The following is a 57,671-nucleotide window of genomic DNA, read 5'->3' as shown; positions in this document are numbered from 1 at the left end:
ATCAGTCCAAGTTCGTTACGGTTGAGTGTATGGAACAGAATAATGTCATCAACGCGGTTGAGAAATTCGGGACGAAAGTGCGATCGCAACGCATCGAGGACACGTTTGTGCATAATTTGGTACTTACTGTCGTCACCAGACACATCCAAAATATGTTCGCTACCGATGTTACTCGTCATCACAATCACGGTGTTGCGAAAATCGACTAATCTTCCTTGCGAATCCGTAATGCGTCCATCGTCAAGGACTTGTAATAAAATATTAAAAACGTCTGGGTGAGCCTTTTCGACTTCATCAAACAGCACAACTGAATAAGGACGGCGACGAATTGCTTCTGAAAGTTGACCGCCTTCTTCATATCCAACGTACCCTGGAGGCGCTCCTACCAAACGAGAGACTGAATGTTTCTCCATGTACTCAGACATATCCAAACGGACTAAAGCATTGTCCGAATCAAAGAGAAACTCTGCCAAAGCACGGGCGAGTTCAGTTTTGCCTACTCCTGTAGGTCCCATAAACAGGAAAGAACCAATAGGGCGACCAGGATCTTTCATTCCGGCTCTTGCCCTGCGAATTGCTGCTGATACCGCTGATACCGCTTCAGATTGCCCGATTACTCGCTCGTGTAAGTGACTTTCAAGTTGTAGTAGTTTTTGCCGTTCGGATGCGAGCAAGCGATTAACTGGGATTCCCGTCCACTTAGCAACAATTGCTGCAATATCGGCTTCGGTTACTTCTTCACGCAGCAGTGTTGAACCACGCGCTTGCAGGTCGATCAGCATTGTTTCTTTCGCTTCGCGATCGCGGCGCACTCCTTCGAGTTTGCCATATTTAAGTTGAGCCGCTTTGTTCAAATCATATGCTCGTTCAGCTTGCTCAATTTGAACTTGCAGTGCATTTTCTTCTTTCTTCAAAGCACTGATAGCATCAAGTAACTGCTTTTCACCTTGCCATTGCGAGTTTAATTCTTGTTGTTTAGTTTTCAGGGCGGTAATTTCTTGCTCAATACGTTCTAATCGTTCGCGATTTTTAGCTTCGCGTTGATCTTCACCGGCAACAGACAATTTTTCCATTTCCAGCTGCATTAGCCGCCGATCAATTGCTTCAACTTCCGAGGGCTTCGAGGTTATCTCCATTTTCAGTTGTGCTGCTGCTTCATCAACCAAATCAATTGCTTTATCGGGTAAGAAGCGATCGCTGATATAACGATTGGAAAGTGTCGCCGCCGCAACGAGGGCTGAATCGGTAATTTTTACGCTGTGATGCACCTCATAGCGTTGTTTTAATCCTCGCAAAATTGAGATAGTCGTTTCGACTGAGGGTTGATCGACAAAAACTTGCTGAAAACGGCGTTCTAAAGCCGCGTCTTTTTCAATATATTTCCGGTACTCGTCTAAAGTTGTTGCCCCAATACAGCGCAGTTCGCCCCGTGCCAGCATTGGTTTGAGTAAATTCCCTGCATCCATTGCGCCTTGTGTCGTTCCACCAGTACCAACAACAGTGTGTAATTCGTCAATAAACAAGACAATTTGACCGTTGGACTCAGTGACTTCGCGCAATACTGAACGCAAGCGATCTTCAAATTCACCACGATATTTAGCACCAGCAATTAAACTACCAATATCGAGCGCAATCAGTTGACGATTTTTGAGTGATTCGGGGACATCGCCGTTAATGATGCGTTGCGCTAAACCTTCAGCGATCGCCGTTTTGCCTACTCCTGGTTCCCCAATTAAAACAGGGTTATTTTTACTACGACGCGATAACACTTGAATAACTCGCCGAATTTCATCATCGCGTCCAATCACTGGGTCAAGCTTCCCTACTTTTGCCTGTTCTGTCAGGTCACGACCATATTTTGTGAGAGCTTCATAACGCGCTTCAGGAGTAGGATCGGTAACTTTCTGACTTCCTCTGACGGCCTTGATTGCAGCCTCTAACTTTGCTTTATCTAAGTTCAAACCTTTGCATAAACGGCGACCAATGCGTTCATCATCGGCAAAGGCTAACAAAAAATGTTCAACCGAAATCAAACTGTCTTCCATTGTCACTCTAGCCGCCTCAGCACGATCCAGCATGACATCGAGTGCACGACCGAGATACAGTTGGTCAGGTTTTCCCAAAAACTTAGGTTGGCGTTTTGTAAAGGCTTCGAGTTGTTGTAGAACTTGCGGCGCTTCTACATTAGCTCGATTGAAAAACCTGTGTGCTATCCCTTTTTGATCTTCCAGTAGGGCGATCATGAGATGCTCGACTTCCATCTGTTGTTGTTGAAAGCGGCGGGTAACATCTTGCGATTGAACGATGGCTTCCCAAGCTTTATCAGTGAACTTACTAGGATCGGTAGGCTGCATTTTTACGATTTACGATTTGGGCGTTTAGACTGGAGATTTAATAAATTAAAAAGAAAATACTGTGCGCAGAGTACCTTGCCAAATAGTGCCGCTGGAACGGTCGTTATTTGCGTGTTTTACGAGTTGCACGGCGGGAGTAACACTAATATTTTCGCTTAGAGTCAAATTGTAGAATGCTTCGACGTTCGTTTGAGTAGCATTACCTAGATCATCTTCAATAAAAGGCTGACCAAAAGCGATTCCGGCAATTGTTCCAGGAATCGCTAAATTACGAACTGTTAAACCAACTGCCCACGAGGTAGGATTCAGGTCAAGTTCTTGATTAACAGCAGTATTGAAGCCTTGATAGCTACCAAAGCCAAAACGTCCATAGACCGCAGCATTGCGATTGAAGGCATATTCAGCGTTGATTCCTGCTGCTTGAATATCGGTATTGTTAATCACAGCGTTAGTGTATTGCAGTCTTACAGCTAAGTTAGCACTAGAAGAATATTCCAATTCCACACTGCCTTGATAGCGATCGGAAAACAATCCTCCTTGAGTAGGGGTTGTGGAGTTAGGTTGATTGCCATCTGCCGCAATGTAGAGCGATCGCACTGTGAATGCACTACCATTAATGTTCCAAGCAACAGCTGCCCCTGCACCACCTTCACGGTCGATTTGATTTTGGACAATCAGTGGATTATTAATTAAAAAGCTGGAACTAAAATCAACGGCGGGATTATTTGCCGAACGATTGCGGTCAATAAAATCGCTAGGAGACATTTTTGCTCCTAGTGTAACTGCTAAGTCTGCACTCGGACGAAACGTGTAATAAAGTCTACGTAAACTTAGAGTCTCATCAATTTCTGTGTACTCTAAACCACCACCATCAGCCAGTAAACCACTTGTTCCCAAAAGATTTTGTTCGCGGTTGTGCGCGACAGAGATCGCATCTTGTCCTCGATTACCTGCTTCGAGTTGCGTCAATAGTAAATCCTGAGGCGAAAAACTAGTGAATAAATTGAGTCGCTGCCTTGAAACTACTGTAGCATTCGCATTTGTACCATCGGTAAATCCCAGAATGACTTCGCCATTGAGTTTTGTTGTAGTAGAAAACTGGGTAGATGTTAACTCATTTGTGCGATCGCTCAGCGTGTCAAGCTGAGTTCTAATTTCTTGCAATACTGAGTTGTAATCGCGTTGTAACCGCTGTAATGTAATGAGATCTTCCTGACTAAATTGCCCAGCTGCTTTATTTGCTATCAGTGTGTTGACTTGATTGAGAACTTGATTGAGAGCCACTGCAAATTCGTAGCGTGTTACTGGGCGATTGCTCCTGAAAGTGCGATCGGGAAAACCAAGCAAAATGCCGTAGCGAGAAGCTAACGAAAGCATCGCTTGCACTTCCCAATCAGTCGGTGTCTCATCAACTAACTCACTTACAGCAGGAACATATGTCATCGGCGCTTCCACAACTTTATTTGCAGGTGGAATCTTTGTACTACAACCATCTGTATTACAGGGGTTTGGCTGAGTCATACCATTTGCTTTAACTGGTGTAGCATGGGTCAAAGCTGCCCAACTGATGATTCCAAATAAGTACCAAGTATTCCACCACTTTCTAGGCATTGCTGTACAAGTATTACTGGGATACTAACTGTGGCTGTGCTACCTTTTGTTCAGGAGATCCTTGAGTACCCAGTTGAATTAGTTCTACTTTATACCCATTAGGATCTTCTACAAACGCAATCACAGTAGAGCCATGCTTCATTGGCCCAGGTTCGCGGACAACTTTACCACCACGGGCTTTAATTTCCTCGCAAGTGCCATAAATATCATCAACTCCAATGGCAATATGACCATAAGCATCGCCTAAGTCATATTGCTCTGTACCCCAGTTATACGTGAGTTCTAGCACTGTATTGTCTGATTCATCGCCGTAACCGACAAATGCTAGCGTAAACTCGCCGCCAGGATAATCTTTTTTCCGCAGCAGTTTCATGCCTAAAATATCACAGTAGAATTTCAGGGATTCTTCTAAGTTACCAACGCGTAACATTGTGTGTAGTAATCTCATGACAATCTCCTAATAACCTTTTTTCATTGTAAAGAGCGAAGCAACTACGTCTGGAGGAGTGATGCAACGAGTGCACTGAAAGCCAGGAGGATAGAACTTATTGCCAGAATCGCATCTTTAAACTAAAAAAGTGATCTAAACCCCTATCCTAACTATCAAGCTTGACCGTAGCATCAATAAATTGACAAAGTTGGTAACTGGTAATTGGTGATTGGGAATTGGTTACTGAAATCTTGAAGCTATTACCCATTACCCATTACCCATTGCCCGTCACCCATTATCCATAATTAACTTGAGGTGCTAGAGAGGATGATTGACACTTTAGAGACTGCAATTGAAAACATTGTCGCTAGAGAAATTCTTGATTCGCGGGGACGTCCGACGATAGAAGCTGAGGTGCACTTAATCAGTGGTGTTGCTGGAATTGCTCAAGTGCCAAGTGGGGCGTCAACAGGGACTTTTGAAGCTCACGAACTACGTGATGACGATAAAAGTCGTTACGGTGGGAAAGGGGTACTTAAAGCTGTCGAAAATGTCAAAGAGAAAATTACCCCAGAGTTGATGGATTTGGATGCTTTGAACCAAGAACTGGTTGATCGCACGATGATCTCCTTGGATGGTTCGCCAAATAAGGCAAATTTGGGTGCGAATGCAATATTAGCAGTGTCCCTCGCAACTGCCAAAGCGGGTGCTGAGTCCTTGGGATTACCTTTATATCGCTACTTGGGAGGACCTTTAGCCAATTTACTCCCTGTACCTCTGATGAACGTAATTAACGGTGGGGCGCACGCGGCTAACAATATCGATTTTCAAGAATTTATGATTGTTCCAGTCGGTGCGCCTTCTTTTCGAGAAGCATTGCGCTGGGGTGCTGAAGTGTTCGCGACCTTGAGTAAGGTTTTAGACAGCAAAGGTTTATTAACAGGGGTGGGTGACGAAGGTGGTTTCGCACCTAACTTAGAGTCAAATCAGGTCGCACTGGAACTGTTAGTAGCGGCAATTGAAAAAGCAGGCTATAAACCAGGAGATGAAGTTGCTTTAGCCCTCGATGTTGCTGCTAGCGAGTTTTACAAAGATGGTCAGTACGTTTATGATGGTGCAGTTCACACGCCAACAGAGTTAGTTGATTATCTTGCTGAATTAGCTGCGCAATATCCGATTGTATCGATTGAGGATGGTTTGCACGAAGAAGATTGGCAACATTGGCAATTATTGACACAAAAAATTGGAGAACGCACCCAGTTAGTTGGTGATGATTTATTTGTGACAAATCCTACGCGCTTACAAAAAGGCATCGAACAAAAAGCTGGCAACGCGATTTTGATTAAACTGAATCAAATTGGTTCATTAACTGAAACTTTGGAAACAATCGACTTAGCGACGCGTAATGGCTTGCGATCAGTGATTAGTCATCGTTCGGGAGAAACCGAAGATACGACGATCGCAGATTTAGCCGTAGCTACCCGTGCCGGTCAAATTAAAACAGGTTCCCTTTGTCGCAGCGAACGAGTGGCAAAATATAACCGACTACTACGCATCGAAGATGAACTTGGCGATCGCGCTGTTTATGCAGGTGCAGTGGGTATGGGACCTAAATAGGGGCGAGGAGTGAGAGGCGAGGGGCGAGTGAAGAGTGGTTAGTTTTGGAAAGCGCAGTGAAGGGAGGCAATTATCTTGAGTTTTGAGTTGAATCTTCTGATTCAGAACTCGACACTAAGAACTCATAACTCCTAGTTTCCCTCGCTGGGCTTCGTCCCGCTGGGCTTCGCCTCGCTGGGCTTCGCTAACGCTAACGCCCCTCACTCTTCACCCCTTCTTACGGATAAAATGCGAGTTTAGGTAATCCTAGCGTTTCTTCCCAGCCCATCATGATGTTTAGGCACTGAATTGCTTGACCGGCTTGACCTTTGATTAAGTTGTCAATTGCGGACATGACGATGACTCGACCTGTGCGTTGATCGACTTCAATGCCGATGTAACATAGATTGCTACCACACGCCCATTTTGTTTGCGGATACACGCCACTTGCGCAAATTGTGATCCAAGGGCAATTACGATAAAAGGCTCTAAAAATCGTAATCAAGTCATCGCGTACTAACCCTGGGTCGCGTAAAGTTGCATACACTGTTGCCAAAATGCCGCGCACCATAGGAATTAGATGAGGTGTAAACTGTACCATCACTTCATGACCAGCCAAATCGCTGCAAATTTGCTCGATCTCTGGAATATGGCGGTGACGTGCTACGCCGTAAGCTGATAAAGAATTATCGGCTTCTGCAAGTAATAACCCTGTTTTTGCCTGACGTCCGCCACCTGAAGTACCAGATTTAGCGTCAATGATGGCAGTTTCTGGAACAATTAACCCTTGCTTGAGGAGGGGAGCCAGTGCCAATAAACTCGCAGTGGGATAGCACCCAGGACAGCCGATTAATTGGCTATCAGCAATGCGATCGCGATATAGTTCGGGTAAACCATAAACCGCAGTAGCTGCGATTTGGCGATCGCAGCGATCGGTACCATACCAATTTTTATAGGTTTCTAAATCAAAAAATCGATAATCGGCACTCAGATCGAGTACCATTAATCCTTTTTCTATTAAAGTGGGTGTGATTTGACAGGCAAGACCGTTTGGCAGAGACAAAAAGACTACTTGACAGCGAGTAGCAATTGTTTCTGGTTCTACTGGCTCAATTGGGAGGTCAACGCGATGCGCTAGATGCGGATAGAGATCTGCAAATGTTTTGCCCGCACTACTCTCGCCGCCTAAATACACGAGTTCGACTTCGGGATGATCCTGCAGAAGTCGTACTAGCTGCACCCCGCCATAGCCTGAAGCGCCCACAATTCCGACGGAAACGCGCCCCATATCTCCCATGATGCAAAATTCCTATACACTTACAAATGGGTAAAAAATGATAAGCTTTCGCTGCATTGTAGTACTAAAACTGAATTTTAGGCGCATCAATTTTGGCAGATTTGTGAAAAAGGGACGAGGGGCGAGGAGCGAGGAGCGAGTGATTAGTGAAAGAGTTTTGTTCGCGTAACGTGCCATCAGGCACTATTTTGAATTGTTCGCGAAGAAAGGTGTTAGAGGCAATTATTTTGAATTAAAAGACTTTTATAACTCAATACTTCACGACTCATAACTTCGATTGGCGCTACAATCAAGGAAAAGTTTCCTTTAAAAAAGTTTACGGTTTACTTATCTGTGCAGCAGCCTCAAACCACCTCAAATCCGTTTCAGTTTGACTCGATAGAAGCAGCATTAGCAGACCTCAAAGCTGGTCGTTGTCTCGTGGTGGTGGATGACGAAAGCCGAGAAAATGAAGGTGACTTGATCTGTGCCGCGCAATTTGCTACGCCGAGTACGATTAACTTTATGGCGGTAGAAGCACGGGGATTGATTTGTCTAGCAATGATGGGCGATCGCTTGGATGAATTAGATCTACCTTTAATGGTCAATACCATCCCCATCCCAGAAAGTCACAATACTCCATTTACTAACCAAACTGCTTTTACAATTAGTATTGATGCTGCACCCCACTTGGGTGTGAGTACAGGGATTTCCGCAGAAGATCGCGCCCGCACAATTCAAGTAGCAATCAATTCTGAAACACGACCTGAAGATTTACGCCGTCCTGGTCACATCTTCCCAATTCGGGCAAGAGAAGGTGGTGTGCTAAAACGGGCGGGTCATACTGAGGCTGCGGTGGATCTCTCGCGTTTAGCAGGACTATACCCAGCAGGAGTGATCTGCGAAATCCAAAACAATGATGGCTCAATGGCACGCTTACCACAGTTGGTTGAATATGCCAAGCGCCACGATTTAAAAATTATTAGTATTGCGGATCTCATTAGTTACCGCCTGAAGCACGATCGCTTGATTCGTCGCGAAACAGTAACTCAGTTACCTACGCAGTTTGGACAATTCCAAATTTATGGCTACCGCCACACACTCGATAATTCTGAACACGTCGCAATTGTTAAAGGCGATACCGCGACTTTTGAAAATCAGCCTGTAATGGTGCGGATGCACTCGGAATGCTTAACAGGTGATGCTTTAGGTTCGTTGCGCTGTGACTGTCGGATGCAATTGCAAGCTGCTCTGAAAATGATTGAAAATGCGGGCAGTGGTGTTGTCGTTTATCTGCGGCAGGAAGGACGAGGAATCGGACTCATTAATAAGTTAAAAGCTTACTCGTTGCAAGATATGGGTTTGGACACCGTGGAAGCAAACGAACGCTTGGGCTTTCCTGCTGACTTGCGCAACTATGGTATGGGCGCGCAAATGTTGATGGACTTGGGCATACATCAAATTCGCCTCATTACTAATAATCCGCGCAAGATTGCTGGTTTGAAGGGTTATGGTTTAGAAGTCGTCGATCGCCTACCTTTGCTGATTGAAGCGACAGACTACAATTCAAATTACCTAGCAACTAAAGCCCAGAAGCTAGGTCATATGTTGTTACAGACTTATCTTGTCACAGTTGCAATTCACTGGCGTGACGAACCAAATTCTGTGACAGAACGCTATGAACGCTTAGAGAAAGTACGGCATATTGTCAAAACGCACAACTTATTGCTACAAGAAGAAGCAAGACCAGTGGCGATCGCTCTTTTTGGCAAACCTTCATTGACAGTTCATTTAGGATTAGACCAAGCTAATGTTGCTGCACCGGACTGGTATCATAATGGTAGTCATCCTTATGTAGAAGCGATCGCGCATATTTTGGATGATTTAGTTACTTTGCCCTACATTCGCCAACTAGAATTTTTAGTCGCTTCAGGTAGCGATCCTTTAGCTAATTTGCAAGTACAGTTAGATCGGCAAAAGTTAGATGTCAATCAATCACCTTCGACAGTTTGCAATCAGTTAGAAACCCAAAAAATTTATAGCTTTGGAGAACTGTAAACTAGGAAAAGGGAATTCCCCTTTCCAGATCCTTTAAGTCGAAGCTTGGTCTACTTGCTGAATTTCACTTGCTGATAGAGTTACATTGAGCGATCGCACCGAATCTTCTATACTTGCAACTTTACTCGCACCAGGAATGGGCACAATACACGGCGACTTAGCACGTAACCACGCCAAGACAATTGCGTAAACTGATACATCTTTTTCTTTGGCGAGATGGGCGATCGCTGGTATATCTTCTAAACGACTAACGCGACGACTTCCACCGAGTGGACTCCAAGGTAGAAACATCAAACCTTCCTGCTCACAGTATTCTAAAACTCCATCAAATTCTGGTTGACGATGCCAAGGATTGTATTGATTCTGTACTGAGACAATCTCCACAACATCCCGCGCTTGCTTGATTTGTTCTACTGAAAAGTTAGATACACCAACAAAGCGAATCTTACCTACTTCCACAGCTTCTTTAGCAGGTATTAATGCTTCCTCAATAGTGTAGTCCGGATCAGGCGAGTGATATTGCCAAACATCAATTGGTTTATTTCCACCTAACACCTCAAAGCTAACTTGAATTGTCTGGCGTAAATGTTTTGGATTACCATTGCGCGTCCAATCGCCATTGGGTCGCATCAAGCCGCCCTTCGTTGCAACTGTTACTTGACTTGTATCGCCTTTGTACTGCTGTAATGCCTTAGTAATCAATCGCTCATTGTGGTGCTTATCCGACTCATCCTTACAGTAAGAATCCGCCGTATCAATCAGCGTCACGCCCAAATCTAAAGCGCGATGAATCACCTCAATTGCTTGCGACTCTGGAGGTCTACTACTTAAAGACATTGGCATTCCCCCCAAACCGATCGCACTGATTGTCACATCAGTATTCCCAAGTTTTGTTGTTTGCATTAGTAGTTTTCTCCTGTTTAGATGAGCAATGATTCTCTTCTATTAGTTTCAAAATCCCCCTCTAAATACCTCTGTCTCACGGTAAATCTCCAATCCTCCTTCGTGTCCTAGCCTGCAGCAACCTCTTCGGGGAATGCACCTCTGTGGTTCGTAAAACTATGCTAAATCTCCAACTCAATCAACATCTCCACAGTACTCACCCGAAAACCACACGCACCAAATAACTGCCTTCCCGCCTCGTTCGCCACAGCAGTATCCAACCGAATTTGCTTAACTCCAATACTTTGAAAATGCTCAATCGCCAACATTACCATCTGCTTAGCAACTCCAGCACGGCGATAGGATGGTTCTACCCACAAATCGTGAATAAAGCCAAACTCGCGCAGTCGATAAATCGGAATTCCTCGCTCTACAGTACCAACTAAAAAAGCTCTCAAGTGCCCTGTTTGCGCATCCTCAGCTACTAAGAAGATACTTTTGTCACTTTTAGCTTGCGCAGTTAACCATTGCTCATAACGCTGTTGCGGATTGGGTAAAAAGCCATATTTAGCACTATCCCAAGTTTTGTGCAGAGTGCAGATAGATGCAACCATTGGCAAGACTGCGGAGACATCAGTAGGTGTAGCAGGACGAATCTGCATATCGTTTCCATTCAGCTAGAAGCACTTGTGTAAAAACGCAGTGCAAAATTCCAGAAGATTCTAGCAATATATAACAAAGCTAATGCAAGTACACCCGCACCAATTAACCAACCTAACTCAACACGCCCTAACATCGCTTCTGCGGGAACTGTCGTTAAAAATGTTACTGGAATAATAAAAGTAAAGAAAAAGCGGTAAGCAACAGGATAAGCAACAATGGGAAATCTACCAGCTTCTAGCAAGCCTCTGAGAACTTCTGTAACATTATAGATTTTGACAAACCAAATACTTGTCGCGCCTAGCATGAACCACAGGCTGTAGAGGCTAGCTAGTCCAAATAACAAAGGAATGGCACTTAGTAAGTAGTCTTGCAGTGTTAAGCCCAATCTGCCACCAGCATAGCCGATGAGAATACTGCCAAAGATGATATCTGGTAGTCCCCAAGGTGAAAGTGTGTGACTAGAAAGCCAAAATTGACTACTGATTGGCTTGAGTAAAATAAAGTCTAATGTACCTTGCTGAACGTGCTTAACGATGCTGTTGAGGTTGGGAGCCAAGAAGGTACTGGAAAAACCCTGTAACATAGTAAAGATAGCAAGTACAATCAGCGCTTCTTCCCACGCCCATCCTTGGAATGTGTAACCTGTACGGTAAAACAGAAACAGACTAAATAAACTGCCTGCAAGATTACCAAGGCTTGTTAGCGTCGCCAAAACAAAGTTAACGCGGTACTCCAATTCAGCGGCGATCGCTGCACCCCATAATAACTGTAATACTTCAAAATAGCGTTTTAACACAAATCAAGTTTTTATAGTGTTTGTGGTTCATTTTCAATTGTGGCAGCTTCACGGTTAGCTGTATTGCCTAGTGTAAAATCGCACATAGGATGGAAGTTGATTTATTTATAGTGGAACCTACAGACGCACAATACTTAATTTTGAATGCTTTGGAAACTCTAGATTTGCTTCAATTTAGACTTTATGATGAAAATACAGGCATTTGGTTAATCATAACTGCTAGCTCTGTCTTACCAAGAGCTTATTTGCTGCCGAGCGGCGATATTGTCCCTGGTGAATGGATATCGGAATGATGAAACAAACTGAACAGCAACAAGATGCAAGATTAGCTGAAATTGTAGCATTAGGGCGGCAGCGTTATTTGAGTGCAGGCGGCGATCCTAGGTCTTGTCCTAGTGGAATGCATGGTGATGATTATTTGACTGATGAAGAACGGCAAGAAGCCTTGGTGTTAATGCAAAAACTTGCTGGTATTCGTATTAAAGATGGGTATGTGTATTGCCAAGGGCGATCGTGGAAGTTGGCTAGTAATTAGTAAACTGCGAAGACAATGCTTGTGCGATCGCTTTAAATCATTACTGGTTCTTTTATTGCGGTACAATCGCTTCAAGCGTGAATTGCAAATTGGGAAATACGTGAGATGCGATCGCATCCTTTAAGCGATATTGTGTCTGCTGGTATGCACCATCAATGAGTTGACAAACAATTAAAGTTGGTTGTTTGGGCTTGCCGATGAATTGTAAGCCACCTAGACCGCGAAAGTCTACTCTCAGTTAACCCTATAACCCGCCCGTGAATTAATTCACAGCCTAATACCTCAAGTCCACTGAAAAGTGGACTCAAATGCTGATTTAGTCTGATTTATCAGACTTTGGCTGTTAGCCCGAACTTTAGTTCAGGGTGAGATGGGTAACTGATGAATAAGCTTTAATCAATCGCGGTATATTATTGCTAATTTCTACTATTAGCTAGTACTGTTCGATGACTCTCATTTTTTCGATGGAACAGTGGCATGAACTACTTGATTGCTACCCTGTTACGGGCAACTTGGATGCATTTGAGACGCGCTACAAATTTTCGGAGAAATTAGGTCAAGGTTTTTTTCGAGACATACAACTATCTTTGGGAATAGATTTAGAAATTTCCCATTATCGGTATCGCGATGATGTGATTTTAAAGGAATCGGTGCATGAGCATGAAGTGCAATTTTCGATCTTTTTGACTGGGGCTACTTACAGTTCGGAGTATGCCCTTTTTGGTGGTAGACGCTGTTATTTATCTGGTAGTGGGATTGCACCTGCGTCTGTGGGATGGTGGAGGCGATCGCAGCAATCACTTCTTGTAGATGTGCATATAAAACCTGAATCGCTAGTAGATTTGTTTATTGGCGATCCCAGACAGGTGGCAATTTTGGATCTGATGATTCGCACAAATGAATGGAAACCGTCATTTTTTCCGATGGTGACTCCAGCCGTACAAAAGATTGCGTGGCAAATTGTTCATTCACCGTTTGCAGGTGGAATGCAGCGGTTGTATCTGCAAGCAAAAGTGCTGGAACTGCTGTCGCTGCTGCTAGAGGATGTTTTGGGCGATCGCGGTTTATCTGTGGTTTTTCCTGCACTCAAATCTGCCACAATCGACTGTTTGCATCAGGCGAAAGCGATCTTGACGGCTGAATTTGAAAATCCGCCGTTGATTCCGCAACTGGCGCAGCAGGTGGGCGTAAGCGAACGCACATTGCATCGCGGTTTTCAGGCGTTATTCAAAACTTCGGTACTGGGCTACTTGATGCGGCGACGGATGGAACAGGCAGAATATTTGTTACGTGCTGGTGATTATACTGTGGCGGAGGTTGCCAATATGGTGGGCTACGAGCATTTGGGGCATTTTGCGGCTGTGTTTAAGCGACAGTTTGGTTTGAGTCCGCGTGAATGTTTGGCGGGTAAAAAGGCAGTTTTGGGATAGACGCGATCGCTTTAATTTTTTTACACTTCAGTACGGAATAAGAAATATTTGCAATAGGCGATTGCAGAACTGGAGTGTGGTGAAGGTGCAATTAATTGTGTTTCGGCTGTCGTGGGGCGTGGGTTTCTGGTTGGTTGCAGCTTTGAGCGATTGTGTAGGGGTAGTGTCACCTACTTTGGCACAAATAGGTACCGAAATCAAGCAGCCTGCAAGGACAATTGCTGAATGGCGATCGCAAATTGCTCAATCGCTCGTTGAAATCACCGCAGTTCAATTAAACCAAACAGAAACAGGGCTAGAAGTGGTGCTAGAAACACCTCAAGGCGAAATACTCCAACCCGTCACACTAACTTTAGGCAAAACCTATATTGCGAATATTCCTAATGCAATACTCGCACTTCCCCAAGGCGAATTTCGCGCGGAGAATCCGGCGAGTGGCATTACTCGCGTGCGGGTGACTCAAGCTACTACCAACAGCATTCGAGTCACAGTGACAGGGCAAACCGCTTTGCCAACAGTGGAGTTGTATGACTCGCCAAGTGAAGGATTGATTTTTAGCTTCACGCCAGGGACATCCGCCGCACAAACTCCGCCAGCGCCAGCCGATGACGAAACGATTGAGATATTAGTGACAGGGGAACAAGATGGCTATCGCTTACCAGATACCTCAGTGGGAACAAGAACTGATACGCCTTTGCGAGATATTCCCCAATCGATTCAGATCGTGCCGCAGCAGGTGTTAGAAGATCGCCAAGTCAGAAGCATCATCGAGGGATTGGAAAACGTCAGCGGTGTGTACTCAAGTGGCAACTTTGCTGGAGGTAGGGATTATTTTGTCATCCGAGGCTTCGAGGCTTTTAATTCTTTTGTAAACGGACTTCCCGATCCGCAAGTCTCCAATGATGGTGGCTTTCTCAATGTAGAAAGGCTAGAAGTGCTGAGAGGTCCAGCCTCTGTTTTGTATGGAGACAGTTTTTTAAGTTCTCTGGGTGGAACAGTTAACTTGGTGACTAAACAACCCTTGCGCGATCCGTTTTACGAAATCAGCGCAACGATCGGTAGCTTTAATGAATATCAAGGGGCAATCGATCTCACCGGTCCGTTAAACGATTCGAGGACGGTTCTCTACCGCTTTATTGGGGGTTATTTGAGCAACGACACTTTCGTTGACTTTAACGAAGGTACAGAGCTTTTTATTGCTCCCAGTTTGAGCTTTAGCATTGGTCAAAATACAGACCTGATTGTCGAGGGTGATGTCAGCATTACGGACAGAAATGGAACGGAACCTGAAGCGATTCCAGCCGTGGGGACTGTATTGCCAAACCCCAATGGCAGAATTCCCCGCAGTTTTAGCGGAGTAGGACCTGTAGAAAATACTCGAACCATCAATAGCAGAATTGGGTATCGCCTAGAGCATCGGTTTAATGAAAACTTGAGGTTGCGAAATGCATTCCGCTATTTGGTTGGCGATAGTGGTCAAAGAGATCTTATTTTCCCCTTGAGTCTAGCGGATGATAATCGCACACTAAATCGAGAGCTTGTATCTTTAGCTGACGATACTGAACTTGCGCGTTTCTACTATCTTGACACCAACTTACTGGGTCAATTCAGCACTGGCTCGGTCAATCATCAACTGCTATTTGGCTTTAGTTTGAGTCGAACTACAGACGATCTCAGACTTGAATTTGGAAATGCTGCTCCGGTGGACATCTTCGATCCAGTCTATGACAATACCATTGTTACTACAGGTATTCCTGACATTGATCGTTTCACAACCAGAGATACGCTTGGTGTCTACCTCCAAGATCAAATCACTATTGCAGAAAACTTGAAACTTCTGCTGGGCGGACGAGTGGATTTCTTTGAGGAGCGCCAAATCGATCGACTCCTAGACGAAAGAACAACGCAATCAGACACCGCATTTAGCCCACGGGTAGGGATTGTTTATCAACCGATCCAGCTTATTTCTTTGTATGCCAGTTATTCTCGTGCTTTCACCCCAACCATTGGTCAATCCGCTGATGGAGAAGCATTCCGACCTGGGCGCGGCACGCAGTATGAAGTTGGCATCAGAGCCGACATCAATGACCAACTATCAGCCAATCTTGCTTTCTACGATTTGACTCGCACCAATGTCACAACAGACGATCCCGATAATCCTAGCTTTTCAGTTCAAACTGGAGAGCAAAGAAGTCGGGGGATCGAGTTAGATATCAGTGGCGAAATTTTGCCAGGATGGAACATCATTGGTGGCTATGCCTACACTGATGCCAGAGTTACAGAGGATAATCTGATTCCAGAGGGTAATCGATTCGGTGCCCCCGAACACGCAATCAACCTGTGGACAACCTACAGAATCCAAGCAGGTGATTTGCAAGGGTTGGGGTTTGGTTTAGGCTTCTACTATGCTGGAGAGACCGCAGCAAATTTGGCGAATACCTTCGAGATTCCCAGTTACTTCCGTACCGATGCTGCAATTTTCTATGAACGCGATCAATTTCGCGCTGCTGTAAATTTCCGCAATCTCTTTAATGTAGATTATTACAAGGCTGCTGGGTCTACAGAACTTGTTACTCCAGGCGAGCCTTTCACCGTTCAAGGAACGATTTCATGGCAGTTTTGACCCTTCTCCAAGCATCCCTTTGCCAGAGAAGAGAGATACGACGTACCCTGCTTATGGTCACTACGAGCATGATGAAAAGAGCGTCCTATCGTTTCATTAAGCTGTTTCTACTCGCGGCTTTTTCTTTCCTTTTCCTCACAGCTTGTTCCTCACCTGTCATCCAAAACTCTCATCTTTCCTTGAACCCTTCTGCTGAGTGTCGAGTGATTCAGCACGAACTTGGCGAAACCTGTATCCCGCTGAATCCACAGCGAATTATTGCATTGGACCCTAACATTACACTCGACCCTCTAATCGCTCTCGGTATCAAGCCAATTGGTTATGGATCTTATAACTTTGGGGAGGAAGAATCTCTTTTTGGTGTATCGCTTGATGATCTTGCAGGAGCTACGATGGTTGGGCATCCCAATCAAGCTTCATTAGAAAAAATTTTGCTGCTCAAACCAGATTTGATTTTAACATCACAGTACAACAATCAATTTCAGTTATTATCGGCGATCGCGCCGACTGTCTTAGTGCCTTTACCGAATTTGGAGAAGCCCAAAGATGAAGCGTTCTTCAAGGAAAATCTGCGCTATGTTGCCAAGATCTTTGGCGAAGAGGCAAAAGCAGAGGAAATTATCAATCAATATCAGCAACGAATTGATGAATTGCAGCAACGCTTAGGAAACCAGTTGGAACAAATCGAAGTTTCCATAATTTTTCATGATGGACAGGGTCTTGTTTATACCCCTGCAAGAAACTACGATGCAACGGCTGATGTTCTTGTCGATCTAGGAATACGCTATAAACTTCCACCTCTTGGAGCACCCATCAGCATTGAAAGCTTCGACGAATATAATACTGATATCTTATTCATCATGAATGCTGAACGAAGATCCCTCAGCTACTATACGCAACATCCTCTTTTTAGTCATTTAAAAGCCGTCAAAAACAATCGGCTGTATCTTGTGCCTCCAGAAAGATGGGACAGTAGGGGTATTCTAGGCGCAAATCAAATCTTGGATGACTTGTTCAAATACTTGCTAGAAGATACATAAAACTTCTATTTACCTAAAAACCACTATTGATTTTAAAAAAATTAACCTCTAGTTGCCTGCGTTTTAACATTACTTCTCCAAAAAATTGCATCATACCCAGCAAAACTATCTCTGTAAAAGCTGCTTGTGCGATCGCCTTTTATCTAGCCAACGAGGTGAGCGATCGCGCTCAATAATTCTAAAAAGAGGGGCGTTTCTCTACAAGACGGCAAAACCGCTCAGGGTTTGTGAACCGAGCGATCGCTTCTTGTCGTCCCTCATCTTTGGCTTCGCGAATGGCGCGTGGTTCTTCAAATAAGTTTAGTCCCAACATTGTAATTTGTACTCGTTACTATGCATTTTGTGCTAACCAATTTTCTAAATCAGACAAGTTAGTGAAATCTAATAAAGCTTCGCTAAGGTTTTCGAGGACGGGTAGCGGTAGGGAAGTGATACGCGATCGCATTTCCTCTGATAGTTCTTGCTCTAATCGTCGAGTTAATAGCCGAATTGCAACAGAAGCGATCGCCTCTTGTCGTCCCTCTTGTCGTCCTTCTTGTCGTCCCTCTTGTCGTCCTTCATCTTTTGCTTCGCGAATGGCACGAGGTTCTTCAAACAAGTTTAATCCCAACATTGCTTTGATCTCCGTTTGACTCAACGTCGAGAATTTGTATGCCATGATTGCAGTCACTACGTCTATTATGTCGCGTTTGGCTTGTGGTGTTAATGCCGCTTGCTCGGTGCGTGACAAGAGATATCGTGCTTCCGCTGGGGCTTGCGCTGCTTCTACAATTGTCAACACCACTGATGCTACTGTAATTGGTAACTTGCGAATCTCACCTAACTCATCCAAATAAATCCGATGCACTTGCTCGCCATGTAACAATGAACGATGAGGATGTTGCCTGGTTTGCTCCACACGGCGCGATGGATAAATCACTACAGCTTGCCAATCGCAAAAGCGCGAACCATTGCGATAGAAATACAACATCGACTCACTGAACAATCGTTCGTATAGCTGTTGATCGGGTTGAAATTGTACCTCGCAAAAATACACGACTCCTGGTTCAGTTTCTGGTGGCAAAAACACACCATCGATTTCAAACTTTGGCTCTTTGACGGCTACTGAATCGAAGCGATACGTAGTAGCATTGTCGGGTCGATTACCAATCAAGTCAAATAAGATGTCGGGTGATTGTTGAAACAGCTTGTAGAAAATTGGATCGCGTCGCATTTAGAGCCAACAGCACTTACTTAAGTGTACTATCATTTAGTGTATAAAATTTCCGTCCAATGATTGAGGTAGACAAACTTGATATTGCTTTAGTTACTTATAGCTGCTTGTGTTGCAAGCGTTCTTGAATTTGGGCGATCGCGTTTTCTTCTGATTCTGGAGCAATCGGATCAACTGTTGTGTTACTACATTTAGGCAGTCACTGAAGCAACCTGATTTTATAGGTGATCGGGGTCTTCACCTAATTCTCGCAGTCGTTGAGCAAGTCTTTCGGCGCGTTGTTGTGCTTGGTGCGATCGCTCTTCTGCTGTTAAATAGCGATTTCCTTGTTGATGTACCACGCTAACCTTTCTTGCTGTGTTGGCTCTAACTGCATTGTATAGCGACCGATTCCCAAACCTACCGTTGAACGCGACTGAACCACTCAGTAATACCTTGAGCGATCGCTTCTGCTAATCTTTGTTGTGCTTGTGGATCGACAATCCATTCAAACTCGGTAGGATTGATCATAAATCCTAGTTCGAGTAACACTGAAGGTGCTGATGCAGGACGGGTGAGTGCTAAGTTATTCCAGTAAACTCCGTAAGAGGGGCGTTGGAGTTTGTTGACGACGTAATTATGTAGAAATACAGCAAGGTTATGAGCTTGGGGATGATACCAAAACGCACCAAATCCTTTAGTATTCATAGCATCACCACTATCGGGTAAGGCGTTGTAATGTAGTGAAAGTGCGATTGCTGGTTCTAATTTATCAATCATTGCTACGCGATCGCCTAACGATAATTCAGTATCTTCCTCGCGTGTCATATACACTGTCGCACCTCGTGCTACCAGTTGATCGCGCACCAATTTTGATATGACTAAATTAATTTCTTTTTCAGGATATCCATTCGGTCCTCTTGCACCTAATTCTGCCCCACCATGTCCAGGATCGAGAAGAATCTTGATTCCAGTTAATTCCCCTTGTCCTCTTACAGGTGCATGACGTAAAGTTAAGACTAAGCTCGTACCGTCGTATCTCAGCTTATAACCCCACTGTTGGGCAGTTTTGAGGTTGAAGGTGTATTGCAACTGTTCTGGCGCGATTTGTTGCCAATCTAAACGTGAAATTAACAGGCTATCATCCAGACGAATGACGTCAGTTTGGGCGGTGGTATTGTGGAGATTCAGAGTTAATGTGCGATCGCTTTGCTGTACGCTGACTGGTACTGGTACTTGCAAAGGAAACACAATTTCAGTTGCACCAGCAACTTGACGGGCGCTGACACTACGAATCAGCGATCGCGGTGGAACTGCACCAGCAACAATCCTGGTTTCTTGACTGTTAATCCAACCACCGTAATCGAGACGTAACCATTCGCCTTCTTTGGCAGTAATGCTAGCGCGGGTTCCTTTGGGTAGTGGTGTTAAGCGAGAATAATCTGTACCAGGACCTGTTCGCGCCACACCTGCATCCGCAGTAACTTCGGCTACTTCTAAGTGTGCAGGAGACAAAACTGAGATTTTACCAGGACTTGGTTGTGTTGTTGTTTTACCATTAACAGTTAGCTGAAACTGAGGCTGAATTGAGTTAGAGCCAGTCACCATACCAGTGTTGATATTATTGCCGTAAATTAGAGAAGCAAAACTTGCTGGTAGTGTGGTACAGCCTTGATATTGACCAGTAATAGCTTCAGTAGGCTGATTTTGTTGCGTTAATGCAGCGGAGTTTAGCGGTAGCTGAATATTCTGAGATTGTGGGAGTAAGGGAACTTTTTGATTGGCGAGGTTGACTGATACTGTGGCATTAGGGGGAGCAATTGCACTAAAACAAACTAATTCTCCTGGCAATCTTGCTACATCTACTACTGGAGTCAAGGAATCTTGAGCAAACGCTAATCCGACTGGAGGTTCTGGTGTTGTGGATTGTCGCGTCACTTTAACTTGAACTTGCTGATTTTGGTAGCGCAGCGTGAAAACGTTATCACCCACTTGTAAAGGAAAACTAGGAGCAAAATGTCCGGCTCGACTGCGGGCGATCGCTTTACCATTGACTGTTACTTCTGCATCTGGTGGTGCTGTTCCAATCAAAAAAATGCGCTCTGATGTCGTTTGATGCTCCTTAGGTGGATAAACAACAGTCATTGGCTGATTTGCCCAAGCTGGCGCAGATGCCATGACAGAAATTAATAAACTTAATCCGATCACATTACAATTAGAATAGCATTTAGCCACTCGCCCCTCGCTCCTCGCTCCTACTCCCTCAATACTGTGGCACAATTGACGGGGTATATCTGCACAAGTTCCTCATTAAATTTTTATGACTAAATTTGTTTTTGTCACTGGCGGTGTCGTCTCCAGCATTGGCAAAGGCATTGTTGCAGCCAGTTTGGGACGGTTGCTGAAGTCACGCGATTATTCAGTATCGATTCTAAAGCTCGATCCTTACATCAATGTCGATCCTGGAACCATGAGTCCTTTTCAGCATGGAGAGGTTTTTGTTACTGAAGATGGTGCTGAGACTGACTTAGACTTAGGTCACTACGAGCGCTTCACGGATACATCGATGTCGCGGCTCAACAGTGTGACAACAGGCTCAATTTATCAAGCTGTGTTGAATAAAGAGCGTCGCGGCGACTACATGGGTGGGACAGTGCAGGTGATTCCGCACATCACAAATGAAATCAAAGAACGCATTAAAAGAGTAGCCAAAAACACAAATCCTGATGTAGTTATTACGGAAATTGGTGGCACAGTAGGAGATATCGAATCACTACCGTTTTTAGAAGCAATTCGTCAGTTTCGCAAGGATGTTGGGCGACAAAATGTGTTGTATCTCCACGTAACGCTTGTACCGTGGATTCCTGCGGCTGGGGAGATGAAAACAAAGCCAACACAGCATTCTGTCAAAGAGTTACGCTCAATAGGTATTCAACCAGATATTTTAGTTTGTCGATGCGATCGCCCGCTGCCACCTGGCTTAAAAGAAAAAATGTCAGAGTTTTGTGATGTACCTGTTGAGTGTGTCATCACGTCGCAAGATGCTAAAAGCATTTATGAAGTGCCATTGAATCTCGAACAAGAAGGATTAGCACAGCAAACAATAGAGTTATTGCAACTCGAACAACGTCAGCCAGATCTCAGTCAATGGCGCACAATTGTAGAGCGCTTGTATAGTCCAACACATGATATTGAGATTGCAATCGTCGGTAAATATGTCCGGCTTGGCGATGCTTATTTATCAGTCGTTGAAGCACTACGTCATGCGGCGATCGCAATGGGTGGTGACTTACATCTACGCTGGGTAAATTCAGAAAACTTAGAAGATGAGCCAGTAGAACGTTACCTAGAAGGAGTTAATGGTTTAATTGTGCCAGGAGGCTTTGGCATTCGGGGAGTAGACGGTAAAATTGCCGCAGTAGAATACGCCCGTACGCACCAAATTCCCTTTTTAGGTTTGTGCTTAGGAATGCAGTGTGCTGTAGTTGAATGGGCAAGAGACATTGCTGGTTTAGAAAACGCCAACAGTGCTGAGTTTGATCCCGAAGGTTCGCATCCGGTGATCAACTTATTACCAGAACAACAGGATGTCGTCGATTTGGGCGGTACAATGCGCTTAGGGTTATATCCTTGTCGCCTGACACCGAATACTTTAGCATTCAAGCTTTACAAAGAAGAAGTCGTCTACGAACGACACCGCCATCGCTACGAGTTTAATAATGCTTACCGTAACTTGTTTTTAGAGTCTGGTTACGCAATTAGTGGTACATCTCCTGATGGGCGCTTGGTAGAAATAGTCGAACTCCCAAATCATCCCTTTTTTGTAGCGACACAGTTTCATCCTGAGTTTCAATCACGCCCTAGTGCACCACATCCCTTATTTAAAGGATTTGTTGAAGCAGTGATGATGCGATCGCAATCATCTTCTCCATTACCTGCACCAGTAGAGGTGTCGTGAAGAGGGATTAGGGGCGAGGAGCAAGTGGGAGTGTGGGAGTGTGGGAGTGTGGGAGAGATTTAATTATTATTGTTCTTTACTACCCTACTACCCTCTGCTTAATTCTCTTCCTCTAACCTGTTCCATGCAAGCTTAGCAGCGCCTACTATTCCAGCTTGATTACCTAATTTGGCGGTGAGGATTTTTAAGCCAGTGCGAGAACTAGGTAGTACCCGACATTCAATTTCAGCGTGAATGCTGGGAAAGAAAAACTCTGCGCTCGCACTTACACCGCCACCAATAATAATTGCTTCGGGGGTCAAAACATAAATCAAGCTCGCTAAACCTGCGCCTAACTCTTTACCATACTGCTGCCAAAAAGTCAATGCATCTATATCTCCTACTTTGGCAAGTGCGCCAAGTTGCGCGGGTTCGAGTCCGGTGCGGCGACGAATTGCTTGGACTGATACATACTGCTCTAACGAACCATAGTTACCACTATTACACGGTGGACCATCAATGTTGAGGGTAATTAAGCCCAGTTCCGCAGCAGTTCCCATATGTCCGACAAAAAGATTGCCATCAAGAATGACTGCACCACCAACACCAGTTCCTAGTGTTAATAGAATTAAGTTACTAAAGTGTTGTCCTGCACCTAACCAAGCTTCTCCTAATCCCGCACAGTTAGCATCATTTGCAAGAACAACAGGAAGATCTGTTTTAGCTTCTAACCAATCTGCCAAGGGAACATCACGCCAGTTGTGCAGATTAATTGCGACTGTAGAAATTCGTCCCGACACATCAACAGGACCTGGAGTACCAATACCGATCGCCTGACATTGCCGATCGGGATCAATTTGAGCGATCGCATCCACCATAGCCTCTATGACAGCGTGTGGTGTTGCAGGTTGAGGAGTAGCTACACTCAACGATGCTAAACAAGTACCATCCTGAGCAAACCTCCCAAGTTTAATTGCGGTTCCACCCAAGTCAATTCCGATTACCTGGGGTAAAGGTAAATCTGGTGCTGCGCTCATCCTGTGATTCAACTATGGTTATTTAGACTGCTTGCTTCTAAATTGCAATTCTCTTATTTCACCACAAGATAGGAATTAGTTAAATACATTCATTACTCAAACTTACTGTCGCACTACATCAACCACAATTGCAGGTAAATTAGATGTATTTTGAAGTGTTTCACGGCGCACAACTCTTCCTAAGGAGTCGGTACGATAAACCCAAGTTGAACGTCCATCAGACACGCTCACGCGCCAACCTTCTACCAAAGCTTGAGTGCAAAATTCATCAGGTTGTGCCATTCCAAGACAACCATCTGACCAAGTTTCCTGACTTAATGCAGTGACTTGTAGTTTACTAACAGGAATATTCTCGCGCTGAGATACGTCTTGTCGTACTGCATCGGCTACTGAACGCGGAAGTTGAGCACAATTGCTTTGTCGTTGACTTGTAAGTTTATACTTTTGCTCAGGTAAAATACTGGGTGCTGAATCGGCTACAGCGATCGCGACGACAACACTCGATAAAATACTACTCAACAACACAACTGAAACAATTTGCCGCAAGTTAACATTATGCTTCACCAGAAATTTCATATTAAATATCAATCCTGCTTCCCTAATTTAGGAAAGACGACGACTCGTTCCCTATTAGTTCCTGTTACTATTGATACTACGCATGGCTAATAATGCAGTTCCATAAGCTGCTTCAGTCTCTTTGGATGCTACTATGGGCACTCCAAAGTAACGCTGGCGAATAGCAGTCCAGGTAATATTTGCTGCACCACCACCTGCAGTGTAAATACGCATGAGAGAAGTTGCACCAAGTTGCTGTAAAAGTTGATAACCTTGGTGTTCAATGCGGGCAATACTTTCTAACAATCCATGCAGAAACTCGACTAAATTATCTGGTCTTGGTTCGAGTCGAGGTGGTAAGTGAGGATCATTTACAGGAAAGCGATCGCCTGGTTTTGATAATGGATAGTAATCCAAGTGGCTGGCTTGCTGGGGATCGATCTGAAGACTTAATTGTTGTAACTCAGTGTTGGAGAAAAACTGCTGTAGCACTGCACCCCCAGTATTGGAAGCACCTCCAGTGAGCCATAAATCGCCTAGACGATGGCTATAAACACCATACTGGTTATTCTCCACGCGAGTGTGGCTCAGTAGCTTGAGAGCCATTGTAGAGCCAAGCGACGTGACAGCTTCTCCAGGAGACATCGCACCACTGGCAAGAAAAGCAGCAATACTATCTGTTGTTCCTGCACACACACAGCAATCGCGAGGGAAGTTAAAGCGTGTTGCAATTTCCAGCGTAACTGTAGCAACTACATTACCAGGTGCTAACACTTGAGGTAGCAGAGGCGCAATTGCAAGTTCTGTTAACCACGAGGGATAGCAAAAGTGCTCAACGTCATAACCTAGCTTCAACGCGTTGTGATAGTCACTGATGCCGAGTTTGCCGTGAAGTAAAAACGCTAACCAATCTGCTTGGTGCAGGAAGTATTGAGCATCAGGAGTTGATTGCTGAGACAACCAAAATAGCTTTGCCAAACTTGATGTTGCACTCAATACTATGTGATTTGGTGGCGCGATCGCTTTTAATTGTTCTAGTACTGTAACTCCGCGAGCATCGTTATACATCAGTGGTGGCGCTACCGGAGTCCCTACAGCATTACATAAGAGTACTGTTGAAGAAGTTCCATCAATGGCGATCGCATTAATTTGTTGCCTTAGTTTGAGGGGAATTTGCTCAATCAAACTCAATAAAGTATTTTCCCACGTACTTATCTGTGTTAACGCATCAGATGTCATCGATATCTTAGTTTCGGCTTGCACCATTCCTGTAGAATCGATAACCACTGCTCTTGCGCCAGAGGTGCCAAAATCTATTCCGAGAGTGTAATTATGACTCGCAGGGTACAGCATCTTGAAAGAGGTCAGGGGTCTGGGATCAGGGTTTTACGGAGAGAAACTGAAGCTATTACTGGTTTTAAGCATGGGAAAATTGACGTCGAGATAGCGTGCGACAAAGCACAAGATCTTTATTCCTTACTTGATCAAGTATAGAAATTCCCTCAACTCTGATCCCTGACCTTTGATCCTTCCTAATTTGTTTCATATTGTAAAAACTTATTCCATCAATTGAACAATTTAGTCAAAAGTAGTGATTGTTAGATACATTTACATTTTGCCTCAAGGAGGTTTCTTACCATGTCTATATCAGATACACAAGTTTTTGTAGCACTTGTAGTAGCACTGATCCCTGGTGTCCTTGCTGTCCGCTTAGCAACAGAGCTTTACAAGTAACACCATCTACAACGACATAAACAGAAAAAGGATGAAGGTTTTGCTGCTTAAGGATTGCAGAAAATCAAATTGACTTGCTACTCCTTGCGGCACTATTCTTCATCCTATTGATTGTCATGCTCAAGTTTGAAGCTTGACTAATACTATGTAGCTCAGTAAAGTTCATAATTGTTCAGTAAAATTACTGTTGACTATTAAGCCAGCTAGCGATACTTTGCTTGTGAAGCAATGCAGATTAAGTGACATTACAGGGCAATTTATCAGGCTGCAATTCTTTTGACTGCCCTTGTAAATCTTGCTGTTTTGTAAAAAACAGCGTCAATCAAGAAAGACCAACTTTTGAAAATTTAGGGATTGACAGAAAGATTTGTCTAAAATCGGCACATTGTCTTGCTATTATCCACCCAGCTTTCTCTAGTGCAGCTTTTGAGCAGTTATGAACGCTATTCATTCCATACCACCACTCAAACCTGAAGAACCACGTCGGATTGCTCGCAAGAGAAAAAACCGTCGTCACCCGTATCGGACTACGGCAATTCAAACAACAGCAAAAATAGCTGTTAATCTGGTGCTGTTAGTAGCAACAGGATCTACGATAGCCAAACTTGTTCCTTACTACTTGTCACAGCAACATCAGTTGAAAGAAATTAAATCTGAGGTTGAGTCAGCCCAAGGACGTGTAGAACAACTTCGTACAGATTTTAATCGCTACTTCGATCCCCAACAAGCCAAATCTGTAATGCAGGAGCAAAGTCATCGATTTGAGCCAGGACAACGCCCACTCATTTTAGTGAAGTAACTTGTCTCATCTTTGGTGAAATGACCAAGGTACAACTCTTTGATAATTGGCAATATTTTTTACTTGATTCCTTCACATTGCGAGTAATCACCGGATTTAGGCTAATTATGAGTTGCATTAGGTTGGAGATTAGAGTTAAAAGATATTACTTTGCTTTTTCCTATTTTCTGTAAAGTTGGTAACGTCCCTATCTACTCTCCATCAGCAAAAATTTGGCAATGACTAAATCACTACTGGATCTGTGCTTGGTCAGGCATTTTGAGGGTTTCGATTTGATTTGCTTGGGTGAGCAGGCGATTTGAAATGCGATCGCACACAATCTCACACAAATTAAAAATTGCGGGATCGGAAACTTTATAAAATACACTGACTCCTTGAGGATGACGGGAAACCATTCCTGAGTTCATTAGCATTTTGAGATGTTTGGAGACGTTAGCTTGACCTAATCCAGTTGCTTCTACAATTTCCATAACATTTTTGGGACCTGACCGCAGACAACTTAATACCTGAAGTCGGCTCACTTCTGATAAAACTTTGAAGTATTCTGCCACTTGAGCTAAAGCCATAGGAGAAGTATCTCGCATATACTCGTGTTTCAGCAGGAAAAACGCACAATTTTTCTTAATATCCTACTATAGTTGACTAATTTATTTATGTATCTTGAGTTGTATCTAATAAGAAATAGTAAGCTACACATTATTAGAGAAATCTCATAAATGTCTTAGTAGTGTTCGGTTAAGTTTCTCTTGATAAAGAACTAAAAACTTAAGCATTGAAATAGCCATTAATTAGCAAACTTAAGCCTAAAAGTAAGACATTTTATCAATATAAAAAATAGTTGCGCTCAATCATAATCTCATCTCTTTTCTCCTGAGTTTCCTAGCTGCCTATTTAGCAAAAATAAGGCGAAACACTATCATCTAGATTAGAGGAGTAGGCTACAAGTCAATATAGCCCTGATTTTTTATCAACCAACTACCAATTAGCAAATAGAAAATTTAATAATTTTCGCAAAGTCAGTTTTAAAATTTTAGTTCTAACATTGATTGCTATTTCAGTTATACCTTTGTGGATCATAGAGAAAAAATATTATGACCATAGAAAAAATAGAAAGAAAAGTACTAAAAGCTTAGTGAATGATGTTGTAGTTGAATTAGAATCATTCAGTAGCTCAAAAAAATAAAGATTATGTGTGGAGTAGTCATCTTGTCTACCCACATCAGCAGCTAAGCAGGTGGGTGTCATCATTGATTGCGCCTTTTATTCTGGTTAATAGTTAATTAGTAATTGTTGCTGCACTGACCATTAACCATCGACCGATAACAACCCTTGAGTTACGATTATTTTCACCCACTTACTTATTTCATACTTGATTAAGTTGACAGACTAAACTGTTATTGCCATTTGTTGATTGCTTCCATAGATTTTGTCTGTAACATAACTTTAATGTGTATCAGCGATGATTAAACCCTTGACCGCGACGCGATCGCATCCAAACGCGTAATTCACCGTTTTTCCCGCCAGCAGCAAGTTGCTGACCCTGGGGATGCCAAGCAAGACAGGAAAAGCCTTGAGGTGCGCCTTCTAAAGTTTGGGCGAGATGTTTAGCTTTATGCCATAAACAAACTAAACCATCTTCTGCTGCTGAAGCTAGGAGCAAGCTTTGGGGTTGAAACGCGATCGCCTGTATGACACCGACATGATGCTGTAGTACTCTGCTTTCCCAACCAACAAGATCATCAGGATGCTTAGACCACACAACGATACCTTCAACACTAGCTGCTGCAAACAAAGGAGTATTTTGCTGGCTGATTGCGTTTGACCAAGTAATTTGACGAATTTTACCAGGAAAACCCCGCATCACCCAGGGGTTAGGATTATTCCATTCAAAAACGGCAATCGTGCGATCCATATTGCCAATTGCAAAAAATTTAGCGTCACCAGACCACGCCACCGCAAGAGTCGCTGTCGGAAGATCGAAAATATAAGGGTCTTCGTTCCAATCTTGGCTTTCCCAAATTTTGACACCTTGATATCCTGCGATCGCTAAATACTGACCATCAAAGCTCCAATCCAATCCTAGTACTGAAGAAGCATCAAAATTGAGCGTGATAGTTGCTTCTGGTGCTGTTGCATCCCACACCAGAACATTGCGCCCTAAACTTAAAGCAAGTTGATTGCATAAAGGATTCCAAGCGAGTCGATCAACCCACGTTGACGGATGCGCTATGTTAAGGAGTTGCCACTGATTCACCTCAGCATCTTGATGCAGCTGCCAAACTCTAACTCCTGCTTGACCGCCAGCGGCGAGAAAGTGACCATCACTAGAAAAAGCAAGACAGTCTACTGATTGATGGTGACTTGTTTGCAGTGGTAGTCGTTGCCATTCTTCTTGGCTTTCAGGTGAATGCTGCCACAGCATAACTTCCCCAGCCGCAGAACAAACAGCCAAAATATTCCCTTGAGGCGACCACGCGATCGCGGTTACGTAATCCTCAAGCATTTCAGAAAAATACAAATCGAATTGCTGAGAATTAACTGTTTGAGACTTCATGGTTTCAACTTAAAAAATATAGGACTTATTTAGCGAGGAGCAAGTGATTAGTGGCTAGTGACTAGTGAAAGAGTAGGAGCGTGGGAGTGTGGGAGTGTGGAAGAGATTTAATTATTATTGTTCTTTACTACCCGCCTACTCTACTACCCAACTACCCGCCTACTCTACTACCTGTCTACCCAACTACCCGCTGCACTGCTGTTCCCCTGACCTCCGATCCCCGATCCCTGACCCTTCGATCTACTCTATACACGCTAAGAAATTTTCGCGTAACTCCGCTTCATCAAGATTGCGACCGATAAACACGAGTTCACTTTTACGGGTTTCATTGGGTTTCCAACGGCGATCGCGCTTGCCTTCAAAGAGCATGTGTACACCTTGAAAAACAAAGCGACGATCTTCCCCAGCAACGTTTAGAATACCCTTCATGCGGAAAATATCAGGTCCACGAGTTTGTAACAAGTAGCTCATCCATTCATTCAACCTGTCCATATTTAAAGCACCATGTTCCACCAAAGCAATCGAACCGACAGTTTCATCATGTTCGTGGGCGTCTTCTTGCAAAAAATTTGGGTCAATTTCTAATGCACGACTCAAGTCAAACGCATTGACACCTAATAATGTGTCCATTTCTAACTCAGCATTGCGAGTCCGGTAGATTTTGGCGATCGCATTCATACTGCGGATTCGTCGTTCTAACTCCTCCAATACATCTTCTGACACCAAATCAACTTTATTGAGCAAAATGACATCAGCAAACGCAATTTGCTCTTGAGCCTCATCTGCTTCCCAGTGCTGCCAAATATGCTTAGCATCTACTACAGTCACAACTGCATCTAAACTCAACTGAGTCTGCATATCTTCGTCAACAAAGAACGTTTGTATGACCGGTGCAGGATCAGCGAGTCCTGTTGTTTCAATAACTAAATGATCAAACTTATCGCGCCGCCGCATCAAATTCCCAATAATCCGAATCAGATCGCCACGGACAGTACAACAAATACAACCATTGTTCATTTCAAAGATTTCTTCATCTGTATCAATAACCAGTTGGTTGTCAATACCCACTTCCCCAAACTCATTCACAATCACAGCGACCTTTTTTCCGTGTTCGTGTGTGAGAATACGATTGAGTAGCGTTGTTTTACCAGCTCCTAGATAGCCCGTAAGAACTGTAACGGGGACAACGTCAGTTGTTGTAGTTACCATGTGTCCATTCCTTTGTACTATACGTAATGATAACCATTATCAAACATACAATGGTTTATTCTCTATCGTGAGTCAAGAATCAGAGATTTTGCCAAAGTATTAAGTTGAGTAAACTTAAGATTGATTGTTCGCCAAGATACGCAAACATTTTTTCAACTTGATTAATTTGAGATAATTCAGTTTAAAAATTCACTAAACAAAAATGCATAAATAACCTGCAGTGAATCTATTATGAATTGAGCCATGATTGAATTATTGGCAAGATAATTGAAAGTACCGCTAGTTAATGTTATTCAGTATTATCTTAAGTAAAGCTATAAAGTCTAAACTGTAAATTTATCAAAACACATTTTTAAGGGCAGTTTTAAAACTGCCCTTAAGTTCTATCTTAATTAAAATCTAGATTTTTCAAAACAGATTCAGAAATATTTAAGGTCTGATGTCAGAAAATCATTTAGTACAGCACTTTCGGGAGGTATCATGTTGCTTTTTGAGGAGCTTTCTGACGTGTGCGCCTGTGAGTTGAATGCCTGTAGATTGTGCAAGATAGTTTGCTAGTCGTTCTCCACTCCAAGCATCAAAATTTAATCCAAACTCACTAGGTTTTTTTTGTACTACCTCCATCAACAAATCAATGTATTCTGTTGTGGCTTTGCGGTAATTACCATTTTGCCTCTGGTCTTTCATACTATCTAAGTTGTCTGGCTCGCTATGGGTGCACCAGTAAGCTACAGTACGATACGAGCAACCAATAAAATCAGCGATTTCTTGATAAGTTTTACCGTCGTTCATCAGGAGTAACATTAGCACCCTTTCCCTGAAGTATGGGCATTGACTTTCGCGCAGCGCTTGCTGCAGTTGTTCTTTTTGGTGAGGTTTGAGAAAATTCTTGACTGGCATGGCTATAAAACTTGCTGATTGTTGCGTTTGTGCAAGTTAGCTGCGCAAGCAGCTGAAAGCATAAGCTCATATTGCAACAAGTGAAACTACGAACCTATGTAGATTTGTCAGTGTTTCAGTCAAGAATTACGCAAATTCGGATCGAACTTTACAAAAACTTTAAGTAAGTGAAAATAAATCAGGACTTACGTAGTTGAGTCAATTGCGCCCCCCAGCCCCGTGAATAAATGTTTTTCTTTATCTTCTCCCTCAAAATTAGAGGAGATAAAGAGGGGCGGGGGAAATTAAATGCAACGTTCTACAAATGTAAAATTATTAGCAATTAACCAGCATAAAACTTGTGATAAACCATTACGTCCATCTACTTAAAACACCATAAATTGCCCAAATTGCCATTGGACGGAGGTAGTGACACGCGCGAAATGTACCTTTAGCAGTGATAGCTTCTGGAGTACGGAACTGTAATCCATTGTCGTAAACTTGTTGCACAACAGCTTGCGTCATGCGCCAAGCTTCAGATTTCATACCCATTTGCATCAGAAACGCCGCGAGTCCAAAGTTAATTCCTGTCCAAACTTCGAGTGGATGCGTTGCCTTTGGGTTTTCTGGCAAACCATCAGGTTTTAGACCATTAGCAGCTCCAAATTGACCATCATGAAATTTCAGAAAGCAAGCATCATAGACAGTGTTTAAGGCTTGAGCAGCGCACTCTTGTGGCACGATGTCAGGTAATTTGAGTAGCCGTGCATAAAATTGCCCGCACAGTTGATCTGCCATCACTACATCAGAACCACTATTGCTATCTAGGCGATAGTATTGACCGTTCCAAAGTTTTTCTTGATAAATAGGACGCGATCGCTCTAACCAAGATTGAAATATCTCAATAGTTTCGGGAATGAGTGGATAATCAGGTGCAGCAGCCAGAATTTTACTTGCAGGATGATCTTCGGGGTAACTGAGTAAAGTTTTGCCAATCGCGATCGCCGCTTCGAGTGCAGCTAACCACAATCCTCCACAGTAAGCACTGATACCTTGCAAGCGCCAATCATCAAATGTTTGATCCGGCGCACCTGAATTTTCTGGAATTCCGTCTTCATCTAAATCAAATGTCTTTAAATAAGTCAGTGTTTGCACAACCGCAGACCAACAATCCCACAATAACTCCCAATCTGTTGCACCAGTCAGCACAAAGTCGCGGTAGACTTGTAAGACAAAATCACAAGATAAATCTTTCCATAAATTGCAATCTTGATAACTTGTATAGTTAGTAGCTTCCCAGGGATGCTCATTTGGTGCGCCTAAGTCGTGAGGTGTTGCACCTGCAACTTTGTGTAAAGCTGTAGGACTTTCTAGCCCCTGCGTGTAATAGTAACCAATAACACGAGTGCGATCGTCGCGTTGCCCAATTGCTCTGGCAAAGGCGCGAATCACTGATTTTTCGAGTTTAGACCAGAGCATTAATAAAGCAAAAGAGCCGTACAATCTGACATCTAAACTTTCATACCAGCGGTAGTCAAAGCATTCTAAAACCGCAAATTGACCAATAGGATCGCGTTCATCTGCTGCACTCCACAATGTACCACCACTCGTGAGGTCGTACAGTTCGTTAAACAGTGCCATTTTAAAAATACTAGGGAGATCTTCGCGATCTAAAATAGGTTGTTGCCAAGCTTGAATTTGCTTTTGCCAAGTTTGATAGTTTTGCAATGCTGTTTGGGCGATCGCCACTGCATTGTTACCACCTCGTCCAAAAAAATCAGTATAGCGGCGGAAATATTTCACTCCTGGTGCAAATTCAGTCACAGGAAAATCCCAAGCGATCGCAAAAGGTATTTCGCGAGTTTCGCCTGGTTGTAGTGTAAAACGCACCGCGATCGCCGCCGCAAGTTGTTCTTGTTCTCCTGCTGGGGTTGTATCTTCAGTATTAGGTAAAGAGCCATTATTGGCGAAACTGTGCCAAATTTCTGCACCATCACCTTTAGGATTCCAGCGCGTGTGGTAGAAAAGTTCTACATTGGGTTGTTGCGTAGTTGCGATCGCCCACTGTCCGATACCATCTTGCAAATCACTACCAGTGCGTTCTAGTAAGCAAGCACAATAATTATCTTCAGCAATCCATCGATTCAAGTTACCAGCACTATTACCTAAACAAGGTTCATATTCATAAACCGGACTGCCATCATCACGCATTCTAATTTCAGGATTTTTGATGGCATTTTGAAACCAACCTACTGTATTTTGCCAAGAAAGCATAATACTGAGTGTCAGTGGTTGATTTGTGGGATTATGTGCTGTCCACGCGAAAACGGCAACTGGATAACTTGTTTCTTGATAATTCTCTGGCAAAATTGGCGAAAATTGCACGCAACTAAGCTGTGCTTGAAAGACATTTTCATAAACAAACCAACTTTGAGGATACAGCGCGTGATAAACACCTTTTCCCTGCCCTGGATACCACTGCCAAGCTGCTAAAGTATTATCCGTTGGAGGTTCAGTACATAAAGCAAAAGCTTGTGATGTGGATGCTTGTTGCTCAAATACACTAAATTGACACGCCGGAATACTTTTAAAAGTATGCTCGCCACCATCAATGTGCCATAAATTAAAATCACCACGCGAAGCGCGACCAATGCAACCTGCACCGAAGCCACCTAAAGGCATTCCATGCCAGGGACCATCATCTAGATTGCTAGCCATGCGGACAATGTAGGGTTTATCCCACCCAAGACCGATGGGACGATTCCAAGTATGAGGAAGAATTGGGAAGTGGTGTTGCTGCTGCTGATTTTCCATTCCCTGATTTTACGACTTCCTGGCTTTTCTGCGACAAACGAAGAGGAGATCAAGCATTTGTCGGTTCGGTGTAGCCTTGAATATTCTCAGGCTCGAAAGATCGCAACACGCGAGTTGCCTGTTGAATCAGTTCCTCAGTGCCTTTGACCACAATCAGATACTTGCCAGCATTAAGGCGATTGCGATAGGGCAATGCATCACCACTGCCAACCGTTAAACCGACACTGCCACCAACTAGGTAAGCCCCCAATGCGCCAGAGACAGCTCCTAATACGCCACCAAAAATGTGATTCCCAACGTTCCCAATCGCTGGAAAAACCTCGATGCCCGTTAAAAAGTTGAAGGTGTACCCTGCCACAAACCCAAATGGCACCAGCCAATACACCAAGCGTTTTGCACCTTTACGTGCTTGCTGATTTGGATCAATTAGTCCATACTCGTCTGCACTTTTGTAGCCTTTCCCTAAAATATCAACCTGGTGAGTCGGTAAACCTTCGTTTTCCAAAGCCGAGTATGCTGCTTCAGCTTGCATGCGATCAGATAATACAGCAACCAGATAATTCATATAAGCTTCCTCCAATTTGCACTTTGTTAATGGAAACCGATCGCAGATTGTAGTAGCAGCACAATTGCTCCCACAACCACGAATGAGACAGTGACCCAAAACAGTATGAGATTGAGTTGCATGTTGGCTTTCTCCTATGAAGATCTTTTGTCACGTACGCAGTGACTCCACAAGCAGCGATCAGCATGATATTCTCTTGCGTTGTAGCTCGCTGTACAAGCCCAAATCAACCTTAGAATAGTGGGATCGGGCTGACCTTCGTCTTAAGGATGATCTGGCATAGTAATGATGATGATTATTTTTTAATAAAAGCTACGGCTAGGTGGAGCGATCGCACGATTCAAACTGTCCTACTGATGCCCTTTCACTAGCAGCGCGATGATTGGTGCAACTCTGATTGAGTAACCACAAGTTGATATTGAACCGACAACAGTATTGTTTCGCGATCGCCAAAAAAGTTACCGCTACATCGCTGCCATTGACATTTCTCGACAAGTCTCTGCACAACGACGACAAGTATCGGCACAAGCTTGCATTTGAGCATCGTTAGCAAATCGCTGACAATCCATCGCACACATATTGCACACTTCGGCACAAACCCCGCAGGTTCGCATATGCAAAGCTGAACTTCGGAGCATGAAGTTGGCGCTCGTCTGGCAGATCTCAGCGCAATCTAGCATCAAGGCAATGTGTTTAGCATCGGCATGGTCTTTACCTTGTTGAAGGCAGTAGGATACTGTGTTGAGACAGACACTATGGCAATCTAGGCAATTTTGGATGCACTGCTGCATATCTTGGTTAATCTGGTGTAATTGCATCGCATAAGTCATGGGTTTTAGCCTTTCCCGCCTTGCAACATCATCACACTAGAGCGATCGCGGCTGTTGCGCCTCTCTCTAACGAGAGGTTCAGGTATTGACTTTGCTGACTGGTTGGACAAGTGGCGATGTTATTCATCACGATAGCTGGTAAACGTTTTGAATTCGACAGCATCATGACTACAAAAGAGGCGAACATCGCGGTGATTGCTCGATAGGGTATGTAACCGCGCTTGATTGTGGAGCCGCGCTTTGCGATCTACCTCCATCATCGACTGATAAACTCGTAGCCCTGGCGTGCAATGTCGATTTGAGGCATCCATCTCGTGTCGGTAGAAATAGGCATCACCTGCATGTAAAAGCCAACCATTCGGTGTTTGAATAGCAATGCCAGCATGACCCCGCGTGTGACCCGTTAACGGAATCAGCAGAATTTCTGGTGGCAATCCAGCAAGATCGCGGACTGCCTCAAAACCATACCAGGGTTCGCCTCCTGCCGTATAGTATTTCCAGTGTTTGACTTCATCCCACTGCTGTGACCGATAACGCCGAGTTGCGATGAAACCACGGCGATCTTGGACTGCCTCAATCTCAGCTTGCATGACATGCACCGTTGCTTCGGGGAAATCTTCTAAACCGCCTGCATGATCGAAATCGAGATGGGTTAGTACAATGTGGCGTACGTCATTGGCAGAAAATCCTAGCTGGTTAATCTGTGCGATCGCCGTATATTTGCGCTCAAACTGGATATTATTAAAATGGATGAAAAACGGACTGAGCCGCGAGTAAGGCGACTGGACATCACGCAATCCAAAGCCAGTATCGACTAGAACAAGTCCCTGATTCGTTTCAATCAGCAGACAGTGGCAGACAAGGTGAGAAAATAAGCTGCGGCTGAAGCCATCAAAAAGTGCCCCACCGATTGGGCACATACAGCCGCAGTTGAGATGATGAATGTGCATAAGTTCGCGTACCAGTTATTTATTGAAACCCCCACGTGATTACTCCACGAGCCTTTGCCACAGGTTGTTTCACTACCCAACGAGCTAAGTGAGTTGTTCGCTGTTGACCCTTACAAAGTTAGGATGGCAGATAGATGATTGCGTCTTTCTCAGGATTGATTGCTGTGGTACTTTTAAAGGTAAATTTCTATACTTTTAGCCTTCCTCCTCTCACTTGCCTTTTTCGCGGTTGCTAGCACTAGTAGCTATGAGAGAAACAAAAATGAATCTAACTGGCAAAAGTAGGAATTAGGCGATCGCGTAATGCTGAGGCAATGACATAACAGCTGCATTAAAGCCCTGCATACCATTCGTAACCTTGATCTTCCCAATACCCTTTAGAACGCCGCAGTTGATTAACTAATGTAATTCGCGTTACCCATTTACTTTGCTTGTAACCGAGTTTAATTGGCGAAGCAAGACGTAAAGGCGCACCGTTTTCTATTGGTAAAGGTTCTCCATTCTTTTGATCGGCAAGGAGTGTTTGCGGATGAACCGCAGAAGCTAAATCCCAACTTTCGTAGTAGCCATCCGCCGATTCAAAGTAAACATAGCGGACATCTGATTTGGGTTGCGCCAGTGTTACCAAATCGCCAAGGCGGACACCACCCCATTGCACGATCGCCGCCCATCCTTCAACGCAAACATGACGAATTGTCATAGTCTGATGCGGTAGCTGCTGAATTTCTGCAATGCTCAAGCTCAAAGGATTATCCACTTGACCATCAATGACTAACCGAAAGGTTGATGGATCGATAACAGGAGTAAATCTATAGGTATTAACAATGAGTGCTTCTGGCTCAATCTCACTTTCAGGAAATTCTGGTATCAGCTTTTGAGAATTAAATAGTAAAGACTCGACGCTTTGGTTACGTGGTTCAAATGTCTTACCGACAACTCCTTCTACTAAACTCAGCGCACACCCGCCGAGTAATAAACTCAGACTTGAAAGCCCAGATAATTCTAAAAAGCGGCGACGTGACGGAAATTGATGCATTTTTTTACGTGAATTTGATGGGACACCTGGCGACTGAAGTCGCGGCTGATAAACAAAGTCCACCTGCGTGGACTACCAAAACATCGATTCAACTAGGCGGGAACCACCAACCTTTAAACTTAACCACGAGTGAATTGCAGCGTAGATAACGACTAATGGTACTGTTGCAAAGTGAACAATTCTTAAAGCTTGCCAACTGCCAAAACAATCAACAATCCAGTGAAATTGAGCAGGTTTATACATCCCTAATCCACTAAATATCGCTAATAGCAATATGGGAATAATTGCCGTGTAAGCAATGCGATGCCAAGCATAGTTGCGTCGCTTTTGGTTTTGAGTACGCTGTAGTGCTTTGATATCTTTACCACTGACAAATCGATGTCGCCAGCGGCGTGTCACCAGAATATAAATACCGTACCATAGCAAATTAAGTGCAAATAGCCACATGGCGGCAAAATGCCAGTGTCTCCCGCCTGCTAGCCAACCTCCCAGCAAAAATATCGGCGGGAAAGGAATGCCGTTACGTCCGCCAAAAACTGGATTGGCATTATATATTTGCAATCCGCTAGTAATCATTAATAACAAGCTAATAATATTGAGCCAGTGAAAAATTTTGGCAGCGATACTTTGTCGCGGGATAAGAGGCGATCGCGCTTGTACTGAATCAGTAGCCGTCATAACTTTAGCGTCCTACTCACTATCTATTCCCAGGGTTTACTCTAACGTATCAGCTAAATTATGGGAAAGAATACTTGGCAATTAAGTATAAGCACTATCCTCAAGAAGCTTCAGTGCTAGTAAAACTTGTTTCCCAGGCTAGAACTGACATAGCGTAGTTTTAACAAATCTCTAATAGCGCAAGTGGTAGCGATCGCTGGTAAAACTTTACACGCCTTCTGTTAGGATGTTTTTGCAATAATACAAACTCAACTAATATTTATTAGTGGTAATTTCACTTCTCGCAGACGCTATATAGAGCTAATGTCCATTACGATTTTGCAGACAGATTTCTGGCAATTATTCTCAGAAGCTGAAGAACTCCCAAAGCAGTTTACAGATGAGTTTGACACAATTTACCGATATCCCCAGGAGTTAGGTCAAGGATACATCCGATATCTTCAATTGCGGGAAGGGTTGGACTTAACAATTGCTGAGTATCAACTCCACGATCATCTCATACTCAAATCTCCAGAACGCCAACACGATGTAGAGTTCACCTTCTATCTATCCGGTGGTCACAAAAATCAATTTAGTTCTGCTTTTACCGACCAGTACGCTGTATGTGGTAGTGGTTTAGCACCAAAAGAATGTTATGAATGGTTAGCAAACCCAAAAAATGTTTCAATTAGTATTCAGATTGAAGCAGAGTTTTTTTACTCATATCTAGACCTACACACTGAGCAAAAAGCTACACAACTTACCCATTTATTGGGAAAGCCAGAAAACAGGTATTATGTGCGTTCAGGTAATACGAATTCTTTGATGACAATTGCTTTGCAACAAATTCTACAGTGTCCCTATCAAGACGTTGCTAAGCGTATATATTTGGAAAGTAAGGCATTAGAGTTAATCGCATTGCTAATTGTAGAAGAGTTAGCACTAGGACAATTTAAAAAAGATATCTATTACCTCAAGCCAGATGATATTGAACGCATTCACTATGCAAAAGACGTTTTGATAAAGAATATAGATAATCCTCCTTCCTTAATTGCACTAGCGCGATTAGTAGGTTTGAATGATTGCACTCTCAAACGAGGTTTTCATCAAGTATTTGGTACAACAGCTTTTAGTTATTTGCATCACTACAGATTAGAAAAAGCAGAACAACTTTTAGCAGCAGGTGAAATGAGCGTAGGGGAAGTTGCTCGTACAGTTGGTTTTGCAGACCGCAGTTACTTTGCAGCCGCATTTCGCAAGAAGTATGGAGTTAACCCTAGCTTATATCTGAAAAGCCGTCAAAAACAGAGAAAAAATTCCGCCTAGCCACCAAGAAATTCCGCCTAGCCATCAAATCCATGCTTTAAACTTTCAAACTTTCCTATAAGCTTACTGATAGTAATTACTAAAAACTGCACTGAACATACTGCTCATACTCCGCCAATGCAGGAAGTACTGGAGCCAAGTTTTGTGGTGTTGAACAATTCTATTTATTTAAAAAACTTCTCAACTTTTGTATCTGGTTATGTGGAGTTATGGCTAGTCAACTACAAAGACTTGTTTTGATGACGATTTTAGCTTTAGTTTTGGTTTCTCCTTTTAAACGCGCGCAAGCTCAAGGAATGTTACAAGAAGAAATTCTGAGGCTAGCTAACTCTTCACATCCTATTTCTTCTTTACAAGAAATCGAACACCCTCTGACCAATATTAAACAAGAGTCTCAAGCATACATTCAAATTACAGGTGTTAGGTTACAAACAACTGATAAAGGAATAGAGGTCATTTTAGAGACAAATCAAGCGGAAAAACTACAACCTATAAATAAGAGTCAAGGAAATAACTATATTGCCGAGATTCCTAACGCGCAACTGCGTTTACCATCAGGTAATAATACGTTCCGTCAAGAAAACCCAGTAGCAGAAATCTCTGAGGTAATAGTCACCAATCAAGATGCTAATACCATCCGAGTCGTAGTCACAGGAACAGCAGTGCCAACAGCCGAGTTGTTTGATAGTGAAGAGGGTTTAATTATCAGCTTGACACCAGTTGCCTCTTTCACACAACAACCACAAACGCAACAAGAGTCAGAAGAACCATCTGCTGCAACTGAAGACCCAATTGAAATAGTTGTAACAGCGACACGTACAGCAGAAGAAATCACAAACGTGCCGCGCAGTGTAACGGTGATTACCCGCGAACAAATTGAGGAACAATCAACTTTAACAAATGATATCGGGGATATCGTTGGTCGGACAGTTCCAGGCTTAGGACCACCAAACTCACTCAATCGCGCAGGAAACGCCCAAACTTTACGGGGAAGACCAGTTTCCATTTTAATTGACGGTGTACCTCAGCAAGGCAATTCATTTGTCAACACTCAGTTGGAGTACATTTCACCAGATGCAATTGAACGGATTGAAGTTGTGCGCGGACCAACAGCTGTCTACGGTCAGGGAGCTTCTGGCGGAGTTATCAATATCATTACCAGAAGACCAAGTGAGGACACATTGACTTCAACTGCGCAACTGGGGATAAGTGCTGCGGCTGGAGGAAATGCATTTCTTGGAGGAGATAGCTTTGGAAATTTTCTGCAGTATGGGATTTCTGGAACCGAGGGCAGTTTTGACTACCTTTTCTCCTTATCGCGAGACACCGTTCCTAGTTTCTTTGATGCCGATGGCGATCGCATTCCTAGCAACAACGCCACATCGGATAACACTGTTTCAACAAATATCCTAGGCAAGATAGGAGTTAGTATCGACGAGCAGCAACGTCTACAATTCTCTGTCAATTATGGGAATAACTCGCGTGATGTGGATTACATTGCCGATCCGATTACCCGCACGATTCCAGGATTGCAAAAAACTCGCGCCCTGCGAGAAAATCAAAATTATCAGGGAACTGACGATCCGCGCATCAGAAGTACATCAGTCAACCTCAACTACACTAATGACAATCTTTTCGGCAGTGCAGTTCAAGCCCAAGCATATTATCGGCAGTCTGAAGAATTAGGTCTTGCTAGAGACGATCGAGGTCGCTTTGCTGATTCTATCAATCGATTCCGAGCTGACGAAGAAGCTATTGGTGGAAGATTACAAATTCAGACACCATTATCTTCATCTGTCTCCTTACTATGGGGAGCCGATTATGAGCAACAACAAGAAGGAAATACGCTCCAAGAATTGTTTGACCCAGTTGCCTTTGACACCAGCAGCAACAATAATCGGATTCTGCGCAAGATTGATGAAATAGTTTATTACCCAGCCTTCGATTTAAGTAGTTTAGGGTTGTTTACTCAGTTGCAATGGGATGTGACCGAACAATTAATTCTCAGCGGTGGGGTGCGTTATGAAAGCTTCAATTTCAGCGTTGACGAATTCACTCCTGTGTTGGATGACAACTTCGATCCGTACGTCGGTCCTCCAGTCCCAAGTGGCGAACTTGACTTTAATGATACTGTTTTTAATCTTGGTGCTGTATATACAGTAACACCCGAAGTCAGTTTTTATACTAACTTTGCCCAAGGCTATTCAGTACCGCAACTTTTCCGCGTCCTCAACTTTTTACCCTTGGGATTTGTCATTGAGCGGGATGTTCGCTTTCTTCAGCCGCAAAAGATAGACAACTACGAAATTGGCGTACGCGGCAATTGGAATAACGTACAGGCAACGCTGGCTGCGTTCTATAACTATTCGGATCTAGGTTTATCCTCACGTGGTTTACCAGATGGTACACTTCAGTTTGTTCGCGCTCCCCAACGGAACTACGGGGTGGAAGCAACTCTTGATTGGCAGCCAACAATCAGCTGGAGACTTGGTAGCAGCTTAACTTGGACAGAGGGAGAAGACGATCAGGATGAAGATGGTAATTATGCTGCTCTACGAACTTTAGAAGTTCAACCACTGAAACTAACAGCTTATGTCGAAAATCAAACCACTCCTGGCTGGCGTAACCGATTGCAATTTCTTTATGTGGGTAATCGCGATCGCGGCTTTGAAGCTGGAAGTGATTTTGTCTCAATTACGGACTATCTTATTGTGGATTTCATCAGCAGCATTGAGATAGGTGTGGGAACTCTAGAAGTCGGTATCCAAAATTTACTCAATAACAAGTACTCCTCGGTTTTTTCCCAAGCAGGCGGTGGTCTTGATGAACTCCTAAATAATTGGGAGCGAGGTCGAACCCTCAGCGTCAATTACCGCGTTAGTTGGTAATTGCTGATTGTCGTCACCTGCCATATGGAGCAATATCAGCCAACTAGCCTGCGGACATTTCTGATTATTTGGATTGGTCAGGTAGCTTCAATCCTGGGTTCGGAAATGACTAACTTTGCTGTTACCCTTTGGGCATGGCAAGCAACGGAGCAAGCAACCCCCTTGTCTTTGATTTTGTTGTTCACCCAGATTCCAAGAGTGATCGCGTCTTCCTTTGCTGGGGTAGTTGTGGATCGCTGGAACCGCAAGCAACTGCTCGTGTTGGGGGATACAGTAGCAGGAATTTCTACTGTGATTGTCCTCGGATTATTTTTGACTCATCGCCTAGAGATTTGGCACCTCTATATAACTGGAGGTATTAATGGGTTCTTTGGCTACTTTCAAGGTTTAGCTTATTCAGCTTCAATGTCGATGATTGTGCCGAAGCAGCATTACACAAGAGCCGCCGCCATGAGCGAACACATTACCCAATTTGGTTCAACAATCATGGCTCCTGCCCTAGCCGGAATACTTTACTACACTATTGGTTTAGTCGGTATATTAACAATAGATCTGGGCACCTTTTTTGTGGCGATCGCGACTATTTGGGTTGTGCATATTCCTCAACCTGAGCGTCGCAAACAAAATCAAGAAAACGAAACTTTGTGGCAAGAGCTAACTTTTGGTTTCCGCTACATTATTAAACGTTCAAGCCTCTTAGCTATTCTGGTGTTTCTGCTGCTTCTCTACTTTGTAGATACTATTTTGTATGGAATACATTCACCAGTCATTCTAGCTCGCAGTGCTAATGATGCTGCCGTATACGCCAATATACAAGCTGCTACTGGCATCGGTGGTGTAGTTGGGGCTTCCTTGCTTAGTATTTGGGGTGGTTTTAAGCGTCGCATTCATGGGTTTTTATTAGGTACAGTATTCAGTTACAGCAGCATGATGGTGTTTGGTCTAGGGAATTCAGTAACCATTTGGATAGTTGCTGCCTTTTTTGCAGCTTTCTTTTGGCCTTTTATCAGTAGTTCCAATCAAGCCATTTGGCTTTCTAAAGTAGAACCAGATGTACAAGGGCGTGTCTTCGCTACTCGTTATCTGATTTCTCAAATGACTTCCCCAGTTGGGTTAGCGCTTTCAGGTCCATTGGCTGATTATGTTTTCTCTCCCGCAATGCAACCAGGTGGCAGTTTGACACCTATCTTAGGTAGCTTTTTCGATACAGGCTCTGGAGCAGGAATGGCAGTTCAGTATACTTTATTTGCCTTCTTTGGTGTACTGATTGGTTTGGCTGGTTACGCATTTCGTCAACTACGGGATGTAGAAATTATTGTGCCTGATTATGGTGCTAGACAAAATGAAACTTAATATAGTTCAGTGATTTTTTGCTTTTGCTAACTTTTTAAAAAAGGAGAAAATTAAGAATATAAATTTCCTTACGCGAAAGGGAATAAAGGAAGTTTTTAAAAAATATTTTTTAGTGTAACAATAAAAACGCACTTTAAATATCAAAACCAGGTTAACATTCTAACTAATAAGTTTTTGAAGAATGTCTTATTTGCAATGAGGAACAATAACATTAGGAGTTATATTAGACTATTCTTTTTAGGACTTATCTCTATTATTTTGCTGTGGTCTTGTCAGAACATTTCTCACAATAGTTCAAGCCAAATTGTTAAGCCCTTACCTACTTCTTCACTATTATCTACACGAATAGTTAAGCATGCTGAAGGTGAAACAAAAATTCCAATGAACCCTCAACGTATCATCACTTTACATGACTCGACTATCCTCGATCCTGTGTTGGCTTTGGGTGTAAAACCAATTGGAGTAGCTACTTATAACGCTGAACAAGGAATTTTCTTTCGTGGTATAGACTACCAGCAATTAACAGGTATTCAACAAGTTGGCAGCGCCTTTCAGCCTTCTCTAGAGAAAATTCTCATGCTTAAACCTGACTTAATTTTGGGACGTGAATATCACAAAGATATTTATAATTTACTTGTTAATATTGCTCCTACAGTGTTGGTTGACTGGGAGAGCTTTACTTCTTTTCAGGATAATTTCCGCTATATTGCCCAAGTATTAAACCAGGAGAAAGAAGCAGAGCTAGTATTAAATCAGTACCAAAACCGCATCCAAGAATTCCAACGCCAAATGGGTAAACAGTTACAAAGCATAGAAGTCTCTGTCATTGGAATTTCTGGACAAAATATTAAGTCTTTTAATGAAGATACTGTATTTAACCAAGTTCTTGATGATGCAGGATTGAAGCGTCCATCAATTCAGAAAAATCAAAAAGAACGCTACTTAGAATTAAGTATGGAACATTTAAATAAATATGATACTGATGTTTTATTTGTAATTAATGAAAGCCATGCTCCTCTGTCATCTTATTTACAACATCCTCTTTGGTCTAACTTGAAAGCAACACAAAATAAACGGGTGTATGAAGTAAGCCAAAGTGATTGGTTTGCTGGTGGACCTTTAGGAGTTAATAAAATTCTTGAAGATTTATTCAAATATTTAGTAAAGTAGTAAACATAGTTACGTCGCTTTTGGTTTTGAGTGCGCTGTAGTGCTTTGATATCTTTATCACTAACAAATCGATGTCGCTAGCGGCGTGTCACCAGAATATAAACACCATTAATAGCAAGCTAATGATATTGAGCCAATGAAAAATTTTGGCAGGGAGATTTTGTCGCGGGATAACTGAATCAGCAGTCATAACTTTAGCGTCCTACTCACTAGCGCTGTACTCCTTTGCATTCTTAAGGTTAACTCTAAGGTATAAGCTAAATTAGGGAAAAGCGAGCATCTAGCTTAAAGATTAAGCCCGATCGCAATTTGATAATTAACTCATCTGCATTGCGGTGCTGCAACTATAAGAAAGATTGATAGGCACGACCTATGACTAGCCCGCTGTTATCGACAAAATTTTATGTTCCGACAATACGCTCGTCCCTCGTGAGGCGCGATCGCTTGATTGCGCAGTTAAATCAGGGTAGGGAGTGCAAGTTAATTCTGATTTCGGCAACTGCTGGATTTGGAAAAACAACATTATTAAGTGAGTGGTTGCGTCAAGCCGAAATGGCAGTCAGTTGGCTATCTTTAGATGAAGGTGATAACCAACCCTTGCGCTTCTGGACATATTTTGTGCATGCGCTCAAAGCCTTCAAACATGACATCGGAGAATCGACTTTAGCAATGCTCCACTCGATCGAGCCTGCTGGGTTTGAGTCTTTTTTAATTCCACTAATTAATGAAATTGCCAGACTTCCCGATGAGTATGTTTTAGCTTTAGATGACTACCATGTCATTACTGCGCCTCTGATCCAAGAAGCACTCGCTTTTTTGCTTGAGCATCTCCCACCGCAACTTCACTTAGCGATCGCAAGTCGTGTCGATCCTCCCTTACCTTTAGCAAGAATGCGGGCTTGCGCTCAATTAACTGAAATCCGCACGGCTGATTTGCGTTTCACTGTTGCTGAGGTCGCTGAATTTATGCATCAATCGATGCACGTAGAGCTATCAAAAGAACAGCTAGAGACAATTCAAGCACGAACAGAAGGATGGGTTGCAGCGTTACAGTTAGCAGTACTGTCGGTGCGTAGTGCAGAAGACATCTCTGCATTGATTGCTTTGCCAGGAAACCAGCGCTACATCCTAGATTACCTCGTCGAGGAAGTGCTAGAGTGCCAGCCCAAACACATCCAAACTTTTCTGTTACGAACCTCAATTTTAGAGCGAATGTGTGACTCGCTCTGTGCAACCGTAGTGGGACACGATGGGCTAAATGTGATTGAATTAGAACAGCTAGAACACCGTAATCTATTTGTTGTGCCGTTAGACCGCGATCGCAACTGGTATCGATATCATCACCTCTTTCGCGAACTGTTGCATCATCGGTTGTATCGCGTATCTGAGCAAGTACCAGAGTATCACCGTCGCGCTGCTTGGTGGTATGCACAACACAAATTCATATTAGAAGCAATTGGACACGCGATCGCAGCTCAAGATTTTCTGTGGGCAGCCGAATTGATTGAACAAGAAGCACAGACGAGTCATCCTCGCTTTGATCCGGTAACGTTGCTTGCTTGGCTAGAAGCACTACCTCAAGAACTCGTAGCAAATCGCCCGTGGTTGTTGCTGGCTGAGGGATGGGCGCGATATTCTTTATCACAATTTGACGCGGCGTTTATTGCAGTACACAACATTGAACATTTATTAACACAACGACCACAAGAGGAAAGTGCAAATACCCAAAGGCTTTGGGGACTCGTTACAGCAATCAAAGGAATGCAAGCACGACAACAGGGAGATGGAAATACAGCGATCGCCTTGATGCAACAAGCATTACAACTCCTACCTCAAGATGGTTCCTGGATACGGGCAATAATTGTCTTAAATTTGGGTGTTACCTACTTTGTGACTGACAACTTTGCCTTAGCACTTCCAGTCTTGAATGAAGCCACTCGCATTGGTCAAGTTAAAGGTATTGCCGATCCAGCGATCGCGGGCTTGTATTTACAGGCGCAGTTTCAAGCTTTGCGGGGGCGAATGTATCAAGCAGTAACGCTATGTCAACAAGGTGTCGATCTAGCAACCAAACGGGGATGGTTAGCAACCTATGCAGGTGTTTTAGTCCAAGTAGCGATCGCTGAATTCTTACGCGAACAAAATCAACTAGAAGCAGCAGCACAACACTTACACGAGAGCATCGAACGCGGTAGCCAAACACGCCAACCTGGTGTCATGATGGGCTACATTACCTTAGCACGAGTGTGTCAGGCGCAAGGCGATACGCAAGCAGCCTGGGCAGCAATTCAAGCAGCAGAGCAATTACCAACGTGGTTGTGGCCTACAATTCTTTCTGTTGCGACTTGTCGAGTACGATTGCATCTGGCGCAGGGAAATTTGGAAGAAGCGATCGCCTGGGCAGAAAACAGCGATCTGGGTGTAGAGGATGAACTGCAATACAGTTCTGAATTAGATTACCTAACCCTTGCCAGAGTCCTCATTGCTCGTGGTACGTCGGCAAATGAAGCTCAATCATATCTCGATGATGCGATGCGACTACTCGTCCGACTTTATGATTTTGCCAAAGCAGGTGGGCGTAAAGCACGAGTAATGGAAGTATTAATATTGCAAGCTTTAGTATTTCAAGCTCGTCAAGATATAGCACAAGCGTTACATTACTTAGAAAAAGCACTTTATATCCCCCGTAGTGGAGAATATATTCGGCTGTTTGTCGATGAAGGCAAGCCGATGATTGCGTTGTTGCGTCATGCTGCTACACAAGGAATTCATCCAAAATATGTCAGTTGTTTATTTGCAGCTTTTGGTCGTGTCGTTGTTCCGACTCCAGCCCAGTCTCTAATTGAACCTTTGAGTCATCGCGAACTAGAGGTTTTACATTACCTTGCGAATGGTCTTTCTAATCAAGCGATCGCAGATGAACTGATTGTCAGTCTTCCCACTGTGAAATGGCACGCCCGCAATATCTACAGCAAGCTGAACGCAAGTAACCGCACTCAGGCAGTCATGCGAGCCAGAGAAATTGGGCTTTTGGAGTAGGCGATCGCCAAAAATGCTGCCAACCATCCTTTTGGCTAGTGGCTAATTGCCCCGAAAGCATCATATTGGAATTAAAGCAGTTTTGGGGTGAATGCTGACAGAATTAGTTTCTACCCAAGATAGGAGGCACTGATGAAAGCAATCGTACGCGAACATTTTCAAGCCGAAATATCTAAAGCACAACTAGCCCTTGAAGCAAAAAATTTTGCAGATGCGTGGAACAGCATTGCAAAGAGCACATATTCTTGGTCAGATGTATCCTGTGCCGCATGCGATCGCTCACTGGGAAATGCTCAAGTTAGCTTGGTTACAAAGAGATATTAAGGAGATTCACGGACAATTCTGGCAAACTGTATGGGCAGCACCCTTAACCTTACTATTTGGGCGCAAACGCTTGTTGCGAGATGGCAGAGTAAACCTTGACAACACACAAAGAATGTCTATTCCAGACGACTTACTTGAGATCCTCAAGCAATAAAGTTACACAAAACAATCGCGATCTCTTAGGTTGAGGGAACTGCGGGAGAAAGAAGATGAGATCCTGATTTGTAGCAACCATTTTTGAAATTGATACAGAAAAACTATCCCTGCACCTATCCTTTTGGACATTGGAAATTGCTGCTGCAAGCGCGACATTGAAACTATAGCAATTTGATGTCGTTAGGAGTTTTTCTCATGCAGTGGGTTATCGGATGGTGGCAAATTTCAATTCAGCGAGTTTGTCCGACAAACGATCAACTGCGTCAAATGTACAATAAGGCTGCTCCACGCTGGCACGCTTACCTTCAACTTTTTGGTTATCATCGTGCCTACGTTAAGTTATTTCGATCGCTACAAAAATGTGGAATGCTAACTCTTAGCGATCGCTCAAGTGTATGCGATTGTGGCATTGGTACAGGTGCTCTTAGTCTCTCTTTAGCCCAAACTGTAGACCATTTAAAAATTGTTGGTGTAGATATTTCTCCAGCAATGCTAGCAAAGGCACGCCAGTTACTCAATCAAGCAGAAGTGAATCATCAAGTTTGTCAGGGTGATGTGCGGCTGTTGCCCTTTAATGACAACACTTATGACTTGGTTATGAGTGCGCATATGTTGGAGCATTTGCCTAACCCCGATCGTGGAATTCAAGAGATGGTGAGGGTGTTACGTCCAAAAGCGCCAATACTCATTGTCGTAACGCTTTCAGGTCTACTTGGATCTTTGATTCAATTGCAGTGGGGTAATGATTGTCTGACACCAGAGATTTTAGTAGCGATGATGACCAAGGCAGGATTAACTGACATTCATTGCTATCCATTAACTGGCGGATTTCCCCATTGGTCAAGTATTGCGTGTCTAGGATTTAAAAAGTAATCAATTACGTTCAACCATTCACAACTATGATTAAAAATTTTAAACGCCACAAAGAACTATTTTGGTTCATGGGGTTGGTAGCGATCGCCTCCTATTTTTCTTGGGTGTTCTACAACAAACAGTCTCTCGACAATGAAGCAAATCGGTTGAGTCATTTATTGAACTTGCAACCTGGTGCAGTTGTTGCAGAAATTGGTGCTGGAAATGGAGATTTAACTGTCCGCATTGCACAGCATATTGGTCCTAGTGGCAAGATCTACTCGACGGAACTCAACCCACAGCAATTAAAAGCGATCCAAAATAACGTAAAAAAGCATAATCTGACAAACGTACAAGTGATTCAAGGAGCAGTCGATCAAACTAACTTACCGCCAGAATGTTGCGATGCAATTTTTATGAGGGGTGTCTATCATCACTTCACGCAACCCGAACGCATGAATGAGAGTTTGCAGCAGTCTTTACAACCTCAAGGATTACTAGCGATCGCAGACTTTCCTCCTAATTGGTTCTTAAATTTTTGGAAGTTAGAAGGTGTGCCAGAAAACCGAGGTGGTCATGGTATTACAAAAGAACTACTAATTGAAGAAGTGACGCAAGCAGGGTTTGAAGTAGTGCAAGTTGTTGATGATTGGGAAGGCAATCTCTATAATGTTGTCTTTCGCAAAACCAAGCTTGGCGAATAAATTCGCAGCTACATAAACTAAATCCACCTCCGTGGATTAAATCATAAAACTCTTACATTTCGCAAAACCAAGCTTGGCGAATAAATTCGCAACTACATAAACTAAATCCACCTCCGTGGATTAAACCATAAAACTCTTACATGTAGTGTGCGCTCGTCAACTTCGTTTGGATAGCCCCGACTTCAGTCGTAGGGCATCTGCAATTCTTACAGGACTATTTAGCCTTCTTTGTTGCTACACCAATAATTTGCGGACTCACAAGTGCTGGTACTGCATCTGCTTGAAAATTCTCGTAATCTAGCTTTTCAAAACCTACCTTTTCTAATACACTCCAAGTTTCTCGATTTGGATGACACCCGTCACCCAGAACTTGCCAAAGCGGACTAATCCAATTTTGAATTTTACGCAGCCTTGTATTTTGAGAAGCCGCAACGTGTTCGAGAAAAAAGAACTGACCGCCAGGCTTCAGTACTCGCAAAACCTCTTTTAGTGTTCCTTCCAAATCATTTACTGAACAGAGAACCAGCGTGCTAACAACAGCATCCACACTGTTATCTTCTACTTCGAGTCGTTCCGCAGTACCATGACGAATTTCAATATCTAACCCAACACGTTCGGCTTCTTGCCTTAAATAAGAATGCATATACGGATTTGGCTCAACTCCAATCCAGTGCGTATCGTGAGGATAGTAAGACAAGTTAGGTCCCGTTCCTGGTCCAATTTCTAAAACATTGCCATGCACTCCAGCAAATAATTTTTGCTTGCGATCGCGCATCGCTGCCTCATAGTCTGCATTTCCATGTGCCATCATCCAGGCAAAAAAGCGTTGATACCAACCTGGAGTACGCTGTGCTTTTGGTTCCACACCATTGTGCAACATAGTTCACTTTTTTTTCAACATACCTACTGTATAGTATGCTAACTTAAAAAAGATTGCTCGCAAAGAGTTGCTACATAATTTAACTATTTGATGTTGGTTGAATTCCTTGCCACAGAAGCCTTGCCAGCTGATCGCTCCAAGCTACAAGGTTAATACGTTCCGGTTCCACCATTTGTACGAGCATTAATCCATCAATCAGCGCAGCCCAGAAGACTCCAATCACAAAAGGATCGACATCAGCAGCTAGTTTTCCCTCAGCTTGCAATCGCTGCAGCATTTGTACGATTGCAGTTTCACGTTCGCGACAGTTAGGACTAGTTAATACGTTTTGCACCTCTGGTTCGCGACTTTGAACCATAAACTCCATGTAAAGACGGCACCAGTTGGGATTAGCTGTAATGTGTTGTAGTTGTCTAGCAAGTACCTTAGCAACTTCTGCTTGTGGATTAGGGTGATTCAAAGTTTGCTGAGCAACTTCTGGCGTGATAGATAGAGGAGACTGCAATTGTTCTTCTAGTAATGCTAAAAATAAGTCACTTTTGCTTTGAAAGTGCCAGTAAACAGCACCCTTCGTTAAACCAATTGCGCTAGCGATCGCATCAAGGGTTGCTCGTTCGTAACCTTCTTGGGCAAATACTTGCTGCGCTGCTTGCAGAATTCGACTGCGAGTATCCAACAGTGCTGACTGCGGCGATCGCTGTTGCTCATTTGCTAGAAATGCTTGTAGTTGATCTTTACTACCCAAGTAGCGACGAACTGTTGGTTGACTAACACCTGCTTTCTGGGCGACAGCACTCATAGTGATTTTGTCGATGGGGTAATCTTTAGCTAAGTGTCTAGCTGCATCTAGAATGCGCGAGCGAATAGTCACAGGCACTATGTTTCAGTATACATACCATCCAGTATGCCAAATCCGAGCTACTCTATTGCTGAATAAAAGTTATAATAAATCTCTAGCCAACTAGAGAGTTGAGCAATGACAGTAGTATTTTAATGTGAATGTCCAATCTTATCAGTCTGGAGGTAGTTAATGTTAACTCAAGATAAAAAGGCACTGCTAATTGGGCAAGTAACAACACTGAGTGGAATTCCAATTAGAACTATTCGCTATTACGAAAGCTTAGGTTTACTGCAATCAACAGGGCGAACCGAAGGAGGTTTTCGGCAATTTTCCTCTGACGTACTAACTCGTCTGTCTTTCATCAAACGCGCCCAAAGTCTTGGGCTGAGTCTCGAAGAAATCGGCGAGATTTTAAATGTTCATGACCAAGGGGAACTACCCTGCGGTGAAGTAAAAGAAAAATTAGAGGAAAAAGTTGCACAAATTGACCAACAAGTCAAGCAATTATTAACTCTACGTGCTGAATTAAATGGATTACTCTCAGGTTGGGAAGACTTCCCAAGCCAGCACAAAGATACAATTTGTCCTAACATTCAAAAAGAGTCGGAGATCGGGGTTCACAGGAAAAACTAGCCCTGCTGTGTTGAATTGTGTAATGGTCAAAAGCAAGTGCTGTACTGAACTTAGGTGCGATCGCATGAAGCCTATTCGTGTCAAATCAGTACACAGCCACTAGAGTGACGAAGAGGGCGGTCAAAGCGATGCAGCCCCAGTTACTGAAATTGCATTGCTTACGGCAGGTCGTTACCCTTAATTCTGTGAACAGTGGTAAATTTATTGATAATCAATCACAATTAGATTCCTGGCTAATCCTCCTCACCATGACGCTCATCCTCAACCAATCTGATTGGAAGGAACTGTACGAACGGTCTCCTCAACCTCAACCCGACGATTTAGTGCTTGACGAGTATGAGGAGTTTGTAGGTAGTCCACAAGCTTTGGGTCGGGAATTTAGGCGGGTGATGGAGCTATCGCCTGGGTTAAGATTAACCCTTTCAGATTACGAATGTAGTCAAGACTGGTGTTTTAAGGAAACTGCTCACCAGCATCCAATCCAACTTCTTATTTGTCTATCTGGCTTCGTACATTGTGATATTCACCCTAGTCTGGGTGGGACACGCGGCTATTTTTCGGGGAGTGGCATTTCGCCTGCTTATGTTGAAACGAATTTCAGTGGAGATCGTGTAACCTTCATTGATATAGAAATCGAGCCAGAAGTGTTGGAGCCATTTTTTTTGAGCGATCGCCAGCGTCATTCTGAGTCAATAAAACAGTTGTTCAAAGGAGAAGACTGGAAGGTTTCATTTTACCCGAAGGTAACGGCAAAGATGCGATCGCTGGCTGAGCAGATGTGGAATGCACCTTATCGCGGCGCAGCAAAGCGCATGTATCTTCAAGCGAAGGTGTTAGAACTGTTGGCGATGCACCTTGACATTATTTCGGATCGTGCCAATCAAACACCGTATCCGCGACTGAAGCCGGAGACGATCGCACGTTTGCATTATGCCCAAGAGATTTTGACCAGCCAATTTGCGCATCCGCCATCACTGTCGGAATTGGCGCAGCAAGTGGGAGTGAGCGATCGCACGCTTCAGCGGGGGTTTCAAATACTCTTTAACACAACGGTAGTGGGCTATCTAATCCAGCAGCGATTAGAGCAGGCAGAAAGGTTATTGCGCCAAGGGGATGTGAAGGTGACAGAGGTCGCAAATTCGGTCGGCTATGAACACTTAGGGCAATTTGCAGCAGCGTTTAAGCGACATTTTGGCATCACGCCTAGTCAATGTTTAGCGGGAAAAAAGACGGTTTTTAGATCAAAGGCGGATTTTAGATAGACACGCTGAATCAACTTCTCTACACTACTCTCTATCGCTATTAAGAATGAGTGGCAATAGAACAGATTCATTGGTGTGAGAGTGATTGAGATGCGCGTGTTGTGGTTTCTAGTTCTGGCGCGGTTGGCGTTGATAGTGGTGTCGGGAAGTTTGGTCGGTGCGTTAGCATTACCTGGGTGGACACAGCAAGAGCGAGAGAGTGATGAGTTAAACGGTCAACGCGATCGCCGAGTGTCTGAATTGCCCTTATCCGTTGCTGAGATTCCCCAACTAAGCGAATTAAAGCAACCTGCTACCACGCTCAAAGATTGGGTGGCTCAAATTGAAGCGTCGCTAGTGCAAATTACCAATGTGCGCGTAGAAGCAACCGAAACAGGATTGCAGGTGGTGCTAGAAATCGCAAATGGTGCGCTGGAAGTGCCGGAAACTCAGATAATAGATAATACACTGATTGCAGATATTCCCAATGCAGCGATCGCCCAAGAGTTTTCTCAAGTAAATCCGGTTGAGGGTATTGCGCTGGTAAGTGCGACCAGTCTACCAGGTGACAGAGTACAAGTCACGATTACGGGGACGGATGCGCCGCCTGTGGCTGAGGTGACGGCAGAAGCACAAGGGTTAGTTCTATCTGTAACAGTGGGTGATACTGGAGAAGTTACAGAGGAAGACACAATTGAGATCGTAGTGACGGGAGAGCAGGATGAGGGATATAACCCGTCGAGTGCATCGACTGCGACGCGGACAGATACACCGCTACGCGATATTCCTCAATCGATTCAAGTTGTGCCGCAAGAGGTGTTGCGCGATCGAAATGTCACTCAAATCAACGAAGCCCTGGAAAATGTTCCTGGAGTACTTCCAGTATTTGGTAGTTCAAGACTTAACGCTTCCGATTTTGTGATCCGCGGCTTTGAGACCAACGCTTCTGACGGCAACAATATTCTCAGAAATGGGTTGAGAGAAAGTGGGGCTACAGTGGTGGATTTAGCCCCTAATATTGAAAGGATTGAAGTGTTGCTAGGTCCAGCATCTGTCCTCTATGGACTGGCTAATCCAGGGGGAACCATCAACTTGGTAACGAAACAACCTCTCAGAGATCCCTTCTACGCTGTTGATGCTACCGTTGGCAGTTACGAATTCTACCGAGGTGCGATTGACTTATCAGGACCGTTAAACGACTCCAGAACAATATTGTATCGGCTCAATGCAGCCTATCTAGACAGAGGAAGTTTTGTCGATTTTTTCAACGCCAATCAATTTTCGATTGCACCCGTTATCAGTTTTTCTCTCGGTGAGCGCACTCGCCTTAACCTAGAGGGTGAGTACACAGACAGAAGCACATTTGTTGATCCAGGTTTGCCAGCAGTAGGTACGGTGCTGCCAAACCCTAATGGCGACATTCCTCGCGATCGGAATGTTGGAGAACCAGACACTGCTTTTGATAGCAGAATTAGTAGATTAGGCTATCGGCTAGAGCATCAGTTTAGCGACAACTGGTTAATCCAACAGGCATTTCAGTGGAGAGCAGCAAACTTTAATTCTGACGATAGCTTCTATGTTTTTCCTGCCAGTCTTGACGCTGACAACCGAACCCTAAATCGTGTGACTCAGAGCCTTATTGGTACCGATACAAACGTCTACGATTTCAATGTCAATCTGATTGGCAATTTTACAACCGGTTCAATTGAACATCAGCTAGTCTTTGGAGTTGATTGGGGTGAGTTTACCCGAACCGTAGAGCTATTTACAGGTACTGCTGCACCAATCGATTTGTTTAATCCTGTCTATGAACAACCGCTTAGTCCTTTCTCCCTTGCTTTTAATGGAGGTTTTTACCGGAGCACTTTAGGAATCTATATGCAAGATCAGGTAACTCTGACAGACAATCTCAACCTCTTGCTAGGTGGAAGATTTGATCTATCTACGGAAACCAATCGTGATTTTGTAGTAGGTACAGAAACCCGTCAAACGAGCGACGCCTTCTCTCCCCGCATTGGGATTGTCTATCAGCCCATTGAGCCTATCGCGCTCTACGCCAGCTACAGCCGTTCTTTTACTCCATTAAGTGGCACGACATTTGAGGGTGATTTGTTTCAACCTGAACGTGGTACCCAATATGAAGTAGGGGTCAAAGCGGATATCAATGATCAACTCTCAGCAACCCTTGCCTTCTACGACCTAACCCGTAGCAATGTCTTGACGCCTGACAATAGACCTGATGTACCCCCAGATGAATTTTCGATTCAGACAGGAGAACAAAGTAGTCGAGGGATAGAACTCAACCTTCAGGGCGAAATTTTGCCAGGATGGAGCATTCTTGCAGGTTATGTCTACACTGACGCCAGAGTAACCGAAGACAATGCCATCCCCACTGGAAATCGATTAAACAATGTTCCTGAAAATGCCTTCAGCCTCTGGACAAGTTATGAGATCCCATCAGGAGATTTGCAAGGTCTTGGAGTTGGTTTAGGATTATTCTTCGTTGGAGAGCGACAGATAGATTTAGAAAACAGCGTTGAATTGCCAAGCTATCTGCGGACAGATGCATCGATTTTCTACAGACGCGATCGGTTCCGTGCTGCCCTCAATTTCAGAAATTTATTTGACGTGGATTATTTTGAATCTGCGCTCAGCACGCTTCGGGTTTATCGTGGTACTCCATTCACAGTGCAGGGAACAATTTCGTGGGAGTTCTGATTCAATTCCAATCTTTCGCTAAGGTACAAACAATTTTTCATTCTTTTCAAAAGTTGCTTGATAAGCGATTAATCAATAACAAGGAACGGAACCTGTGTCCAACAGTAATCCTTATAAGAGAAAAGTATGGGAGAGAATGTGGTTGTTTCTACTAACCTTATTCACAGTAGCCCTCATTTCAGCCTGCACCAACTCAGCCATTAACCATACTAGTGTACTGACTCCCAAACCACTCTCAGTTTCCTGCCGAATAGTGCAACATGCAATAGGTGAAACGTGTATCCCGAACAATCCCAAACGGGTAATCACTGTTTCAAGAACACTCTTGAGCAATGCACTTGCTTTGGGTGTCAAACCAATTGGTAGCAGCGTTTGGGGAATTGAGGAACTGAGAACCTTTTTAAGCGATAAATCCTTTCTTGGTGACAAAGTAGAAGAAATTGCGAGTGTAGGGCAATTATTTAATATTAATTTAGAAAAAATTCTCCAACTTGAGCCTGACTTGATTCTGGCTTGGGAGCCTGCTGTTGAAGCGGTTTACCCTCTACTTTCTCAAATTGCCCCTACAGTAGCGTTTTCATTTGATGATTTAGTCGAAAACTGGAAAGAGGCATTCACTATCACCGCCAAAGTACTGAACAGAGAAGCAGAAGCACAACAAGTTTGGAATCATTACAATCAGCAAATAAAAGATCTAAAAGCAGCTATTGGTAATCGTTATAAAGATAAAACTATTTCTGTTGCTGGCATCTATGATAACGGTCGAAGAGCATACACTTATGCTAAAAATTCATTTATAGGCTCTATATTCGAGGAATTAGATTTGCAAAGACCTCCAGCACAAAATATTTCTATTGATGGTGGTTCGATAGAAGCAATTTCTGAAGAAAGGCTGGAGCTATTGGATGGCGATATTTTATTTATTTTAGCTTCTGAATTCGGACATACAGAAGCTTATAAAAGCTTAAAACAAAAACCTCTTTGGAAAAAGCTCAACGCTGTTCAGAATGGCCGGGTTTATCTTGTCGATATTTTTGCATGGACTACTGAAAGCCCTCTTGCTGCTGACGCGGTTTTTGATAATTTGTATAAATATCTAGTTAATCCACCTTAATTTTGTGCCGAAAAACCTCTGTTCGTTCATAAATTTTGTTCCCATTTTTCTCAAGTTTTAGTAGAAGGGAATAGGGAGCAGAGAGTTACAGGGGTAAAGGAGGCTCGACAGTCGTAGGCTCTGTTGCATGGAATTCTAATCAAAGGAGTTTGCGAATGCGAATAGAACTTCGAGAGATGACTGTAAAAGCACAAGAAAGTTGTTCAGCATAGGTGGCGATCGCGCGTGAAATAATTTCTACTTTCACATCAAGTAAAGTCCCAGCTAACCTGACTAGAATCACGCCTGCTGTTATCCGTTGCAATCGGAAAACCAATTCACCAAAATCTTTATCTGAAGTAATGAGTAGACAACCTTCTTTGCTCGCGATATCAAGCACGTCATCATCAG

General features: G+C 43.5%; 49 protein-coding genes and 1 pseudogene (1 of these 50 running past the window's edge). 22 read left to right on the top strand and 28 right to left on the bottom strand.

The features are described from left to right. The 3 genes in view from clpB to gloA are tightly spaced (at most 45 nt apart) and all read right to left on the bottom strand, a layout consistent with a single transcriptional unit that may run on beyond the window. Positions 1–2,354: the 5' portion of an ATP-dependent chaperone ClpB gene (gene clpB, locus CSQ79_RS26450; RefSeq protein WP_099704090.1), read on the bottom strand. Its footprint begins 307 nt before the window's first position; 2,354 of the gene's 2,661 nt are visible here — the first part of the coding sequence; the start codon lies at positions 2,352–2,354; the stop codon falls past the left edge of the window. A 45-nt stretch (positions 2,355–2,399) separates the two neighbouring features. Next, complete coding sequence (locus CSQ79_RS26445; protein WP_099704089.1) at positions 2,400–3,965, bottom strand: iron uptake porin; 1,566 nt, start codon at positions 3,963–3,965, stop codon at positions 2,400–2,402. Between the two features lie 13 nt (positions 3,966–3,978). After that, positions 3,979–4,413 carry a lactoylglutathione lyase gene (gene gloA, locus CSQ79_RS26440; protein WP_099704088.1) on the bottom strand — a complete coding sequence of 145 codons (435 nt, stop codon included), beginning with the start codon at positions 4,411–4,413 and terminating at the stop codon, positions 3,979–3,981. 309 nt (positions 4,414–4,722) lie between these two features. Here gloA and eno point away from each other — a divergent pair, with 309 nt between their 5' ends. Continuing rightward, complete coding sequence (gene eno / locus CSQ79_RS26435; RefSeq protein ID WP_099704087.1) at positions 4,723–6,012, top strand: phosphopyruvate hydratase; 1,290 nt, start codon at positions 4,723–4,725, stop codon at positions 6,010–6,012. 217 nt (positions 6,013–6,229) lie between these two features. On the opposite strand, the gene argC is transcribed toward eno, so the two are convergent. Next, entirely contained in the window at positions 6,230–7,288 is a 1,059-nt protein-coding gene (argC, locus tag CSQ79_RS26430) for an N-acetyl-gamma-glutamyl-phosphate reductase (protein ID WP_099704086.1), read from the bottom strand. Positions 7,289–7,621: 333 nt separating this feature from the next. On the opposite strand from argC, the gene ribBA reads away from it, so the two are divergent. After that, positions 7,622–9,325, top strand: a complete 1,704-nt coding sequence (gene ribBA, locus CSQ79_RS26425) for a bifunctional 3,4-dihydroxy-2-butanone-4-phosphate synthase/GTP cyclohydrolase II (RefSeq protein ID WP_099704085.1) — start codon at positions 7,622–7,624, stop codon at positions 9,323–9,325. Between the two features lie 33 nt (positions 9,326–9,358). Here ribBA and CSQ79_RS26420 read toward each other — a convergent pair whose 3' ends face one another. The 3 genes from CSQ79_RS26420 to CSQ79_RS26410 all read right to left on the bottom strand — a co-directional run bounded on the left by CSQ79_RS26420 (position 9,359) and on the right by CSQ79_RS26410 (position 11,666). Further along, positions 9,359–10,228 (bottom strand): aldo/keto reductase, encoded by an 870-nt coding sequence (locus tag CSQ79_RS26420; RefSeq protein ID WP_099704084.1) that lies wholly within the window; start codon positions 10,226–10,228, stop codon positions 9,359–9,361. 161 nt (positions 10,229–10,389) lie between these two features. Beyond that, complete coding sequence (locus CSQ79_RS26415; protein WP_099704083.1) at positions 10,390–10,869, bottom strand: GNAT family N-acetyltransferase; 480 nt, start codon at positions 10,867–10,869, stop codon at positions 10,390–10,392. An 11-nt stretch (positions 10,870–10,880) separates the two neighbouring features. Further along, positions 10,881–11,666, bottom strand: coding sequence for an ABC transporter permease (locus CSQ79_RS26410; RefSeq protein ID WP_099704082.1), 786 nt, complete (start codon positions 11,664–11,666; stop codon positions 10,881–10,883). Between the two features lie 89 nt (positions 11,667–11,755). On the opposite strand from CSQ79_RS26410, the gene CSQ79_RS26405 reads away from it, so the two are divergent. Both CSQ79_RS26405 and CSQ79_RS26400 read left to right on the top strand, forming a co-directional pair. Further along, positions 11,756–11,959 (top strand): hypothetical protein, encoded by a 204-nt coding sequence (locus CSQ79_RS26405; protein ID WP_099704081.1) that lies wholly within the window; start codon positions 11,756–11,758, stop codon positions 11,957–11,959. After that, complete coding sequence (locus tag CSQ79_RS26400; protein ID WP_099704080.1) at positions 11,956–12,201, top strand: hypothetical protein; 246 nt, start codon at positions 11,956–11,958, stop codon at positions 12,199–12,201. The genes CSQ79_RS26405 and CSQ79_RS26400 overlap by 4 nt, the downstream gene beginning before the upstream one ends. Positions 12,202–12,253: 52 nt before the next feature. Here the strand turns inward: CSQ79_RS26400 and CSQ79_RS28750 are convergent. Then, positions 12,254–12,433, bottom strand: a pseudogene (locus CSQ79_RS28750) (Uma2 family endonuclease); the annotation flags it as partial. A gap of 214 nt (positions 12,434–12,647) precedes the next feature. Here CSQ79_RS28750 and CSQ79_RS26390 point away from each other — a divergent pair. The 3 genes from CSQ79_RS26390 (at position 12,648) to CSQ79_RS26380 (ending at position 17,294) form a co-directional block, all read left to right on the top strand. Then, positions 12,648–13,631 (top strand): helix-turn-helix transcriptional regulator, encoded by a 984-nt coding sequence (locus CSQ79_RS26390; RefSeq protein WP_099704079.1) that lies wholly within the window; start codon positions 12,648–12,650, stop codon positions 13,629–13,631. 79 nt (positions 13,632–13,710) lie between these two features. Beyond that, positions 13,711–16,254, top strand: coding sequence for a TonB-dependent siderophore receptor (locus CSQ79_RS26385; protein WP_502693970.1), 2,544 nt, complete (start codon positions 13,711–13,713; stop codon positions 16,252–16,254). A 53-nt stretch (positions 16,255–16,307) separates the two neighbouring features. Then, entirely contained in the window at positions 16,308–17,294 is a 987-nt protein-coding gene (locus CSQ79_RS26380) for an ABC transporter substrate-binding protein (RefSeq protein WP_289501581.1), read from the top strand. Between the two features lie 178 nt (positions 17,295–17,472). Here the strand turns inward: CSQ79_RS26380 and CSQ79_RS28525 are convergent, their stop codons facing one another. From CSQ79_RS28525 to CSQ79_RS26370, 4 genes are all read right to left on the bottom strand, one after another. Further along, the gene (locus CSQ79_RS28525; protein ID WP_289501580.1) at positions 17,473–17,607 is read right to left on the bottom strand and encodes a hypothetical protein; all 135 of its coding nucleotides are present in this window, start codon (positions 17,605–17,607) and stop codon (positions 17,473–17,475) included. An 18-nt stretch (positions 17,608–17,625) separates the two neighbouring features. Continuing rightward, positions 17,626–18,507, bottom strand: coding sequence for an Rpn family recombination-promoting nuclease/putative transposase (locus tag CSQ79_RS26375; RefSeq protein ID WP_099704076.1), 882 nt, complete (start codon positions 18,505–18,507; stop codon positions 17,626–17,628). Between the two features lie 218 nt (positions 18,508–18,725). Further along, positions 18,726–18,848 carry a hypothetical protein gene (locus tag CSQ79_RS28520; protein WP_289501579.1) on the bottom strand — a complete coding sequence of 41 codons (123 nt, stop codon included), beginning with the start codon at positions 18,846–18,848 and terminating at the stop codon, positions 18,726–18,728. A 58-nt stretch (positions 18,849–18,906) separates the two neighbouring features. Continuing rightward, positions 18,907–20,664: an N-acetylmuramoyl-L-alanine amidase gene (locus tag CSQ79_RS26370; protein ID WP_099704096.1), complete on the bottom strand. Its 1,758-nt coding sequence runs from the start codon at positions 20,662–20,664 to the stop codon at positions 18,907–18,909. Between the two features lie 142 nt (positions 20,665–20,806). Here CSQ79_RS26370 and pyrG point away from each other — a divergent pair, with 142 nt between their 5' ends. Beyond that, positions 20,807–22,444, top strand: coding sequence for a CTP synthase (pyrG, locus tag CSQ79_RS26365; RefSeq protein WP_099704075.1), 1,638 nt, complete (start codon positions 20,807–20,809; stop codon positions 22,442–22,444). Between the two features lie 98 nt (positions 22,445–22,542). Here the strand turns inward: pyrG and CSQ79_RS26360 are convergent, their stop codons facing one another. From CSQ79_RS26360 to CSQ79_RS26350, 3 genes are all read right to left on the bottom strand, one after another. Further along, positions 22,543–23,460 carry an ROK family protein gene (locus CSQ79_RS26360; RefSeq protein ID WP_099704074.1) on the bottom strand — a complete coding sequence of 306 codons (918 nt, stop codon included), beginning with the start codon at positions 23,458–23,460 and terminating at the stop codon, positions 22,543–22,545. Between the two features lie 102 nt (positions 23,461–23,562). Continuing rightward, the gene (locus CSQ79_RS26355; RefSeq protein WP_289501577.1) at positions 23,563–24,036 is read right to left on the bottom strand and encodes a DUF8738 domain-containing protein; all 474 of its coding nucleotides are present in this window, start codon (positions 24,034–24,036) and stop codon (positions 23,563–23,565) included. Positions 24,037–24,090: 54 nt separating this feature from the next. Next, complete coding sequence (locus CSQ79_RS26350; RefSeq protein WP_099704073.1) at positions 24,091–25,368, bottom strand: FGGY-family carbohydrate kinase; 1,278 nt, start codon at positions 25,366–25,368, stop codon at positions 24,091–24,093. A 285-nt stretch (positions 25,369–25,653) separates the two neighbouring features. Here CSQ79_RS26350 and psaM point away from each other — a divergent pair, with 285 nt between their 5' ends. Both psaM and CSQ79_RS26340 read left to right on the top strand, forming a co-directional pair. Then, entirely contained in the window at positions 25,654–25,749 is a 96-nt protein-coding gene (gene psaM, locus CSQ79_RS26345) for a photosystem I reaction center subunit XII (RefSeq protein WP_099704072.1), read from the top strand. A 436-nt stretch (positions 25,750–26,185) separates the two neighbouring features. Then, positions 26,186–26,548: a slr1601 family putative cell division protein gene (locus CSQ79_RS26340; protein ID WP_099704071.1), complete on the top strand. Its 363-nt coding sequence runs from the start codon at positions 26,186–26,188 to the stop codon at positions 26,546–26,548. A 230-nt stretch (positions 26,549–26,778) separates the two neighbouring features. Here the strand turns inward: CSQ79_RS26340 and CSQ79_RS26335 are convergent, their stop codons facing one another. From CSQ79_RS26335 to CSQ79_RS26290, 10 genes are all read right to left on the bottom strand, one after another. Next, on the bottom strand, positions 26,779–27,132 hold the full coding sequence (locus tag CSQ79_RS26335) for an ArsR/SmtB family transcription factor (protein WP_099704070.1): 354 nt from the start codon (positions 27,130–27,132) through the stop codon (positions 26,779–26,781). Between the two features lie 869 nt (positions 27,133–28,001). After that, positions 28,002–29,102 carry a WD40 repeat domain-containing protein gene (locus CSQ79_RS26330; RefSeq protein ID WP_099704069.1) on the bottom strand — a complete coding sequence of 367 codons (1,101 nt, stop codon included), beginning with the start codon at positions 29,100–29,102 and terminating at the stop codon, positions 28,002–28,004. Between the two features lie 240 nt (positions 29,103–29,342). Next, positions 29,343–30,311: a CobW family GTP-binding protein gene (locus CSQ79_RS26325; RefSeq protein ID WP_099704068.1), complete on the bottom strand. Its 969-nt coding sequence runs from the start codon at positions 30,309–30,311 to the stop codon at positions 29,343–29,345. 450 nt (positions 30,312–30,761) lie between these two features. Continuing rightward, the gene (locus CSQ79_RS26320) at positions 30,762–31,211 is read right to left on the bottom strand and encodes a helix-turn-helix domain-containing protein (protein WP_099704067.1); all 450 of its coding nucleotides are present in this window, start codon (positions 31,209–31,211) and stop codon (positions 30,762–30,764) included. 351 nt (positions 31,212–31,562) lie between these two features. Continuing rightward, positions 31,563–34,004, bottom strand: a complete 2,442-nt coding sequence (locus tag CSQ79_RS26315; protein WP_099704066.1) for a GH116 family glycosyl hydrolase — start codon at positions 34,002–34,004, stop codon at positions 31,563–31,565. A 49-nt stretch (positions 34,005–34,053) separates the two neighbouring features. Further along, positions 34,054–34,569, bottom strand: coding sequence for a hypothetical protein (locus CSQ79_RS26310; protein ID WP_099704065.1), 516 nt, complete (start codon positions 34,567–34,569; stop codon positions 34,054–34,056). A 464-nt stretch (positions 34,570–35,033) separates the two neighbouring features. Continuing rightward, on the bottom strand, positions 35,034–35,399 hold the full coding sequence (locus tag CSQ79_RS26305) for a four-helix bundle copper-binding protein (RefSeq protein WP_099704064.1): 366 nt from the start codon (positions 35,397–35,399) through the stop codon (positions 35,034–35,036). A 119-nt stretch (positions 35,400–35,518) separates the two neighbouring features. Continuing rightward, positions 35,519–36,349: an MBL fold metallo-hydrolase gene (locus CSQ79_RS26300; RefSeq protein WP_099704063.1), complete on the bottom strand. Its 831-nt coding sequence runs from the start codon at positions 36,347–36,349 to the stop codon at positions 35,519–35,521. 331 nt (positions 36,350–36,680) lie between these two features. Then, positions 36,681–37,385, bottom strand: coding sequence for a molybdopterin-dependent oxidoreductase (locus CSQ79_RS26295; protein WP_099704062.1), 705 nt, complete (start codon positions 37,383–37,385; stop codon positions 36,681–36,683). A gap of 72 nt (positions 37,386–37,457) precedes the next feature. Next, positions 37,458–38,063, bottom strand: coding sequence for a cytochrome b/b6 domain-containing protein (locus CSQ79_RS26290; protein WP_099704061.1), 606 nt, complete (start codon positions 38,061–38,063; stop codon positions 37,458–37,460). A gap of 303 nt (positions 38,064–38,366) precedes the next feature. Here CSQ79_RS26290 and CSQ79_RS26285 point away from each other — a divergent pair, with 303 nt between their 5' ends. The 8 genes from CSQ79_RS26285 to CSQ79_RS26245 all read left to right on the top strand — a co-directional run bounded on the left by CSQ79_RS26285 (position 38,367) and on the right by CSQ79_RS26245 (position 49,854). Continuing rightward, the gene (locus tag CSQ79_RS26285; RefSeq protein WP_099704060.1) at positions 38,367–39,368 is read left to right on the top strand and encodes an AraC family transcriptional regulator; all 1,002 of its coding nucleotides are present in this window, start codon (positions 38,367–38,369) and stop codon (positions 39,366–39,368) included. 209 nt (positions 39,369–39,577) lie between these two features. Then, positions 39,578–42,256 carry a TonB-dependent receptor domain-containing protein gene (locus tag CSQ79_RS26280; protein WP_099704059.1) on the top strand — a complete coding sequence of 893 codons (2,679 nt, stop codon included), beginning with the start codon at positions 39,578–39,580 and terminating at the stop codon, positions 42,254–42,256. 24 nt (positions 42,257–42,280) lie between these two features. Then, positions 42,281–43,609, top strand: coding sequence for an MFS transporter (locus CSQ79_RS26275; RefSeq protein ID WP_289501576.1), 1,329 nt, complete (start codon positions 42,281–42,283; stop codon positions 43,607–43,609). Between the two features lie 381 nt (positions 43,610–43,990). After that, a complete protein-coding gene (locus CSQ79_RS26270; RefSeq protein WP_289501575.1) occupies positions 43,991–44,779 on the top strand; it encodes an iron-siderophore ABC transporter substrate-binding protein in 789 nt (262 codons plus the stop codon). Between the two features lie 372 nt (positions 44,780–45,151). After that, the gene (locus tag CSQ79_RS26260; RefSeq protein WP_099704057.1) at positions 45,152–47,818 is read left to right on the top strand and encodes a winged helix-turn-helix domain-containing protein; all 2,667 of its coding nucleotides are present in this window, start codon (positions 45,152–45,154) and stop codon (positions 47,816–47,818) included. Between the two features lie 190 nt (positions 47,819–48,008). Continuing rightward, a complete protein-coding gene (locus CSQ79_RS26255; RefSeq protein ID WP_289501574.1) occupies positions 48,009–48,296 on the top strand; it encodes a DUF3703 domain-containing protein in 288 nt (95 codons plus the stop codon). Positions 48,297–48,493: 197 nt separating this feature from the next. Continuing rightward, positions 48,494–49,171, top strand: a complete 678-nt coding sequence (locus CSQ79_RS26250) for a class I SAM-dependent methyltransferase (RefSeq protein WP_099704093.1) — start codon at positions 48,494–48,496, stop codon at positions 49,169–49,171. Positions 49,172–49,197: 26 nt separating this feature from the next. Then, on the top strand, positions 49,198–49,854 hold the full coding sequence (locus CSQ79_RS26245; protein WP_099704056.1) for a class I SAM-dependent methyltransferase: 657 nt from the start codon (positions 49,198–49,200) through the stop codon (positions 49,852–49,854). Between the two features lie 214 nt (positions 49,855–50,068). On the opposite strand, the gene CSQ79_RS26240 is transcribed toward CSQ79_RS26245, so the two are convergent. Then, positions 50,069–50,734 carry a class I SAM-dependent methyltransferase gene (locus CSQ79_RS26240; RefSeq protein ID WP_099704055.1) on the bottom strand — a complete coding sequence of 222 codons (666 nt, stop codon included), beginning with the start codon at positions 50,732–50,734 and terminating at the stop codon, positions 50,069–50,071. Between the two features lie 79 nt (positions 50,735–50,813). After that, positions 50,814–51,605, bottom strand: coding sequence for a TetR/AcrR family transcriptional regulator (locus CSQ79_RS26235; RefSeq protein ID WP_143755510.1), 792 nt, complete (start codon positions 51,603–51,605; stop codon positions 50,814–50,816). Positions 51,606–51,764: 159 nt separating this feature from the next. Here CSQ79_RS26235 and CSQ79_RS26230 point away from each other — a divergent pair, with 159 nt between their 5' ends. The 4 genes from CSQ79_RS26230 (at position 51,765) to CSQ79_RS26215 (ending at position 57,281) form a co-directional block, all read left to right on the top strand. Continuing rightward, positions 51,765–52,208 carry a heavy metal-responsive transcriptional regulator gene (locus tag CSQ79_RS26230; RefSeq protein ID WP_099704053.1) on the top strand — a complete coding sequence of 148 codons (444 nt, stop codon included), beginning with the start codon at positions 51,765–51,767 and terminating at the stop codon, positions 52,206–52,208. A gap of 128 nt (positions 52,209–52,336) precedes the next feature. Next, positions 52,337–53,470: an AraC family transcriptional regulator gene (locus CSQ79_RS26225; RefSeq protein ID WP_289501573.1), complete on the top strand. Its 1,134-nt coding sequence runs from the start codon at positions 52,337–52,339 to the stop codon at positions 53,468–53,470. 90 nt (positions 53,471–53,560) lie between these two features. Then, positions 53,561–56,167, top strand: a complete 2,607-nt coding sequence (locus tag CSQ79_RS26220; RefSeq protein ID WP_099704052.1) for a TonB-dependent siderophore receptor — start codon at positions 53,561–53,563, stop codon at positions 56,165–56,167. 325 nt (positions 56,168–56,492) lie between these two features. Continuing rightward, a complete protein-coding gene (locus CSQ79_RS26215; RefSeq protein WP_289501572.1) occupies positions 56,493–57,281 on the top strand; it encodes an iron-siderophore ABC transporter substrate-binding protein in 789 nt (262 codons plus the stop codon). A gap of 139 nt (positions 57,282–57,420) precedes the next feature. Here CSQ79_RS26215 and CSQ79_RS28515 read toward each other — a convergent pair. Beyond that, positions 57,421–57,671 (bottom strand): DUF5615 family PIN-like protein (locus CSQ79_RS28515; RefSeq protein WP_099704051.1); only part of this gene is annotated, 251 nt, incomplete at its 5' end.

The organism is Gloeocapsopsis sp. IPPAS B-1203 (assembly GCF_002749975.1).
Classification (GTDB): Bacteria; Cyanobacteriota; Cyanobacteriia; order Cyanobacteriales; family Chroococcidiopsidaceae; genus Gloeocapsopsis.
The sequence above is the reverse complement of the archived record's forward strand: the minus strand, read 5'-3'. Positions and strand labels throughout refer to the sequence as shown.

Coding starts and splice junctions, on each gene's coding strand:
- CSQ79_RS26400 (WP_099704080.1), top strand. CDS start 11,956: ATGATGAAACAAACTGAACAGCAACAAGATGCAAGATTAGCTGAAATT.
- CSQ79_RS26350 (WP_099704073.1), bottom strand. CDS start 25,368: ATGCTGTACCCTGCGAGTCATAATTACACTCTCGGAATAGATTTTGGC.
- CSQ79_RS26420 (WP_099704084.1), bottom strand. CDS start 10,228: ATGCAAACAACAAAACTTGGGAATACTGATGTGACAATCAGTGCGATC.
- CSQ79_RS26310 (WP_099704065.1), bottom strand. CDS start 34,569: ATGAATTATCTGGTTGCTGTATTATCTGATCGCATGCAAGCTGAAGCA.
- gloA (WP_099704088.1), bottom strand. CDS start 4,413: ATGAGATTACTACACACAATGTTACGCGTTGGTAACTTAGAAGAATCC.
- CSQ79_RS26380 (WP_289501581.1), top strand. CDS start 16,308: ATGGTCACTACGAGCATGATGAAAAGAGCGTCCTATCGTTTCATTAAG.
- CSQ79_RS26315 (WP_099704066.1), bottom strand. CDS start 34,004: ATGGAAAATCAGCAGCAGCAACACCACTTCCCAATTCTTCCTCATACT.
- CSQ79_RS26305 (WP_099704064.1), bottom strand. CDS start 35,399: ATGACTTATGCGATGCAATTACACCAGATTAACCAAGATATGCAGCAG.
- CSQ79_RS26405 (WP_099704081.1), top strand. CDS start 11,756: ATGGAAGTTGATTTATTTATAGTGGAACCTACAGACGCACAATACTTA.
- CSQ79_RS26445 (WP_099704089.1), bottom strand. CDS start 3,965: ATGCCTAGAAAGTGGTGGAATACTTGGTACTTATTTGGAATCATCAGT.
- CSQ79_RS26325 (WP_099704068.1), bottom strand. CDS start 30,311: ATGGTAACTACAACAACTGACGTTGTCCCCGTTACAGTTCTTACGGGC.
- CSQ79_RS26220 (WP_099704052.1), top strand. CDS start 53,561: ATGCGCGTGTTGTGGTTTCTAGTTCTGGCGCGGTTGGCGTTGATAGTG.
- CSQ79_RS26290 (WP_099704061.1), bottom strand. CDS start 38,063: ATGACGGCTACTGATTCAGTACAAGCGCGATCGCCTCTTATCCCGCGA.
- CSQ79_RS26320 (WP_099704067.1), bottom strand. CDS start 31,211: ATGCCAGTCAAGAATTTTCTCAAACCTCACCAAAAAGAACAACTGCAG.
- CSQ79_RS26375 (WP_099704076.1), bottom strand. CDS start 18,507: ATGCGACGCGATCCAATTTTCTACAAGCTGTTTCAACAATCACCCGAC.
- CSQ79_RS26300 (WP_099704063.1), bottom strand. CDS start 36,349: ATGCACATTCATCATCTCAACTGCGGCTGTATGTGCCCAATCGGTGGG.
- CSQ79_RS26340 (WP_099704071.1), top strand. CDS start 26,186: ATGAACGCTATTCATTCCATACCACCACTCAAACCTGAAGAACCACGT.
- argC (WP_099704086.1), bottom strand. CDS start 7,288: ATGGGAGATATGGGGCGCGTTTCCGTCGGAATTGTGGGCGCTTCAGGC.
- CSQ79_RS26245 (WP_099704056.1), top strand. CDS start 49,198: ATGATTAAAAATTTTAAACGCCACAAAGAACTATTTTGGTTCATGGGG.
- psaM (WP_099704072.1), top strand. CDS start 25,654: ATGTCTATATCAGATACACAAGTTTTTGTAGCACTTGTAGTAGCACTG.
- CSQ79_RS26260 (WP_099704057.1), top strand. CDS start 45,152: ATGACTAGCCCGCTGTTATCGACAAAATTTTATGTTCCGACAATACGC.
- CSQ79_RS28525 (WP_289501580.1), bottom strand. CDS start 17,607: ATGTTGGGACTAAACTTATTTGAAGAACCACGCGCCATTCGCGAAGCC.
- CSQ79_RS26355 (WP_289501577.1), bottom strand. CDS start 24,036: ATGAAATTTCTGGTGAAGCATAATGTTAACTTGCGGCAAATTGTTTCA.
- CSQ79_RS26250 (WP_099704093.1), top strand. CDS start 48,494: ATGCAGTGGGTTATCGGATGGTGGCAAATTTCAATTCAGCGAGTTTGT.
- CSQ79_RS26330 (WP_099704069.1), bottom strand. CDS start 29,102: ATGAAGTCTCAAACAGTTAATTCTCAGCAATTCGATTTGTATTTTTCT.
- CSQ79_RS26285 (WP_099704060.1), top strand. CDS start 38,367: ATGTCCATTACGATTTTGCAGACAGATTTCTGGCAATTATTCTCAGAA.
- eno (WP_099704087.1), top strand. CDS start 4,723: ATGATTGACACTTTAGAGACTGCAATTGAAAACATTGTCGCTAGAGAA.
- CSQ79_RS26370 (WP_099704096.1), bottom strand. CDS start 20,664: ATGGCATCTGCGCCAGCTTGGGCAAATCAGCCAATGACTGTTGTTTAT.
- CSQ79_RS26275 (WP_289501576.1), top strand. CDS start 42,281: ATGGAGCAATATCAGCCAACTAGCCTGCGGACATTTCTGATTATTTGG.
- CSQ79_RS26360 (WP_099704074.1), bottom strand. CDS start 23,460: ATGAGCGCAGCACCAGATTTACCTTTACCCCAGGTAATCGGAATTGAC.
- CSQ79_RS26225 (WP_289501573.1), top strand. CDS start 52,337: ATGCAGCCCCAGTTACTGAAATTGCATTGCTTACGGCAGGTCGTTACC.
- CSQ79_RS26270 (WP_289501575.1), top strand. CDS start 43,991: ATGAACCCTCAACGTATCATCACTTTACATGACTCGACTATCCTCGAT.
- CSQ79_RS26230 (WP_099704053.1), top strand. CDS start 51,765: ATGTTAACTCAAGATAAAAAGGCACTGCTAATTGGGCAAGTAACAACA.
- pyrG (WP_099704075.1), top strand. CDS start 20,807: ATGACTAAATTTGTTTTTGTCACTGGCGGTGTCGTCTCCAGCATTGGC.
- CSQ79_RS26390 (WP_099704079.1), top strand. CDS start 12,648: ATGACTCTCATTTTTTCGATGGAACAGTGGCATGAACTACTTGATTGC.
- CSQ79_RS26280 (WP_099704059.1), top strand. CDS start 39,578: ATGGCTAGTCAACTACAAAGACTTGTTTTGATGACGATTTTAGCTTTA.
- CSQ79_RS26415 (WP_099704083.1), bottom strand. CDS start 10,869: ATGCAGATTCGTCCTGCTACACCTACTGATGTCTCCGCAGTCTTGCCA.
- CSQ79_RS26295 (WP_099704062.1), bottom strand. CDS start 37,385: ATGCATCAATTTCCGTCACGTCGCCGCTTTTTAGAATTATCTGGGCTT.
- CSQ79_RS26335 (WP_099704070.1), bottom strand. CDS start 27,132: ATGCGAGATACTTCTCCTATGGCTTTAGCTCAAGTGGCAGAATACTTC.
- CSQ79_RS26240 (WP_099704055.1), bottom strand. CDS start 50,734: ATGTTGCACAATGGTGTGGAACCAAAAGCACAGCGTACTCCAGGTTGG.